Genomic DNA, 54,803 nt, shown 5'->3' with positions numbered 1-54,803 from the left:
GACAAACCCGCCGCGCTGACCGCCCTACGCGAACACGTCCAGGCCACCGCCACCTGCTACATCGGCGGCGGCGACGGCGAGGAAGACGTCTTCCTCCACCTGAGCGGCCCCGACACCGGCATCCGCGTGGGCCAGGGCCCCACCGTGGCCGCCCACACCGTCCCCGACACCCCCGCCGCCGCCGCGCTGCTCAGGGCCCTGGCCACCGAACGACGCACCTGGGTGCACGGCGAACACCCCACCCCCATCGAGCGGATGTCGCTGCTGTCCAACCACGCCTCGGTCGCCCTGGTAGGCCCCGACGCCCGCCTGGCGTGGCTGTGCCACCCCCAACCCGACTCCCCCGCGGTCTTCGCCGAGGTCCTGGGCGGACGCGGCGCGGGAGTGTTCGCGATCGCCCCCGCCCACGGCGGCCAACCCCTGGGCCAACGCTACGAACCCGGCACGATGACCGTGCGCACCCGCTTCTCCCGCCTGGAGGTCACCGACTACCTCGCCCCCGCCACCGCCCCCGCACGCACCGACCTGGTCCGCGTCATCGACGGCACCACCCCGGCCACCGTCGAGTTCGCGCCCCGCCCCGACTTCGGCCGCACCCCCGTGCGGCTGCGCCCCCACCCCCAGGGGCTGGCGGTGCGGGGCGCCCCGTTCCCGATGGTGCTGCACGCCCCCGGGGTGGACTGGGTCATCGACCACGACGAAGGGGGCGACACCGCCCGCGCCCGCGTCCACCCCACCAGCCAGGCCCCGGTGGTGCTGGAGTTGCGACTGGGAACGGCGCGGGTGGACGCTGGCGGCGAGCCCGACCAGCGCAGGCGAGAGGCGGTACGCGAGCACTGGGCGGGCTGGCTGGACACCCTGACCCTGCCGGTGACCGCCCACGACCTGGCCGCCCGCTCCGCGCTCACCCTGCGCGGGCTGTGCACCCCCTCGGGCGGGGTGATGGCGGCGGCCACCACCTCGCTGCCCGAGGAGATCGGCGGGGTGCGCAACTGGGACTACCGGTACTGCTGGCTGCGCGACGCGGCCCTGACGGTGCGCTCGCTGGTGTCGCTGGGGTCGACCGCGGAGGCGGACGCGTTCTTGGACTGGGTGCACCGGGTGGTGGCCACGCTGCCCTCTCCTGAGCTGTTGCGGCCGTTGTACACGCTGGCCGGCACGAACCTGGGCCCTGAACAGGTGATCGAGAACCTGGCGGGGTACGCCGGGTCGCGTCCGGTGCGGGTGGGCAACGCCGCTGACCGCCAGGTGCAGTTGGACGTGTTCGGGCCCGTGGTCGAGCTGATCGCGGACCTGGCCCACGGGCGCGGGGCGCTGGCCGACCGGGACTGGGAGCTGGTGGCGGCGATGGCCGAGGCGGTGGCCAGGCGCTGGCACGAGCCGACCACGGGATCTGGGAGGAGCGCGACGAGCCCCGCCAGCGGGTGTACTCCAAGGTGATGTGTTGGGTGACGTTGGATCGGGCGGTGCGGTTGGCCTCGCGGTTCGGTCGGCGGGTGGATCCGGTGTGGGAGCCGTTGGCCGCCGATATCGCCGCGGAGGTCGTGGCCAAGGGGTGGAACGAGGCGGTGGGGGCGTACACCACCGCCTACGACGGTGAGGATCTGGACGCGGCGTCGCTGCACATCGGTCTGTCCGGGCTGTTGGACCCGGCGGACGAGCGGTTCCAGTCCACGGTGACGGCGATCGAGGCCGGGCTGCGGCACGGTCCGACCGTTTACCGGTATCGGCGTGATGACGGTCTGCCGGGGGGTGAGGGCGGTTTCCATCTGTGCACGGCGTGGTTGGTCGAGGCCTACCTGTTGACCGGGCGTCGGGCCCAGGCGGAGGAGTTGTTCGCGCATCTGGTGGACCGTGCGGGGCCCACGGGGTTGATTCCCGAGGAGTTCGATCCGTGCGCGGAGCGGGCGTTGGGCAATCATCCGCAGGCGTACTCGCATCTGGGGTTGATCCGCTGCGCCCAGCTGTTGGACCGGTGTGCCTGAGCCGGTTCGGCCCGCGCTGTGGTTCGGCCCGCGCTGTGGTTCGCCCGCGCTGTGGTTCGCCCGCGCTGCGGTTCGCCCGCGCTGCGGGCCGGGCGCGGGCCGAACCAGCTAACCAGCGGGTAGGGTGCGCCCACGCAGCAACGCCCGGAAGGCGGCCCCATGACCACGACAGGCACCACCCTGACCCGGCGGGCGGTCAACCGCGCCACCCTGGCCCGGCAGTACCTCCTGCGCCGCGTCGACCTGCCGGTCGCCGAGGTCGTCACGCACCTGGTCGGCCTCCAGGCCCAGACCACGCACACCTGGTACACCGGTCTCCAGAGCCGGATCCTGGACCTGGACCCGCACGCGGTCGGACGAGCTCTCACCGACGGCGAGCTGGTGCGCGCCACCCTCATGCGATCGACGCTCCATCTGGTGACCGGGCATGACTTCGCCCGGCTGCGGGCGACCGTGCAACCGGCCATCAGCCGTGACCTCGCCCACAGCGGCCACGGCCGGGCCACGCGCGGCCTCGACCTCGACGCCGTGGCCGCGGCCGGCCGCGCGTGTTGGAGGAGCAACCGCTCACCCCCGCCGACCTCGGCGCACGGCTCGTCGAGCGGTGGCCCAACGTGCCGGGCGACGACCTGGCCTACGTCGTCCGCTGCCACCTGCCGGTCGTGCAGGTCCCGCCGCGTGGTGTGTGGGGGGCGTCCGGGCCGCCGGCGCTCGCCCCGGCCGACACGTGGACCGGGCTGGCGCTGGACACCCGGCCCGATCCCGAGGCGCTCGTCCTGCGCTACCTGGCCGCGTTCGGTCCGGCGACGGTGAAGGACGTGCAGGCCTGGTCCGGGCTGACGCGACTGCGCGAGGTCGTCGACCGCCTCCGCGACCAGTTGGTCGTGCTGCGCGGCGAGGACGGCGAGGAACTCCTCGACCTGCCCGGCGCCCCGCGTCCGGACCCCGACACCCCCGCCCCCGTGCGCTTCCTGTACGACTTCGACAACCTCCTGCGGGGCCACGCCGACCGGAGCCGGGTCATCTCCGCCGACGGGCTCAGGCGGATCTCCGCGCGCAACGGCATGCCGCCCGCCACGGTCCTCGTCGACGGTGAGGTGCGCGCCGCGTGGACGGTGGTCCGGGCACCCGGATCGGCGACCGTCGAGGTCGCGCCGTTCGAACCGCTGAACCCCGCGGTGACCGACGAGGTGGTCGAGGAGGGACTGCGGCTGCTGCGGTTCCTGGAGCCGGACCGCGACCAGCACGCGATTCGCGTCATCGACGCCGGGTGACCCATCCCGGGATGAAATGTCCACGCCTGTCCGGCCCACGGGAGACACGGGCGGATATGGAAGGATTCTCGGGTGACTGAAGAGTTCCGCGCCGCGTTCCAACGCGTCCTCGACACCGCCGCAAGCCAGGCGCCCGAGTTCCCCTCCGCCGTGCACGACGTGTTCCGGCTGTCCTCCCAGGTGTCCAGGGACGAACTCGCCACCGCCATGGAGGCGCTCGCACCGGTGCTCGCCGACTGCGAATCCGTCGCGGGCGTGGCCGCCGACCTGGCCGTCCTGGCCGGGGCACTGGTCGAGTCGGGTGCCCCGGCGGGCCAGGTCGGGCTTGAGGTACTGCGCCAACTGGGGAGCTACGGCCAGGCCGCCGTGGCGTTCATGCACGCGTGGGACAAGACCGGCGGTGGGGCGCTGCCCGCGCCGCACACCGTGACGGAGGCCGAGGAGAAGCGGGTCGAGGAGGTCCTCGGGGACAACGCGCCGCTGGCCACGGTCGGCTGGTGGACGTCGCAGCGGTACGGACTGGCCGCCAAGGCCATGCTGGGCGACTCCGACGTGCGCGCGGCCGTGCGCGGGGACGCCAGCGCCCTGGAGGGCCTGAGCCAGATCGTGCGGGCGCTGTCCACACAGCTCAGCGAGTTCGGCGAGGTCCGTGAGCTGCTGCGCATGGCCGAGGTGAGCCGGGTCCTGGTCCTCGACCGGGCGTCGTGGCGCGGGTTCCGTGTGCGCTTCGACGGACTGGGCGACAACTTCCAACTGCACACGCTGCTCGCGGACGCGCTGATCGGCAAGGAGGGACGCGGGCTTCCGGGGACGCGCCCCGACCCCCGGTGGAGCGCCGCGTCCCGGAACGCGCCCGGCGACCCGCTGGCGGACGTCGTGCGCGGCGAGTGGGACCTCGTCGGCGGCGACGGCACGTGGGTCGGGAACGAGGCCGTTCCCGGGGACATCCCGCTGGTCGAGGGTGAACGGGTGCTGGTCCTGGAGCCGCAGTCGCTCGCGCACTCGTGGCGGGCGGGACGCCGCCACCCGCACATCCCCGGGTCGTTGGAGATCCTGGAGGAGCTGCACCCCGACGAGGCCGCCGCGTGGTGGTCGCGCACCCACCCGGCGGGATCGGTGCGTCACCCGCTGGCGCCGCCGATCGAACACGACGACACGGGTTCGCAGCGCGCCCCCCGCCACTTCGGTGTGGCCGCGCACTTCGCGGAGGTCGATGCGGGCCCGCCGTCGGCGCCGTTCGACGTGCTGCCCCCCGAAGGGGACGACGAGCCCCGGACAGGCGGCGGGTTCGTAGACGCGGACGGGTTCGGCGCACCCGCGAGCCCCGGCGCCGTCTGGGCCACGGACGGTGCCGCCGAGGAACCGGCCGGTCAGCCCGATGCCATCTGGGCGACGGACGGTGCCGCGGAGCAGAGCGGGTCCCCCGAGCGGGGAGCCACACACGGGTCCAACGAGTCCAGCGAGCCCCACGCCAGGCCCGAAACGCGCGAGGCCGCCGGGTCCAGCGGCTTCGGCGGGACCGATGGATCCGTCCTTCCTTGGGACACCGACGAGCACCACGATCCCGACGGTTTCCGGACGCCTCGCGAGGCCACGGTGACGGGTGGAGTCGGGGACTCCGATGGGTTCCTGGCGCCCGGTGAAAACTGGACGGCGGACGGCGCCGCTGAGCGGATCCAGCCGCCCGAGCCGGAGCTCGCGCCCGAACCCCACCCGTGGGCGGCCGAACCGCCGCCCACGCCCCCGAACCGCCGTCCCCCGGAGACGGCCGACCGCCCGGCGCGCACCTGCTCCCGCCGATGCCCCCGAACGTCTCGGAGAGCCATCAGTGGGCCCCGTCGTGGCGCTGGCCCCTGCCCCCGGTGCCCAGAACCCACCACGACCCCGGGTAGCCCCTGGTGGACGCCGCGCACCCGCGGGCGTCCGGATATGACAACCGTCATGTCGCGCGCGCCGCGTCTCGCATCCCGACACGGTGACGCGTGCCACTACGACCCCCGGGTCCATCACGACATGCTGGGAACCATGGCGACGCAGAGGAACACCGACCCGACCGACGGCACGTCCGCGGCCGGCCAGCCCGACGACACCACCACGACCGACGAAGCCCCCGTCGACCCAAAGGCCGCGGCCAGGGCCAGACGCGAGGAGGAGGCCCGCGAGGCCCTCCGCGCGATCAAGCCCTGGAAGGGCAAGGCGACCCGGCAGGACAAGGCCCTGCTCGCCTGCGCCATCGGCATCCCGGTCTTCTTCCTCGCCCTGACCCCGGTCAAGCCGCTCCTCATCGCCGACCACCCGATCGGGCTGGCCTTCCTCACCGGCAGCAACGCCGCCATCGGCGCAGCCGCGGCCTACTCCTCGCTCGGGCGGATCCCCCTCTGGCTCGTCCTGGTCGCGGGCGTCTTCGGCAAGGTCAAGCTCGACTGGCTGTTCTGGTGGGTCGGCCGGCGCTGGGGGCGCGGCTTCATCAACCTCCTCGCGCAGGGCGAGCGGGCCCAGAAGTTCGCCGACAAGGCACACGACCTCAACCCGTGGATCATCCGCATCGCCCTCACGCTCTCCTACCTGCCGGGCATCCCCGCCGCCCTCATCCACGTCACCGCGGGCTGGACGGGCATGCGCCTGCGCACCTTCTTCCTCTTCGACGCCCTCGGCGCCCTCCTGCTCACCGGGACCGTGGCGGCGGTGGGCCACGCGACCGGGCAGGCCGGGGTCGACATCGTCCTCCTCGTCGACCGCTACGCCCTGTGGCTCACCTTCGCGATCATCTTCGCGATGGCCTTCTGGCCCGTGGTCAAGCAGCGGCGCGCGGAGAAGGCCAGGCGCGAGGCCGCGGCAGGCGCGACCGCCAAGGAGACCGCGTAGGCCGTCCGCGTCCGCTCACCCACGAGCCGGGGCCGCACGGCTAGGCTGGCGTTCGGCAATCCGACACCCCGGGCCTGCCGACTGCCTGGGTGCGTCACGAGCACACTCAAGGAGAGATCCCGTCATGGGACAGCGACACTTCGATCTGGTGGTCCTCGGCGCTGGTCCGGGCGGCTACGTCGCGGCGATCCGCGCGGCCCAGCTCGGGCTGAACACGGCCGTCATCGAGGAGAAGTACTGGGGCGGCGTCTGCCTGAACGTGGGCTGCATCCCCTCCAAGGCGCTCCTACGCAACGCCGAGCTGGCCCACCTGTTCCGCACCGAGGCCGACCAGTTCGGCATCAAGGTGGACGGCACGGTGGAGTTCGACTTCGGCAAGGCCCACAGCCGCAGCCGCGAGGTGGCCGAGGGCCGCGTCAAGGGCGTCCACTTCCTCATGAAGAAGAACGACATCACCGAGCTCAACGGACGAGGCACGTTCCTCGACGCCAACACCGTCGAGGTACGCGGGCAGGACGGCTCCACCGAGTCCGTCACGTTCGACCACGCGGTGATCGCCGCCGGATCCTCCACCAGGCTCATCCCCGGCACCGAGCTCTCCGAGCGGGTCGTCACCTACGAGGAGCAGATCCTCGACGACACCCTCCCCGAGAGCATCATCATCGCGGGCGCGGGCGCGATCGGCGTCGAGTTCGCCTACGTCCTCGCCAACTACGGCGTCGACGTCACCATCGTCGAGTTCCTCGACCGCATGGTCCCCCTTGAGGACGAGGAGGTCTCCAAGGAGCTGGCCCGCGCGTACAAGAAGCTCGGCGTGAAGGTCATGACCTCCACCCGCGTGGAGGCGGTCGACGACACCGGCAGGAACGTCCGCGTCACCGTCAGCACGACCGACGGCCAGCAGCGGACCCTGGAGGCCGACCGCCTGCTCCAGGCGATCGGCTTCGCGCCGAACGTCGGGGGCTACGGCCTGGAGAACACCGGCGTCCAGCTGACCGAGCGCGGAGCGATCGACATCGACTCCCGCGGCCGCACCAACGTCCCGCACATCTTCGCGATCGGCGACGTCACCGCCAAGCTGATGCTCGCGCACACCGCCGAGGCCATGGGCGTGGTCGCGGTGGAGACCATCGCGGACGCCGAGACGCAGGAGGTCGACTACCGCTTCGTCCCGCGGGCCACCTACTGCCAGCCGCAGATCGCCAGCTTCGGCTACAGCGAGACGGAGGCGCGCGAGGCCGGGTACGACGTCCAGGTCGCCAAGTTCCCGTTCATGGCCAACGGCAAGGCGCACGGCCTGGGCGAGACCCGCGGCTTCGTCAAGATCGTCTCCGACGGCAAGTACGGCGAGTTCCTCGGCGCCCACATGATCGGCCCGGACGTCACCGAACTGCTGCCCGAGCTGACCCTGGCCCAGCAGTGGGACCTGACGGTGCACGAGGTGTCCCGCAACATCCACGCGCACCCGACGCTCAGCGAGGCGGTCAAGGAGGCCGTGCACGGCCTGGCCGGGCACATGATCAACCTCTGACCGGACTGCGACGCGTGGGCGGCGGGAACGCGGACTCGGCCGCGTCGGCGGGGAGCCCGGGAGACTTGCTAAGTTTCCCTGTGACCCCCGCCGGAGCCTCTCCCGCCGCCCGGCGCTCCCCGAGCCGAAAGCCACCCATGCGCCTGATCCCCTCCACCCCCCTGTCGTGCCTGGGCACGGCCGTTGTCGCCGTCGTGGTCGGCGGAGCCGTCCTCGTCGGCTTCGGCGTGATCGACCTCGACCTGGACCTGAGCCTGCCCGGCGGCGACGTGGAGAACCCGCTGGACTGGATGGCCGACGCCGTCCCGAGCGCGGAACCGAGCGACGGGGCCGAGGAGAGCCCGGACGCCTCCGGCTACGCCCTGCCCGAGTCGTGCGCGGGCATGGCCGAGGTCGTGGGCGACCTGGCCCCGGGCCCGGTCCTGACCGAGGAGGTCGGCCCGGTCGAGGGGATCGACGGCGCCGAGCAGGTGGTGTGTTCGTACGGCGACGGCGCCGCCGCGTCCGACCGTCCCGTGCTCACCGTGGTGTTCACCCTGGGCGCCGACCCGAGCGCCAACCCGGACGTGGTCCAGCGCCCGGCGCGAGGAGCGGATGAACTGGGAGGTGGACGTCGACGTCGACGTCGACTCCTACCACACGGACGAGTCCGACAGCCTGGGCGCGGACCTGGAGTACGTGGGAACGGTCGACGGCTCCAGCCGCAACCTCTACCTGTCGCTCCCCGGTGACCTGCACGTGACCGCGATCTCCACGCACGGCGAGGTCCCGCGCGAGGACCTGGAGCGGGTCGTCATGGCGGCCGCGGAGCGGATCAGGGGCTGAACTCCACCGCCGACCGATCCGCCGCCCGGCGTCGCACGCACGAGGGGCGCGCCCGCACGCTTGGGCCGCGCCCCTCCCGCCTCAGCCGCGGGAAGCCGGTCAGAACTCGACCGGGACCTCCTCGAACTCACCGAACGGCCCGGCGCGCAGCGTCAGTCGCTCCACGTCCACCGCGGGGGCCGGGAACACCGCGACCAGATCGTAGGTGTTGCCGGGTTGGAGCAGGTGCACCTCCTCGGCGAAACTGCTGTGACGGCCCTCGCCGAAGTCCATCTGCGCCACGTACCGCACCAGGCCGATCTCCGGCTCCAGCAGCTGGAACCCGCCGAGCGTGCCCTTGTTGAACTGCTCCGGGCCGCCGGCCATGATCGACTCCGTGCCGCCCAGGTCCGGGATCCGCGGCTGGTCGCCGGTGTTGGTCAGCGAGAACGTCCCGATCACGTAGGCGCCGTCGCGGCGCAGCGGGTAGACGTCCATGCGGACGCCGTCCAGCTCGCCGCTGGCCACCACCGAACCCGGGTCGTCGGTGTAGGGGGCCGGCCAGGTGACGTTGCGCTGGGCGGCGCCGATGGCGTCGTCGTCGTAGTCCTCCTCGTCCGAGACCTCCGTCGAGGTGTCGTAGACGTAGGAGAACTCGACGCGGCGGTTGCGGGCGCGGGCCTGCTCGTCGTCGGGGCCGCCCTCGCGCGCGATCGGCTCGTCCATGCCGCGCCCCTCGACCTCCAGGGCGTACCCGGAGCCGATCTCCTCCGCGAGCAGGTCGCGGACGGTCTCGGCGCGGTCGACGGACAGGGCGTCGTTGTAGGAGGCGCCGCCGATGCCGTCGGTGTGGCCCACGACCGTGATGGTGGGGTCGTCGGGATCGACGTTGGCGGTGAGGGTGGCGGCCGCGCGCCGGACCACCTCCTCCGCCTCCTCGGTCAGGTCCGAGCTGTCGAACGCGAACATCACGTCCGAGTGCAGCGAGATGATCTCGCGGTCGCCGTCACGGGTGGTGGAGGCGACCTCGGAGTCGACGAAGCTCTGCACCCACCCCTCGTCGGCCACGGCCTCCTCGTCGGGGCGGCGGTTGGCGAAGGTGAGGTTCTCGCCGCTCGGCGGAGGGTCGTCCAGGGTGAGGTGGTCGGCGCCGTTCGGGTCCTCGGGGTCCGGCCGCTCCTCGTCCACGTCCTGGACCGGGATCCCGGTCATCGCGCCCAGCCCGCTGCCGAGGAAGGTCACCTGCTCGACCTCGTCGGGCAGGCGCGGGAAATAGCGCACGTACTCGTTGGTGACACCGTCGTGCACAGGGTACAAACCGTCCCCGTTCGGGCTCTGCGACCCGTACTTGAGACCGTCCTCGTCGAGGAACTGGCGGTACACCCGGCCGGTGAGGGGATCGATCAGGGTGTGCGCCATGCTCAGGTTCCGGTTGGGACCCGAGAACTCGTCCGAGTAGGTCACCTCGTAGTACATGACCGTGTGGTCGCCGGTGCGCTCCAGGCCCGTGATCGAGAAGGTCATCTCACTGTCCTGACCCGTGTCCTGGAAGATCCGGCCCTCGCGGACGTAGGGGAACTCCTCCCGGACCTCGGGCGGGCCCGACGCCCCGCCGAATGTCGCGGACCACCAGTCCGCCGTGGCCGTGCAGCCGCTGAGCAGCAGGGCTCCCGATACGGTCAGCGCGACCGCGGTCACGGTCGTCTTCCGCGCCATGTGGGGGAACTCCGATCGTTGAGGGGACGTACCGGCAACATCCTCCACCAGTCGGGCACCCGGACCGACCACCCGTCCCCCGTGGAACCAGGAAAACCTGCGGCGAGAAAATCCCTCCGCCGACCAATCCGGCTCCGCCCCGGGGTCCGAATCCCCCACGTGACCATCGAGACGCGGGGAGCCACCGCACCGCACGAGCGCCGACGCCAGACCGTCGTCGCGCCGGCGTCGGCCTGCTCACCGCCGGGGCGGCCCTCGGCGCGGGCGGGCTGGCCGCCGGTGTCCTGGGGACCGCGTCCCCGGTGGTCTCCGTCGGCGACGCGCTCGTCGACAACAGCCCCCCGGCGCTCATGCGCCTGGCGATCTCGATCCTCGGCACGGCCGACAAGCCCGTGCTGCTCACGGGGATCGTGGTCGTGCTCGCCGTGTCCGGCGCCGTCCTGGGGATCGCGGCGCTCCGGCGCCCGGTCCTCGGACACCTCGGACTGGCGATCCTGGCGGCGGCGGGTGCGGCCGCCGTCCTCCTGCGCCGCGCCGACGACCCGGGAGCCGTGGTCCCGGTCCTCGTCGGCGCGGTGTCGGGAGCCTTGGGGCTGGCGCTCCTGCTCAGGAGCGCCCACCGATACCTCCGTTCCGGGGAGGAGGGGAACACGACGGCGCGGGCGGCGGCGCGGAGGGAGGCGCTCCCCATCGCACGCGCCCCGGGAAGGCGCGGATTCGTCCTGACCGCCACCGGGGTTCTGGGGGCGTCCGCCGCCGCCGGCGCCGTCGGCCACTGGGTTCCCCGGCTACTGGGGGGTGGCCCCGCGGGTTCGGCCCCGACCCTGCCCGAACCCGCGGTGGCCCTTCCTCCGCTGCCCGCCGCGACCGAACTGGGCGTCCCCGGGCTCACCCCCTTCACCACCCCCAACTCCGACTTCTACCGGATCGACACCGCCCTCACCGTTCCCCGAACGGACCCGTCGAGGTGGACCCTGAGAATCCACGGGATGGTCGACCGCCCGTTCGAGATCACCATGGACGAACTCCTCACCCTGCCGTTGGAGGAGGCCGACATCACCCTCTCCTGCGTGTCCAACCAGGTCGGCGGCGACCTGGTCGGCAACACCCGTTGGCTGGGGGCGCCACTGGCGGCGCTCCTCAGGCGGGCGGGCGTCCACTCCGGCGCCGACCAGATCCTCAGCACGTCCTCCGACGGCTGGACCTGCGGGACCCCCACGGAGGTCGTCATGGACGGACGCGACGCACTCGTCGCCGTCGGCATGGGCGGCGAGCCCCTACCCGTCGAACACGGCTTTCCGGCCCGGATGATCGTCCCCGGACTGTACGGCTTCGTCAGTGCCACCAAGTGGATCACCGACATCCGGCTGACCCGCTTCGCCGACGAACGGGCCTACTGGGCCCGACGCGGATGGGGGGTCCGCGCGCCGATCAGGACGATGTCCCGTGTGGACGTGCCCTCGCCGCTCGGTCGGGTGGCGTCGGGCGACGTCGTCCTGGCCGGGGTGGCCTGGGCACAGCACCGGGGCGTCGCCGCCGTCGAGGTCCGGGTCGACGGCGGCGCGTGGTGGGAGGCCGAGCTCGCCCGTGTCCCGGGCATCGACACCTGGGTCCAGTGGGTCGCCGAGACATCGGTGGCGCCTGGGCGACACGACGTTCAGGTACGGGCAACCGACGCCTCCGGCGCCACCCAGCCTTCCGCCAGGGCCGAACCGATTCCCGACGGCGCCACCGGTTGGCACCGCATCGGGTTCGTCGCGGACTGAACCAGACCGCACCCCCTCGCCGCATCCGCGGCGATCGCATTCGCACGAGTCAAGGGAGATATCCATGATCCGCACGAACATCCTCGCCACCGCCGCGTCCGGGGCCGTCCTCGCCCTCGGGCTCACCGCCTGCGGGAGCATGGGAGGCGAGGAGGCCACCGACTCCGCGTCGCCCGAGGAGACGCGGGAGACCGCGGAGGGGACCGCCGGCGGCGGCATGTCCGCGACGGAGGCGTTCGGCCCCGGCTGCGCCGCGGTGCCCGAGGAAGGGGCTGGCAGCTTCGAGGGCATGGCCCAGGACCCGGTCGCGACCGCCGCCTCCAACAATCCGGTCCTGTCCACGTTGGTCACGGCGGTGGGTGAGGCCGACCTCGTCGACACGCTCAACTCGGCGGAAGACATCACGGTGTTCGCCCCCACCGACGACGCCTTCGCGGCGATCCCCGAGGAGGACCTGAACGCCCTCCTCGCCGACCGCGAGCAGCTCACGGAGGTGCTGACGTACCACGTCGTCGAGGGCAGGCAGACCCCCGCCGACCTGGAGAACGGGTCGTTCACCTCGCTCCAGGGCGGGCAGGTCACCGCCGAGGGCTCCGGGGAGGACTACACCGTCAACGGGGACGCCCGGGTGGTGTGCGGCGACGTGCGGACCGCCAATGCCACGGTGTACATCGTCGACACGGTGCTGATGCCGTCCTAGGGCGTGTGCCGCGGACGGCGCCCGTCACGCGGCGGGGCAGGTGTCCGCGGAACACTCCCTGAGGCCCGCCGCCGTCCGGGCGGTCCGCGCGCTGACGCCGGACCGTCCGGACCCCGTCCCCGACCGCCCGCGAGAGGAAGTGAGTAGATGGACGAGGATGCCGTGCGGCCCCTCGACATCGGAGTCGTCGCCCAGGGGCCGCCGAGCGCCAGACTCGGCGGCCTGCTGCGGCGCGTGGCGCGCGGAGACGACGAGGCCTTCGACGAGGTCTACGGGCTGGTGAGCCCCTCCGTCTACGGGCTGGCACGCCGGATCCTGCGCGATCCGGCCCAGTCCGAGGAGGTCGCCCAGGAGGTCCTGGTGGAGATCTGGCGCACGGCCTGCCGCTTCGACGAGAACCGGGGCAGCGCTTTGGCCTGGGTGATGACGCTGGCCCACCGCAGGGCGGTCGACCGCGTCCGCTCCGAACAGGCCGCCGCCGACCGGGAGGCCCGCGCCGCGGCGTCCGAGACCCACCGCCCCTTCGACGAGGTGGCGGAGGAGGTGGGTGACCGGCTGGAGCGCGAACGCGTCCGGCGGTGCCTGGACACGCTCACCGACCTCCAGCGTCAGTCCGTCCGCCTGGCCTACTACGGCGGGTACACCTACCGGGAGGTCGCCCGGCTCCTGGCCACGCCGCTGGGCACCGTCAAGACACGGATGCGCGACGGACTGATCCGACTACGAGACTGCCTGGGGGTGGAGTGGTGAGGAGATCGCTGAGCCAGGACCCGCACCGGCTGTCGGGGGCCTACGCGCTCAACGCCCTCGGGCCCGACGAACGCACGCGTTTCGAGGACCACCTCGCCACGTGCGCGTCCTGTGTGCAGGAGGTCCGGGGCTTCTCCGAGACCGCCGCCCTGATCGGCCGGGCGGCGGCCCGGACCCCGCCCGAGGGACTGCGCGAGCGCGTCATGGCGGAGGTCGCGCGGACGCGCCAGTTGGCCCCGCCTCCGGAGCGCCTGCCCGAACCCGGCCGACGCGGGTGGGGACGGGGCCCGTGGCTGGTGCTCGCCGCCTGCGTGGCCGTGGTGGTCGCGCTCGGAGCGGCGGTGGTCGACCAGTTCGGCCAGGTGCGGGATCTGCGGGAGCGGGAGCGGCTCATCACGTCGGTGCTCACCGCGCCCGACGCCGCGTACACGTCCGGCGAACCCGAGGAGGGCGTCAGCATGACGGTCGTCCACTCCGAGGAACGCGGGCGGATCGTGTTCGGCGCCCAGGGGTTGGCGGACCTGGACGGGCGCGACTACCAGCTCTGGATCACGCACGAGGACGGGGCCGTCACACCCGCCGGCCTCATCGCGGTCGACGACCGGGGCGCGTCCGTTCCCGTCGTCGCCGACGCCGCGGCGGAGGACGCCCAGGGCGTGGCCGTCACGATCGAGCCCGAGGGCGGTTCCGAACAGCCGACCACGGAACCCATCGCGGCGATGGCCTTCGAGGGCTGAACGCCGTCAACCCGCGGCCTGGCGGGTCGCTCTCCCGTCAGGCCACGGAGGCCTCCTCGGGGCGGGGCAGGGCGCGCATCGCCGGGGTGAGGCTGCACAGCGCGGCCACCCCGGACACGCACGCCATCGTCAGGAAGACCCAGCGGGGTCCGGCATGGTCGAAGACGATCCCGACACCGAGGATGCCCACCGGCTGGGACAGCATCGCCAGGAACATGACCGCTCCCAGGACGCGCCCCTGGAGGTCGTCACCCACCGAGGCCGCCACGTAGCCGTAGAACACGGCGTTGGCGCAGGGGACGGCGGCGAACACGCACCCGACGATCGCACCGAGCAGGACCGCGTTGGGCGCTGCGAGGAGTGTGAGCGCTCCCACGGGCGCCGACCACGCCGCCACCAGGAAGGTGGTGGAGGGGCGCACCCACCGGACGACCGCCCCGGACACCAGCGCCCCCAGCAGCCCTCCCGTCCCCGCCAGGGAGACGGTCATGCCGATCTGGAGGTGGCTGGCGCCCTGGCTCTCGGCGGTCGCGATGATGGCCAGGAACGCTCCCGTCTGCGTGAACACCAGGTTGACACCCATTCTAAAAACACACCCACAACACACAAGAAAACGCGCTGATCACACGATCAGCTTCGCTTCCTGCAGGACGGCGCGCTCCGACTCCGGCAGCCGGCCCGACGCCGCAGCGATCTCCTCAACCCCCCACGCGGTACTGATCCGTAGCCACGCCTGCTCGGAGTCAACGCGCCACGCTTCCATCTCCACCAGTTCCCCCACCATCCGGTTCCGGGACCACACCGGCAGGGTCGGCCACTCGTCCAACAACTCCCGCATGACGGGGAGGTACTCCTCTGGGCGTTTCTTCTGCTTCGCCTGTGCCTTCGCCTGGGCGAGCTCCTGGGCAAGCGCTGCTTCCTCCTGCTCAGTCTTGTCACGCGTGCGGCGGTAGACGTCATCCTTAATGTCGCCTAGGGCGTGCTTCACAGCGAGCCCGTCGAGAGTGTCACGCGCCCGCTTCAGTCTCGCCTGCAGGTCCTCGACAACCGCCTTCGCAGACACCGCAGGAGGCTGGGCCGTATGCGATTCCACCGCGCCGGCGAGCTCATCCAGCCGCGCACGCTCCCGAGTCAGCAGATCCCACACCGCGTAGAGCACCCGCCCCCCGGCGACGGAGGTTCCTGGGGTTCCCTCCGGGCGGGGGCACCCGGACACCTTGTCCGGCATGCACCGCCACTGCGGGATCAGGTGCGGCGACCCGTAGCGCGGCTGAGCCCCCAGATGCCGGTCACACCACCGGCACTTGATGATGCCGGTCCAGTCGTAGCGCGGGTTGGCCGCGCGCCGGCCCTTCTTCTTGCCGGTGCGACGGCGGTCCTTGAAGGCCTCCCACACTGCGTCGCGCTCGTCGTCATCGTCGAACACGTGCGGGTGCGCACCCGGGTACTCCTTCTTGTTGGGGCACTGGACGGTCTCGCTCGACGGGTGGCCGGTGCACCGCGGGTCGTGTGCGACCAGGACCCCGCACCCGAACCCGCTGTCGAGCACGGCGTACGTCGATTGGATCAACCAGCGTCCGATGTTGCCGAGGGTGGACGGTACCCGTTCGTGGTTGAGCCAGCGGGCGATACCGCCGATGGGTGCGCCCTCGGCCGCCTCGCGGTACATGCGTGCGAGTTGGGGACTGGTGTCGCCCAGGGCGTACCGCTCGCCGAGGGGGTCTGCGGGGTCGTGGACCCAGGTGCCGCCGATCTTGATCTTGCCGAGGCGGTCGTACGCGAACCGTGGGATGCCTGTGTGCGGGAGGCCGCGGGCGATGCGGTGGGCATGGACGTCGCGCCACCCCTCGCCGATGAGGTCGGACTCGAACGCGGCGAGTTCGAGAAGGACTCCGCGGGTCAGCTTTCCGACGGCGGTGGTGGCGTCGACCTGCTCAGTCGCGGACAGCAGTTCTCCGCCGTTGCGTTCGAGGAGTGCGAGGTTGAGTTGGTTGTCGGCCCTGTTCCTGCCGAATCGGGAGTACTTCCAGACTCCGACCTTGCGGGCGCCTTCAGGACTGGTGCCGTTGGCGATGGATTCGATGATGGCGCTGATCTGGCGTTTGGCGAGTGTCCGGCCGGAGAGGTCGAGGTCGGCGACCCACCGGACGATCCGACAGCCGGTTCGTTTTCCCAGTTCGTTGATGTGGTCGGCCTGCATCTCCGGGGAGATCATGTCCTCTCGCGCTGTGCTGACGCGGATGTAGCCGATCATCGGGATCGTGCCGAGGGGGTCGCCCCCGTGGGTGATCAGGAGTGCGTCAAGGTCGATGTCGTAGGCGACGGCCATAGGGGGTCCTTCCTGTTCGGTTGTGGGCGCAGGGGGCGCCCTCGGCCCCCGTGGTCGGGGCGCCCCCTACGTCGGTGGGTCAGTCCATGTCGGGTCGCGATCGCTGGCGGGGCAGCGGGGGGAGCGTCACGGGGCCGGAGCGGGACGGACCGAGGAGAGGCCCGGGACTCGCGTCGTGGTGGATGCGGGTGAGGAGGAGTCGGTCCTCCATCTGGCGGATGGTCTCCAGGGTCAGGAGCGCGTCTTCTTGGTACCACTTCGCTTTGCGGAAACCCTCGGCATCGTCGAAGGGGTCGGGGAGACGGCCCATGTCGAAGACGGCGCAGCGCAGCGGTCCGGGGCGGAGGCGACGCACGTACCGCGAGACCAGCTCGCCGAAGCTGACTTCGTCGCCGTGGTGGACGATGAGCCACATGGCGGGCACCTCTACAAGGCCGTGGTCGTAGTCAGGGTTGAGGGCTTCATAGACCTCGAATTCGTGTCCGGATTCGCCGCTCAGCGTGACCGCAACGGGCGGGGGTGTCAGTCGGTTTGGGGGAAGCCGATAGGGGGTGGGGTCATTCACCGTGTGCACGTGTGCCCTCCTCACAGCGCGACTATGGGCTGATCAGAGTACTCGTACACGCACTCGAAAACCAGGATTAACCATCCACTGCGACCGAAACTGGACACGCCACGGGTCGGTAGGAACCGTTTCTGAAGCGTTGACGTCACGCGTGTCCAAAACCGGCCACATTGTTTGTCAACCTCCTTCACTTTCTTGCGCCGCTGTCCGATTCTCGTCGCTTCCGCTCTTCGTTCTCCCACCGTTTCGCGCGAACCATCATGGTCACCTCTTCACGCATGCGCGTCGCGGTCCGCTCGCGGATCTCCTCCCGTTGCTCGGGTGTGAGGCTGTCGTCGGCCTCCAGGTCGCTGTAGATCTCCCTCACCACCTGGCCGATGGGAGTGTCGAGGATCTGCCGCTCTACGGGATATCGGCGGTCGACGTCCTCCAGGGGGGTGGGGTCACCGCCGTTGAGGACGTCCTGAGTGGAGCCGGGGAGCCAGTCGAGCGCCGTGTCGAGGCGCTCGATCGTGTCGTCGGCGAGGGGCGAGGTGCCGATGCGGGCTCGGCGGAGGGTCTCCGGAGGGATGGGTCCCGCCTGGGATATGGCGGTCCAGCTGCGCTGGAGCTTGCGTTTGCGCTCCTCAATGAGGCGACCGAGGCGTACCCGGTCGGATGTGTGTGTCTCGTTTGGGGAAGGCATGCCTAACACCCTAGCCAAAAGTACCCATGGGGTACCCAAGATCGGCCGACTTGTGTCAACCCCCGGCGAACTCTTGACTTCCCGATGAAGCTAAAACCCCTTGGTAGAAGGGGCTTTGGGCCTCCTCACCCTCCCTGGTGTCTTACCCGACCGCCATGCAGGTGTATCCCCATGGTGCACCCATGGTGTACTTTTACCCCATGGACACACCACGAGCACACCACGGTGAGTCCGACGAGGACCTGATCTTCGACCGCGACGCCTTTCGCAAGGCACGGCGACGCGCCGGGGTCACCCTCGCCGAGCTCGCCCAAGCCACAGGAACATCCGAGAGCGGCATGAAGAAGCTACAGGCCGGATACCGTCTGCGTCCTCGACAGAGCACGTACCGGAGCATCATCGCCCGCCTCGGCCTCTCCTACGGGGACCTGTGGGTGGAAACCACACCACGAGACACCCACGGTGACACCACGGGTGGAGCGTGATGGCGCTCAAGCCGTGGCCCGACGCCCGTGACGCCGCCGCTCGGGCGTGGCGAGCCGGACGCATCGCCCGCGACTCCATGTCGCCGCGGGAGGCCGCGCTCGCCGCGTACTCCCCCGGGGGCCTGCCGGTCGAGCAGATCGAGGCCCTAATCATCCAGCACCGGGCCGAGGCGCGCGCCGCCCGTGACGCCCAGCGGGCCGCCGCATGAACCAGACCACCCCAGAAATGACGAACCCCCGCGCTGATCTTGGCGGACACGCGGGGGCCGATGCCGAAAGGACAGAACCTCTCATGCACGACTCTACCTGCACGACTGGCCGCCGCGAGGGGCACACCAACCTCGTCGGCCTGACCGGCACCGAACGGGCCGTAGCCCGCGCCGCCGAACGCATCCGCGCCACCTGTCCAGGATTCCTGCCGTGGCACACCCGTGCGTCCCTGCTTCAGGCCCGGCTGACCGCCGCTCTCCCACACCGGCGGATGTACTGGACGCTGTCCTCCGACGAGGCAGGCGAGCTGAACGCCTACGCGAACAACGACGCCCCGGCCGACCGCGTCGCGACGGTGTGCGAGTGGGCCCGTCACCTCGGCGTCGCTGTCCAGCAGACGACGGCGCGCGACGAGGCGTTCGTGGTGGTGTCGGCGCACGCCACCCGTGAGGGTGTGCGGGTGGTGGTGTCGGCGCTCCTGTACCGGGCGGAAGGCGAGCCGGTACCCGCCATGGTCGCCCGTGCTCGCTCGCTGATCGACGCCGCCGGGGGCGCCCGATGATCGCCGACATCCTGGTCGACTACCTGCTCGCCGCGGTCGTCGTGGCCGGGCTGGCCGTCGCGACCCTGCTCGGGTACGCGCTCGGCAGCTGTGGGGCCGCCGCCGCTCTCCGCCACGCTGCCCGGTACCGGCACCAGGCGTGCCGTCTGGCCGACGAGGTCGACCACCTGGCCGAGCAGCTCGACCAGTCCGAGGCCGCCCTCGGCCGGGCAACCGGCGGCACCGAGGAGATCCTCACCGCTGTGCGCCGCGCCGCCCGGGAGGAGGGTCGCCGTGGCTGACCAAACCCTCCGTGACGCCCGGTCCCGTCTCGCCGCCGCCCTCCGTGCGCTGCACGAGCGTCGTGTCGAGGACCCGCTGGCCGGGCTCCCGGTCGTCGCCTCCGTGGTCCTGGTCGAGCTGCCCGACAGCGGCCACACGCGTCCGCCGTCGCTGGTGGACCGGTACCAGGGCCGTCCCGGCACCTACCACCACGCCATGGAGCGGCTGGCCGCTTCCGGGCTCCGGCACCTCCGGCGGACGGCGGTGACCCGTGGCTGACCCGCTCACCGTCCCGCCCGCCGCCTGGTTGGAGGTCGCCCTCCCCGAGCCGTGCCGGCACTGGGCCCACGACCGGTACTGCGGGGCCGCCCCGACCCGCCTGTACACGCGGGGGCGCCGCTGCTGGGCCCACGCCCCCACCGCCATCACCCCAGTCAGGAAGGAGGCCGACCGTGGCTGACCCGCGCCACTCGCGTGACACGAAGCACGGCCGCTACTACGAGACCCGCGCACGGGCGAGTACCTGATCAGCGTCACGAACGCGCTCAACACGCTGTCGAAACCCGCCCTCGCCCCGGCCGCCGCGAAGGTCACCGCCGAGTACATCGTCGACAACCTCCCCGCTGCCGTCCGCGCGTCGCGCCGGGCGGAGGACCGGGAGGCGTTCCTCAAGACCGCGAAGACCGAACACAAGACCGTGTGGGAGTCCCGCGCTGGGATCGGCACCCGCGTCCACGTGCAGGCCGAGGCGCACGCCCTCGGCAAGCCGATCGAGCACGACGAGGACGCCGCCCCGTTCATCGACCAGTACCGGCAGTTCCTGGCCGACGCCGGGATCGACATCGAGACCGACGTCGAGGCCGTCGAGGTAACCGTCATCGACCGCGAGACCCGGTATGCGGGCACTGCCGACCTGTGGGTGCACATCCGACAGCCGTTCCACGGGCAGCCCGCCGGGCTGTGGCTGGTCGACCTCAAGACCAGCCTCACAAAGCCGCCGTCATCCGTGTACCGCGACCACGTCCTCCAACTCGCCGGACTCCGGTACGCGCCCGTGGCACTCGCCCCCGACGACAGCGAGCACCCGGTGCCGGAGTTCGTCGGCGCCGCGATCCTCAACCTCCGCGCCGACCGGTACGGGTTTGTGCCGCTGCCCGCCGACGAGGCCGCACACGCGGCGTTCCGGTCGCTGGTCGACGCGAGCTACTACCTGCACGGGCTCGACCTCAAGCCGCACAAGCCGGTCAACCCCTGGAAGAAGACGACCCGAAGGAAGGCCGCCTGATGGGCTCCCGCATCATCACCCTCCAGCGCCAAGCCCGCGAGCTGGGCAGGCTCCGCACCGGCTACACCGACACCTCCGGCACCCGGCCGCGCCCAGTCCGCTCGACCACCTGGATCGCCACGTCGCACTCCGCGGAGTACTGCGAGGCCGCCGCCGGTATCTGGGGCGGCACCGTCGAGAAGTGGAAGCCCCTCGGCGCCGGGGCCGAGCAGTACCGCGTCATCACCGACGCACCCGCCATCGACGCGATCCTCCCGCCCGGTGACCCGCTGGCGCAGTACTACGAGGCGTGGTCACGAAGCGGGTGCGCCCGCCGGTGCGACGGCGAGACGGAGCTTCTGTCGGACTCCTCGTGCCTGTGCGTTCAGGACTGGGGACAGGACTGGCACAAGGTCGCGGGGCCGCGCGACGGCGCGTGCCAGATGACCACCCGCCTCGGAGTGATCCTCCCGGACATGCCGGACATGGGTGCGTGGCGAGTCGAGACCCACTCGTACTACAGCGCGAGTGAGATCGCCGCCGCAGTGGACCTGCTCAAGGGGCAGCTCGGCACGGCCGCGATGGTGCCGGTCCGGTTGCGCATCGAGCCGCGCACCCGCGTCAGCGGGGGGAAGACAAAGCAGTTCCCGGTGGTCACGCTGGGCCTGCGCGGGGCGACGGCCGGGCAGGTGATGTCCGGGCAGATCCCCACGGCGGAGGTCGCTGCCCCGGCTGGGCAGGCTCCGGCTGTGGGCGCCGCTGATACTCCGGCCGAGCTGCCTGCCGCCCCGGCCCGTGACTGGCTGGCCGACCTCCAGCAGCTCACCACCGCCGACGAGGTGCGCGCCCTGTACCGGGAGTGTGCCCAGGCCGGGCAGATGACCGCGGACCTGTCGCACGCCATGAAGGAGCACGCCGACCTCATGGCCCAGGCGGCGCGCGGGTCGTACCGGCCCGACGCTGACCGGCGACCGGAGGCCGAGATGCCCACCGACGAGACCCCCGCCCCGGCCCCGGTTCCGGTGGATGAGGGCGCCCAGGTCGACGGGCTGTGGATGCAGTGCATGTCCGCGACGCCGGACGACTGGTCGACCCAGGACCTCGTCGAGGCATACGCGGCCCGGCACGGCGGGGAGTTGCCGGACGACGCGACGGCCGCTCTGCTGACCGGGTTCCTCAAGGCGATCAAGGCCGGGCAGGTGGCCAAGCCCGGCGAGCAGGCCCCGGCCGAGTCCGGCGACGCCGTTCCGTTCTAGCCCCTCCCCTCCCGCCGGGGGCGCGCCCGCCCCGCGCCCCCGGCCCCACCCCCTTCTGAGAGGTACACGTGACCGACCTTCCGTACACCTACACCGACCGCGACGGCGACGAGATGCTCGTCGCGGAGGACCTCGTCACCATCATCATCGCTGGCGACACTGGCCCGGACGAGATGAGCGTCCTGACCCCCCGGGGTGACGCGGCCGTCGAGCTGCTCGCCGCCCTCGTAGAGGCCGCCGGGCTCGACGGGTACGGGGTGGTGTCTCCCGAGCGGATGCGGTGGCGCGTGCGCAGCGCCGCGCAGAACGCCGCCCGGTCCATGCGCGAGCGGGCCGTGGCAGCGCTCCGAGCTGGCAACTGGGACGAGGACCCGACCGAACCGGTCCGCAGCTTGCCGCTGCTGCCCGACGGCGACCAGGACGTCGAGGGCGCCAAGCCCTGCCGGTCCTTCACCGCCGACCCGGACCACCCCGACATCGCCGTGTACTGCGAGCACACCGGCGGCGAAGGCCACGATGGTCTCCACCACGCCCACACCGCAGGTCTCACATGGGGATGGGCCGACGCCCAGGACGCCGACAAGGACCTCGGCCCCACCCACGCCGACCTTCCCGAGGCTGTGACCCCGTGCGGGCTCAGCTCGTGGGACGTGCCCGCCAGCACCGACCTGGCCGAGGTGGACTGCGTCGCTGCCTGCGCACTCTCGCGCAGGCCGCCCACAGCGACGCCCTGCCCGCCGAGGACCTCGTCGAGCCCGGCGACGAAGTGCCGACCATCGCGGAGCTTCACGGGTGGGTGGAACGCCTGGACCGGGACCTATCCGACACCACGAAGGCGGTCACGCAGCGTCTGGCCGCCATCGAGGAACGCCTGTCCCCGGCCGACACGAAGGCCACGCCCGCCTCGACGCCCGCCTGGTACCAGGACAAGGACGGCGACATCTGGGGGCAACACCCAGACGGCCGGTTCGCCATGGTGCGGAGCCGCGACGGCAGGCCCGCGCCCTACTTCAAGCCGCGCACTCTGGACGCCCTCGACGACCGATACGGCCCCCTCACCCGCGTCGACGACGCCGCCCCCGCCGGGGGTGCCGAGTGAGCTGGCACAACGGCCTCATCTGTGCTGTCGACGCCGAGAGCACCGGCGTCGACATCGAGTCCGACCGGATCGTCACCTGGTCCCGCTGGATCATCGACCCGGCCAAGGGCCGCAAGACCCACGCCGGGTGGCTCCTCGACCCGGGCGTCGAGATCCCCGAGGCCGCGTCTGCCATCCACGGCATCTCGACCGCCGACGCGCGCGCACGCGGCCAGCAGGCCGCCAGCGCGGTTCGGGAGATCGCTGGGGACCTCGTGTCGTGGTCGCGCGACGGGGCCGTCACGGTCGCGTTCAACGCCCAGTACGACGTGTCCCTCCTCCACCGGGAGTGCCTCCGACACGGCCACACCACCGAGGCCGCCGCCCTGGAGTCCCTCCGGCCCGTGGTCGACCCCTTCGTGATCGACAAGGGCCTCGACCGGTACCGGCGCGGGTCGCGAAAGCTCGTCGACGTCGCCGCTCACTACGGGATCGAGCTGTCCGCCGAGGACGCCCACGGCAGCGCGGCTGACTCCCTCGCAGCTGCCCGGGTGGCCTACGTGATCGCCACCCGGCACGACCACATCGGGCGGATGGACCCCGCAGCGCTTCACGCGCTCCAGCAGGAGTGGAAGGCCGATCAGGCGAAGTCCCTGCAGCGCCACCTCCGCAAGACCGACCCGTCCGCCACGTGCGCGCCCGAGTGGCCGCTCGTGCCGGTGCCCGCACAGATCCAGGAGCAGATCCGATGAACCCGCTCTCCCACTTCCTGGCCGCCTGGTCCCGCCTGGTCGACGACCTCAGCCGCCACCCCAGCGGACGGGCCCGCTTCGCCATCGACCTCGCCGCAGCCCGCCACCGGCACACCCCCGACGCCCCGCCCGTCCCGGTGCGCGTGCACCTCCAGGTCGGCACCGGACCGGCCCGGCAGGTGGCCGCCGCCTACCTCGACGACCCGGACACCGACCGAACCGACGTGGCCGGGGCGCTCCGCGCCCTGGCGGACGAGATCGAGGCCCCCGACAAGGCACGCGACGACGACCAGGAGGGCTGACCGATGCACCACCCCGCACCCGCAGACCCGGTCGCCGCGTGGCTGGAAACCCGCTACGACCTCGCCGTCGCCTACCAGCGCCGCCGCACCCGGCTGGACCGCGCCCTCCAGCGCACCACCGCATGGCCGGAGCGGGTCCGGATCACCCGCGCCGTCGACGCCACCCAGCGCCGCCTGACCGACCTGGGAGCCCTGTCCTGATGCCCACCCCGACGCCGCCCCCGCGATGGGCGGGGCGGCCCCTACCCACCACCCGGCCGCCCTCGGCCTCGACCTGTCCCTCACCTCGACGGGCGTCGCTTCCTCCCTCGGCTGGGCCGAACGCATCCGACCCCGCACCCGGGGCCTCGACCGGTTGCGCACCATCGTCGGCCGCGTCCGCGGCTACGCCTCCGCCGACCACTACGCCCTCGCCGTCATCGAGGGACCCGCCTACGGCCACGGCCGCCAGGCCGGACACGACGAGCTGGCCGCGCTCCGGTGGATGGTCCGCGACGCCCTCGACCGCAACGGGTTGCCGGTCGCGATCGTTCCGCCGTCCACGCTCAAGCTCTGGGCCACCGGCAACGGCCGTGCGGGCAAAGGCGACGTGGCCGCCGCCATGGACGCCCGACACACCGGCCTGGGCCTCCTGGTCGGGCAGCGCTACGACGAGGCCGACGCCCTGGCCCTCGCCGACATGGGCGCCGCCTGGCTCGACAACTGGTGCCTGTCCCCCGCCCAGCAACGCGCCATGTCCGGCGTCACCTGGCCCGCCGGGGAGGTGACGGCCCGATGAGCCACCGCCCCGTCCACCCGATCATCGCCCAGCTCCGCGCCGCCCGCGAAACCGCCGGTCTGTCCCAGGAGGCCGTGGCCCGACGCCTCCGCTGCCACGCCAGCACCGTCGGGTCCTGGGAGACCGGACGCAACAGCCCGGCCCTCGACGGACTCGCCGCCTACGCGGCGGTGCTCGGCTACCAGCTGACCCTCACGCAGGAGGAGGCCCCCACCCCATGACCCGAACCATCACCTGTGCGTGCGGTTGCGGACGCGTCGGCCGCCACCACGGCCGCGGACTCCTCGCCTCCTGCTGGCGGCGCGAACACCGCCACGGCACGCTCAACGGCTGGCCGCGCACCGCCCGACCCGCCCGCGACCAGCTCATGCGGCTCGCCGACGAGAACATCCGGGGCCGGATCGACGACTACATCGAGCTGCGCGAAGACCACCACGTACCGCTCGCCGAGGCCGCAGCCCGGCTCAGGGTGTCCACCCGCACCGTCACCCGCTGGCACTCCCACCTCAGAGCCGTCGGCGAGACCTACCCGTGGCTGTTCAACCACCCCGCCACCCGAGACCGGAAGCAGGCCGCATGACGACTCCGAAGATCGACACCAAGCTCACCGCGCAGGTCGGCGACGTTCTCGACCCCCACATGGACACCCTCATGGCCAAGGCCCGCGCCGGCCAAACCCTCGAAGTGCCCATCGTCGGCACCCTCCGCCCGGTCGAGCGGGTCGAACCGATGGCCGGGGAGGACAAGGAGGCGTCGCTCAAGCTGCGGTTGTCGTCCGCCGAGATCCCCACCCCCGACCAGGCCGAGACCATCCGCGAGGTACAGCGGGCCCTGTGGCTCACCCGCACCGCCACCGGCACCCTCGACGAGGACGGCGACATCCGCCTCGCCAAGATCACCCTCCAGCACGCCGGGCGCGACGTCGCCAGCGCTGCCGCCGCACGTCTGCGCGCCGGGGTCGAGCAGTGGCACAAGCAGGCCCGCGCCGCCACCGTCAACCAGCTCTCCGCGAGCGAGATGTGGAACGAGATGGAGCGGATCGCCACCGGGCTCGCCACCCTCCTCGGCCACCCCCGCGACGAGGACGACGAGCAGCTCGCCCTTGACAGCGGTGATGCCCGGTGACCCCCGTCGAGGCTGCCCAGGTGCACACCACCGCCTGGACCCCGACCATGGCCGCCATCACCCGCGCCCTGGCCGACCTGCACGCGACCGAGGACACCCCGCTCACCCGCTGGGAGGTCTACCCGGCCGCCGACACCGCCGACGGCGAGGCGCACCTGTATGCCGACCTGATCGTCGCGCGCAGCGAGATCCCCGAGGCCCTGCGCGCCTGGGCGCGCATCCTCGGCACCGAGCTGAGCACCGTCCTCGACGGCAACCGTGCGGTCCTGACCATCACCGCGTGCCTGCCCGGCGGTGTCCGGGTCACCTTCCGCGAGGAGGCCTCGACCGAGGGGCTTCCCGATGACCTCCGGACCGCGCCGACCGCTGATCCCGCCCTGTTCTGACTCACCCTGCCCGGGGCCGCCCGCCCGGCCCCGGGCCCCACACAGCCGGGGGACCTCGATGACCCACACCACCGTCACCGCGACCGTGCACATCCGCCTCACCACCGAGCACGGGCACGCCCGACCACCCCACCCCACCCACGAACACGGCGGCATCACCCCCGTACCCGCCGGATGCTGCGTCCTCCTCGATGTCGGCGACGCCCACCACATCAGCGGCCCCGCGCCCGCCTCGTCGCCGGGGCACTGCGCTCCGCCCACCACATCGACGTCATCGGCACCCACGCCCCCACCCTCAAGGGCATCCGATCCGCCATCCACCGCGCCATCATCGAGGACCACCGTTGACCACTGACGTCCTGACCGACGTCGTCCTCCCCAGGCTCGACGGCGTCACCCAGCGCGGCAACTACTACATGGCTCGCTGCCCCGCCCACGACGACCACCGCGCCAGCATGTCCGTCGAGCGCGGCCGAGACCACCCCGTGGTCTTGCACTGCCACGCCGGGTGCGACCCCAAGGACATCGCCGACGCCCTCGGCGTGCCCTGGGACGCCCTGTGCGCGCCCCGCGACGAGGACCGCCACCACCGCACTGAATGGACGCCGCGCGGCGACGCCGTGGCCGTCTACGACTACTACGACGAACAGGGCACCCTGCTCTACCAGGTGCTGCGCACCATCACCAAGGAGTTCCCCACCCGCGTCCCCGATCCCACCCAGAAGAGCGGCTACCGGTGGCGGCTCGGCGACACCCGCCGTGTCCTGTACCGGCTCCCCCAGACCCTGGCCGCGGCCGCCGCCGGCCGCACCGTGTACGTCGTCGAGGGCGAGAAGGACGCCGACGCCCTCGCCGCGCGCGGGCACGCGGCCACCTGCAACCCCGGCGGCGCCGGGAAGTGGCGCGCCGAGTACGCCGGAGCGCTCCGCGGCGCCGACGTCGTGATCGTGGCTGACAACGACCAGCCCAACACCAGGGGGAACCGGCCCGGCTTGGATCACGCCCGCCAAGTCGCCGCGTCCTTGGAGGGTGCCGCCGCGACCGTGCGCGTCGTGCAGGCGCGCACCGGCAAGGACGCCGCCGACCACTTGTCCGCCGGACACGACGTCTCCGAATTCGTGCCCCTGGACCTGGCCACCGGGACTCCGGTGGAAACGTCTCAGGACGTCTCACCCGTCCCTGAGACTCCCCGAGACGAACCCACCGGCGACCCTGTCCAGGACCGTGCCGCGCAGATCCGCGCCGCCCTCCTGGACTCCGAGGGCATGGACGCCCTGCCCCCGCCCGCGCCCCTCATCGACGGCGTCCTGTACCTCGACTCGCTGTCGTGGCTACACGGCAAGCCCGGCCACGGCAAGAGCTTTGTCGCCTTGGACTGGGCCGCGCACATCGCCAGCGGCATCGCCTGGCAGGACAGGGACACCACCCGCGGGCCCGTCCTGTACCTGGTGGCCGAGGGCACGAGCGGCATGGCCGAACGCAAGCGCGCCTGGGAGGCCGAGCACGGACACCGCATGGACGTCATCTTCCTTCCGATGGCCGTGCAGTTCATGAGCCCCACCGACGCGACGCGTTCGCTCGGGTCGTCGCGGAGCTGCGCCCTGTCCTGGTCGTCATCGACACCCAGGCCCGGGTGACCGTGGGAGCCGACGAGAACAGTTCACAGGACATGGGTCGGTTCGTCGCGGCCGCCGATGCCATCCGGCGCGCGTCGGCCGCGTGCGTCCTGTTGGTCCACCACGAGGCGCGCGCCGGGGACACCATGCGCGGGTCCACCGCCATGGAGGGCGCGGCGACCTCCGTCATCCGGGCCGCCAAGGATGGGCACCTGATCCGGCTCGACAACCCGAAGCAGAAGGACGCGCCGCCGTTCTCACCGATCCTCCTTCGGCTTTCGCCATGCGGAAATAGCGCGGTCGTTAAGTCTCACACGGGGGGTGAGACCAACGACGAATTGAGCCCCGCTGAGTCTCAGGTCCTCGACACCATGTGGGACTCCTTTGAGACCACAGGTGCCAGCGCGAGCGCTCTGCTGGAGGCCTCCGGCGTCGCCCGGTCCAGCTTCTACCGGACCCTGAACAGGCTGGTCAAACGGGGTCTTGTCGTCAAGGCGGGCACTGAGAAACGCGCCCGGTACGTCCTGCCCACCACGGACGCGGAAAACAAAGTCTCACCTAGTCCCACTAAGTCCCACGGGCCCGACGTCTCAAGTCTCACGTCCCACCACCCCTTTAGGGGTGGGACGAGTGAGACGAACGGGACCAACCACGCCGGGACCCCGGACAGAGCCCGACCGGAGAACCCCCGAAACGGCCCTGTCGCGCCTGCCGCCGACCCCACTGGTCCGCCAGCGGGTCCGACCTGTGCCACGACTGCCGCACCGGCACCAAGGCCAGCGCATGACCACCCACGACAGAACGGGGGAGCCCATGGGCGGAATCTGCACCGTCCCCGACTGCGACGTCCTGGTCGCCGACGCCTGGGTCTGCTCGACGTGCGCGCACCGGCTCGCCGTCGCCCTGGCCGACGTGTCCGACCTGGTCGGAGAACTGGACATCGACATCACCCGGCAGGCCCGCCGCCCCCGCCAGCCCGCGTCCGGCTCCCGGCGCGGAGCCGCCGATCCCCTTCGACGTGTCCGCGTCGATCGTCCGCGACGCGCTGGTGTCCACCCTCCGCACCTGGTGCCTGGTCCTGGACGGCGACCTCCTCGGCACTCCGCCCGCCGACGACGGGGCCGGTCTCGCCGACCACCTCACCAACCGGGTCGAGAACATCCGCCACCACGTCGAGGGCGGCGCGGCCGTCGACGAGATCACCGCCGCCGTGTCGGCCGCTCGCGACCAAGTGCATGGACGCGACCGCGCCGCGTCCACGCTCGCCGGGCTGTGCCCCGACTGTCAGTCGCCCGTGTACGGCCCCCACGGCGTCGCACAAGCACGGTGCCGCGCCAACGGGTGCACTGGGATGGTGGACGTCGCGGCGTGGCGTGAGAACGCCCTCAGCCGCCTCACGGGCGCGACCCTGCCCGCTGTGGACGTCGCGCGCGTAGCCTCGGTACTGACGGGCGAGCGAGTCACCGGCGACCGCGTCCGCCAGTGGGCCGCCCGGGGCAAGCTGACCGCCGTCAACACCGGTCAGTGCGCGCGGCCCGTGTACCGGGTGGCCGACGTCTGCGCGTTGCTCGGCACGCCTGGCCACCGCACCGCGTCCTGACCCTGTAGACCTCCTCCGGCCCAGCGCCAGAGGCAACCCCCAACGACGGGAGACAACCGATGACTGAGACCGTGATCCGCGCCCGCTGCCTGCTGCTGTTCGGCGAGTGGGCGGAGGTGACCATCCCGGAACGGGACTACACCAACCCGGTGCGGGTGGACGCCGCAGCGCTGGCGGCCGAGGTCGGGCTCGACGACGTGGCCGACCTGCCCGGCCGAGAGCTGGAGGTGACCTTCGCGGGGACCCCCGCGGACCCGGTTCTGTCGGGGTGGCGTCTGGCGGAGTGAGCTGGGCGAACACCCACCACAGGTGTTGCTAAACAGAGTACTTATGTGGTTCAATAGAGATGTCGCCGGGGGTTGGCACCCCCGAACGACAGGTTGATTGAAAACACCACAGAGAGTGAGAACGTCGTGAACAACGACGACCGACGGGTTCGCCTGTCCAACATGATCCTCCGCCTGCTCCACGTGGCGGCCCTGGCCCGCGAGGTCCTCGCGGACGTCGCGGCCGTGACCCTCCCCGAGGTTCGCGACCCAGAATCCCTCCCGGTGATCTGGGACGCCGTCAGCCGCACCCTGCTCCTCTTGGACGAAGAGCCCCTTGTGAGCCTGGTGCCCGACCAGGCCAACGAGATCCTCCAGCAGGGGTTGGCCAAGGCGCTGGTGATCAACCAGTACCTCTCCACCATGGTCGAAGTCGTGGTGGACGGGGATGGCGACAAGTTGGAGGAGTGGCAGTTCCGGGCCGTTGAGCTGTTGCTCAAGACGCGGACATCAGCCTTCACCTCGCCCGCGAGGACCTGGGCGGACAGGCCATGGACGACTAGCTCACACACCAGCCGCCCCGGCAGCCAGCCGGGGCGGCTTCTCTGTGTTGGGCTACCACCCACCAGAAGTGTTGCTTAACAGAGCAGTGCTGTGGTTTAATAGAGACACCGGGGAGGGGTTGGCACCCCACCCGGACGCTGATTGAAAACACCACAGAGAGTGAGACGAGTCGTGGACTTCGACCGTGAATTCGCGGACCTTCACTTCCGCACCCTGCACGCCCTCACCGTCGCCCGGATGATCCTCGGCCAGATCTGGCCGGTAACCCTCCCCCAGGAGGTCACCCCAGAGACCATGCCGATCCTGCGCGACGCGTTCGCCCGCTGCTACACGCTGCTGGAGGACGAGCCGCTGGCCAGCATGGTGTCGGAGGAAGTGATTGACCTGATCCGCCAAGGGTTGGGCCTGTACCTGTTCGCTGACGAACAGATGCAGTTCCTGGCCCAGCTGACCACGGAAGAGGAGACGGAGAAGCTGGAGCCTGGAGGCTTCCGGCGCTCCGCGACATGATCGCCTCGGCGACCACCTTCCTGTACCTGGCACAGGAGCAGTTGAACGACTAGTCGCACGCCGCCCCGGCAACCAGCCGGGGCGGCACCTCACTCTCACCGCCACCCAAACAGCGAAACGGACGACGGGCCTGGCCCCGAAGGACCCAAAGTGGCAAACCCGCCGTCCGCTGATCGAAAACACCTCAGAGAGGCACCACCGATGGTAAACGAAACCGACCGCCCCGGCATCACCGTTCCCGAGATCGCCGAGAAGTACCGCCGCTCCCGCGGCGTCGTCGCCAACACCTGGGTACTCACCCCCGAATGGCGCGAGCGCGTGTGCGTGGTCGGGCACACCGGCTACCGGGGCCTCACGCCCGTCTACGACGCCGGCGACGTGCACGACCTGGTCCGCGAGTGGGTGTGGCTCCCTCCCGAGGAGTCCGGCATCCCCGCCGACCGGCGGCTCACGATGAAGGAGATCGCCGACTACACGGGCATCGACTACAGCGTGATCCGCTCCGACGCATCACGCGGAGCACTGAAAGGCCATGACGAGACGGACGCGGCCGGAACGCGGACCTGGACTCGTCAGCAGGTGGACGACCTCTACTACGGGCGGAAGATCCGACTGCGGAAGAAGCCGTAGCAATCCCTCTTGGCGTTGCATAGCAGAGTACTTATGTGGTTCAATAGAGATGTCGCCGGGGGTTGGCGCCCCCGAACGACAGGTTGATTGAAAACACCACAGAGAGGCAGATCGTGAACAACGATCACGCCATCGCGGAGATCTTCCGCTCTTGGATGGCAGCAATCGAGAGGCTCGCGGACATCCTCCGCGCACTCCCGCTCCCGATCGAACTCCCCCAGGTCACAGACCCCGAGACGTACACCACCATGGTGGACACGCTCAAGCGGACTCTGATCCTGATGGGACAGGACCCGATCCGGTCGGCCATCACCGACAAGGCACGGGCCCACCTCATGCAGAGTGTGAGCGAACTCGTCCTCATCGAGGAGCAGCTCATGTTCCTGCAGTCCGACCAGGAGAACGACGCCAACAAGGTGGAAGAGTGGCGAGTGATCGCCACCCAGGTACTCACCAGGAACGCGACAGCATCGCTCATCCTGGCTGAACACCAACTCCGCCAGTAACACCCACCGCCCCCGGCATCCAGCCGGGGGCGGCTCTCTGTTTCCACCCCTACGTTGCGTAGTAGGTCGACACCGTGTCACACTGATGCCGCAACAGAACACGTGTACCCACACGCAGCCCGGAGCCAACAGGCCCCGGGTTTTCTCATGCACTGACCCTGCACGCGCACACCGGGCCGCCTCACACCAGGGGGAGAACGCGGCCCCGACCCCTCGCACTCCCCGCGCTCCCCGCGCCGAGTGACACCAGGGGGCACACCGTGCCTGACCAACCACCACCCCAACCACCACCGCGCCTCGGAAGCCTGTGTACCGGCTACGGCGGCCTCGACCTGGCCGTCGAAACGATCCTCGGTGCCCGACGCGCATGGGTCGCAGACCCCGCGCCCGGACCATCGAAGATCCTCGCCCACAACTGGCCCGACACGCCCAACCTCGGTGACCTGCACACGATCCGCTGGGAAGCGGTACCGCCGGTGGACATCCTCACCGCCGGATTCCCCTGCCAGCCGGTCTCACTCGCAGGACCACGCCGAGGCGTCGCCGACGAACGGTGGTTGTTCGATGACATCCTCTCCGGAATCCAGCAGATGCAGCAGCGACCCCGACTGCTCGTGTTCGAGAACGTCCGAGGCCTCCTCCGCGCCAGCGACGGCGAAGCAATGCGACGCGTCGTTTAAGGCCTGGCCAGCGCACGGTTTCTGGCACGATGGCGGATTCTGCGCGCCTCCGACGTTGGCGCGCCCCACCAACGTGCCCGCGTCTTCATCGTTGCTCGCGACGCCCTGCGCGTTAGACGAGGGATGGGGACCCCCCGAGTCGGAACGCCGCGCACGTGGCCTGCAGGTCAAGCCCTGCCACCAGGTCCGCGAGATCATCGACCAAGCGGTCCGCGACGGCTTGATACCTCCGCTTGGGGACGGTTCGCGCCCGCCATCCGACGCTGGGAGCACGTGACCGGACGTCCGGCCCCGTTCCCCGCCGACATCGGACCCCGTGGGCCGCGCATCTCGGCGCGGTTCATGGAGTGGATGATGGGCCTTTCCGACGCCTGGGTGACCGGCGTACCGGGCCTGTCCCACGCCGCCCAACGGCACGCCCTGGGCAACGGTGTCGTGCCCCAGCAAGCCGCCGCTGCGGTCGCTGACCTACTGGACTGGCCGGACCCGTAGTCCGGCCCTCACACGTGCCCGCCCTCCACTAGGTCGGGGGGTCCGGTGTCGAGGGCGGGCACACCCTCACCGGTAGTAGTGCTTCGTGACCTTCCTGCGCGGGACGATCACGCGGAACAGCCACCACGGGATCCAGACGAACAGCCACAGGCCGCACGTGCACAGCGTCAGGAGCAGGTGAGTCGAGTTGGCCAGCCCGCCCAACCCACGCCGCCTCTCCACCGACTTCACCATCCGAGGAGACGGCTGTGCCGGAGGCTGGTAGGGCATCGGCGACGGGTACTGCTGCGGGGGCCGCTGTGGATACCGAGGGTCCTGATACACGGCACGCTCCAGAGCGCAGAGGAGGGGGTGTCCCTGCCACGGTAGGACCCACCCCAACGCGCCCTGAACACCTGGCCGCATCCGGCCACCCCGCCAACCCCGCCCGAGAGGTGCGCGTCATGCCCGGCTGGCAGAACTCCACCCGCCGCGCAACCCTCCCCCCAGACTGGGACCGGGCCATCCGCCCCCGCATCCTCAACCGCGACAACCACCGCTGTCATTGGCGCGTCGGCGATGGAATCTGCGGACGCCCGGCGACCGACGTCGACCACATCGACGGCCGCGACGACCACCGGGACGAGAACCTCCAGTCCCTGTGCCGAACGCACCACCGACGCAAGAGCAGCGGTGAAGGTGGGCGCGCGCGATGGGCGAAGCGTCCTTCACGCTACCGCCCGAAGCCGCCGCATCCTGGCTTGCTGTGACTGAAAGTGACCGACCCACGGGGGGATCCCTCCCCCCGTGGCGGTTCCTGACCGCCTTGTCATAGCCGCTGCCGGTATGTACGGGTTTCCACGTTCGGACAGACCAGCGGATACCCCGCTCTGTAATCGCCCCTGGCTGGGCGGTTCTCACATATATGCAGGTAGAGGACTATCTTTCGTTACACGCGCTCGTGTAGACTGCACGCATAGTGAAGACGGCGCGGCGGGTGTGCGAGCGGGACGGGTGCGACGAACTGGTCGCGGACGCCCGCGGCGGCCGCATCCCGAAGTACTGCTCTGGCCGGTGTCGGGTCGCCGCGCACCGCGCGCGCCACGCCATCCCCGCCGAGCTGCGCGAGCGCCGCCGGTGGGTGCGACGCGACGAGGACAAGGTCCCGCTGATGGTGAAGTCGGGCCGCCGCGCGTCGTCGACAGCTCCCGGCACGTGGGGCACCTACGCCGACGCGGTCGCTTCACGGCACGGCGTGGGGCTCGGGTACGTGCTCCGCCAGGGCGACGGGGTGGTGTGCATCGACCTCGATCACTGCCTGTGGGGTGACCGCGTGTCCGACTGGGCGCAGCGCATCCTCGACCGGTGTCCGTCGACGTTCGTCGAGCGGTCGGCGTCCGGGAGTGGGCTGCACATCTGGGGCCGCGGTGAGATGCCGCGCGGCCGCCGGATCCGCCGGGATGACGGCTCGGCGGTCGAGGTGTACGGGACGGGCCGGTACATCGCGCTCGGCGAGCGGTGGCGGTCGGCGCCGCTCCAACTCGCCGACCTGACCGAGGTGATCGACTCGCTGACGTGACCACGAGGAGGTGATCCTCGTGGGAGAACGCGGACCCGTCCCCAAGCGCAGCCACCAGCGCCGCCGCCGCAACAAGCCCGACAACGACGGTGGCGGAGAGGTCACCACGGCACCCGCGGCGAGCACCGAACCCCCGCCGGCCCCGTCGGCGGATGAGTCGTGGCACCCGATCGCCCGCCAGTGGTACGAGTCGCTCGCTGAGTCCGGGCAACGGCACTGGTACGAGGCGTCCGACTGGGCGACGGCGTACCTGATCGCCGAGTCGATCTCGCGTGACCTGTCCCCCCAGGTCGTCGGTGTCACCGACGACGGCGAGGTCGTGCGCGACACGATCCCGCTCAAGGGTGCGTCGCTGGCCGCCTACCTCAAGGCCATGTCTGCGCTGCTGGTCACCGAGGGAGACCGGCGCCGGGCACGCGCCGAGTTGACCCGCACCACCGCTGTCGACGAGGACGAGGAAGCGGCGGTGGTGGCGATCAATGGGTGGAAGGACAGGCTTTCGGGATAACCCCGCTGACCGCCTGGTGACGATGCCCGAGGGTCTGCCCGAGCTGACGCTCGGGTGGGAGGTCATCCGCTGGGCGGTCAAGTACCTCAAGCAGCCGAACGGCCCGCACGCGGGGCGCCGGTGGGAGTTCGTGGACTCGCAGGTGCGGTTCATCTTGTGGTGGTACGCCCTCGACGAGTCCGGCCGGTGGCTGTACACGCACGGCGTGCGCCGCCTGGCCAAGGGCTCCGGCAAGAGCCCCTTCGCCGCGCTCCTGGCGCTGGCCGAGCTGACCGCTCCGGTGCGGCTGGCCGACTTCGACCCGCAGGTGCCGGGCGGGTGCGTGGGCAAGCCGGTACAGATGCCGCTGGTGCAGATCGCCGCGACGGCTGAGAGCCAGACGGAAAACACGATGCGGATGGTGCGGGCGCTGGCGCCGAAGGGGTCGCGGATCGTCGCGGACTTCGGCCTGGACCCGGGCAAGACCCAGTACTACCGCCAGCCCGAGGGGCAGCTCGCGGTCATGACGTCGTCGTCGGCTGCGGCCGAGGGCGGTGAGGCGTCGTGCATCGTCGCGGACGAGACCGAGCACTGGCTACCGGGCAACGGCGGCCCCGAGTTCGCTGCCACGTTGGCCGACAACCTCGCCAAGTCCGGCAGCCGCATGCTGGAGACCTGCAACGCGTGGAAGCCCGAGAAGGGCTCGGTGGCGGAGGCCTCGTACAACGCGTGGCTGCTCCAGGAGGAGGGGCGCACCCGCGCGGAGGACCGGATCCTCTATGACGCGCGCGTCGCCCCGCCGGACACCGACATGGCCGACGAGGCCTCGCTCATGCGGGCGCTGGACTGGGTGTACGGCGACTGCTGGTGGGTGGACCGACGGTTCATCGCCAACCGCATCTGGCAGGGCACCAGCTCACCGGATGACTCCGAACGCAAGTACCTCAACCGGCCGACCGAGGCGAAGGACGCGTGGCTCAAGGCCGCGCAGTGGTCGGCGTGCGCCGACCCGAGTGTGGAGCTGGCCGACGGCGAACAGGTCGCCCTGGCCGCGGACTTGTCCAAGTCCCGCGACGCCACCGCGATCATCCTTTGCCGCGTCTCGGACGGGCACCTGTTCACGTGGGACGTATGGGAGCCGCCTCTCGACCCCGATGAGGCAGAGCATTGGGAGGTGCCCCGGCGCGAGCTCGATGCGCGCGTGGCCCAGGCGTTCGAGCGGTTCGACATCGTGGCGTTCTACGCCGAGCCGGGGCCGCTGCTGTCCTACGTCGACCTGTGGGGCGAACGGTACGGCGACCGGGTGTGCATGCGCGCCCACCCCAAGAACCCAGTCCGGTTCGACATGAGGTCGACCCAGGACGGCCGCGCGCACCCGGCGGTGCTGCGCCGGTTCACTGACGCGGCGATGTCGCTGCACGACGCCATCGTCAACGGCGACGTCACTCACGACGGCGACCCCCGGTTGCACCGGCACATGGTCAACGCCCGCAGGTGGCCGAACAACTACGGCACCGGCATCGGCAAGTCGTCCCGGCACTCCTCGGCGAAGGTGGACGCCGCCGTCACCGCGGTGATCGCGCGTCTGGCTCGCACCGAGTACCTCGCCCTGCCCGAGTCCCGCCGCCGTAAGGCGCCGACCTCCCGGAAGGTGGTGGTGTTCCGTGGCCGAGGTGGACGTGCTCGCGCGGCTCGTGCGCGACGTCGATGATCGCATCCGTGGGTGGAAGCGGCTGGAGGCGTACTACGACGGGTCCCGCCGCCTGGAGGCGCTCGGCCTGGCGCTCCCACCAGAGCTGGAGGACCTGGCCACGGTCATCAACTGGCCGGGCATGTACGTCGACGCGATCGAGGAGAGGCTCGACGTCGAGGGGTTCCGGCTCGGTGGCCAGGACCAGGCCGACGACGAGCTGTGGGGGTGGTGGCAGGCCAACAACCTCGACGAGGAGTCGGGGATGGGTCACCTGGACGCGCTCGTGCACGGCAAGGCGTACACCTGTGTCGGGTACCCGGACAGCGCCGACGACGCACCCGTGATCACGGTCGAGTCGAGCCGGTACATGGCCGCCACCCTGGACCCGCGCACCCGGCGGGTCTCCGAGGCGGTCAGGTTGTGGGACGACTCCGAGGTGGGCATCCCGCAGCGCGCAACCCTGTACCTGCCGCACGCCAACGTCTACTGGCGGCGCGACCGGTACGAGGGGTGGATCGAGGACGACCGCGACGACCACAACCTGGGCGAGACGCTCGTCGGGCTGCTGGTGAACCGGCAGCGGCTGGCCAAGCGCACCGGCACGACCGAGATGCGCGACGTCATGGACCTGACGGACGCCGCGTGCCGGTCCATCACGAACCTGCAGGGCGCCCAGGAGCTGCTCGCTGTCCCGCAGCGGTTCGTCACCGGCGCCACCGAAGGGGACTTCGTCGACGAGAACGGCGACCCGATCCCCGCGTGGGAGGCATACCTCGGGCGTCTGCAGGCGCTCATGAACGAGAACGCCAAGGTGTTCCAACTCGACGGCGCGGACCTGCGCAACTTCACCGAGGTCCTGCGCATGTACGCGCAGCTCGGGTCCGGGCTGACCGGCTTGCCCGCGCACTACTGGGGGTTCACCTCGGACAACCCGGCGAGCGCGGACGCGATCAGGTCGAGCGAGTCCCGGCTGGTGAAGAAGTCCGAGCGCAAGCAACGCGGATTCGGCGGAGGCTGGGAACAGACGCAGCGGTTGGGCATGCTGGTCGCCGGGCGGGACCCGCGCGACGCGGCCCGGCTAGAGACCGTGTGGCGGGATCCGGCGACGCCGACCTACGCGGCGCGCGCGGACGCGTGAGCAAGTTGCACAGCACGGGTCTGTTGCCGCTCGAAGCGGCGTGGGAGGACCTGGGGTTCTCGGTGGAACGGCGGCGCCGACTGCGTGAGCTGTCCTCGGATGACCCGGCGGAACGGTACCTGGCGATGTTGCAGGACTTGGACAGCCGTGACTCGGTTCCTGGGGGGAGCGGGTCGGAGTGACCCCCGAGCAGTACCAGCGCAACCGTGTGTCGTTGCTGCTGGCGTTGCGTGCGTCCCTGCTCCCGGTCGTTCGGAACCTGCGACCCCGGCCGACAGAGTCGGAGTGGGATGTCTGGGTTCAGAATGTGTACTGGCTGGTGCATCCAGCCCGGCGCGAGCAGTGGCAGCTCGCTCAACCGTTCTATCAGACGGAGCGCCAGCGCGTCACAGGTGATCTGGGTCCGGTGGATTTCCCCCGGCGTGCCTACCCGCCTGCGGCACTGAATGCGGGCATGCGGAAACGAATCCGGGGGCGGTTGGATGCGCTCGGTGAGAACGATCCTGTTCCGCAAGCGGTGATCGAGGATGCTTTGGGGGTCGCGCTCCGGCACGCCTCGGCTGGCGGGCGTGAGGGGATGGTGGACGCGGCCCGCCATGACCCGAAGGCACTCGGTTACGCGCGGATCACGGTCGGTACGGAGAACTGCGCGTTCTGTCTGATGTTGGTCAGCCGCGGTCCGGTCTACCGGTCGGAGTCCGCGGCGCTGCTGCGGGACGGCACGTCGGAGCCGTACCACGACCGGTGTGACTGTATCGCCGTGCCGGTGTTCGACCGGGATGACTGGCCAGGCCGGGATGAGTACCTGGAGATGCAGCGGCTGTGGGACGAGCACGCCAACGGGAACCTGAAGAACTGGCGGCGGTTCATCGAGAGCCGACGTGACCGGGAGAACTCGCAGGCTCAGGAGCGCGCGGCCGCTGTTGGCGAGAACGCACAACAGGCCCCGGACGAGGACATACAACAGGACCTGTTCGACCCGTCCCGAGATGTGCCGACCGCTGACCTGCCGACCGAGGACCGCCCGCTCCTGGCTATCAACCCCGCCCCGAACCCAGCGGAGGAGGCACACCGACTCCAACTCCAAGCCAACGCTGATCGGATCCGGCGCGAACAGGAAGCCGCCCGGCAAGCCCGAATCCAGCAGCTCATAGGGTCGGGACTACCCCGACTTGGGAACCTCATCCCGGACGACTACGACGACGCCCTCAACCGTGAGTCCGATATCGAGCAGGCCCTCACGCAGATCATCGAGGGTCGGGACTACAACGGGTTCACGGTCACCGTGGACAGCACCGACATCAGCGAGGACGAGATCCAGTTCGGTGGGAGCGTCTACAGCTCGGACGGATCGTATGTTGGTTCAGTCGAGCGCACGTTCAGGCGGGAGCACGACGGCACCCTGTACGCCATCCACGACTACCTGAACCTCGACCGGTCCGCGCGCGGCCAGGGGTTCGCCGAGGCATGGAACGGATTTCTCCAGACTTGTTATGAGCATTCGGGGTTTGAGAGAATTGAGGTTCACGCGAACATCGACGTGGGTGGGTACACGTGGGCCCGGCAGGGGTTCACGTGGGCGAATGAGAGCGACGCGGTCAGGCTGGCGAACCTGCTTGAGCGGCAGCTCACCCGATCGGAGACTGAGCTGTCGTCGATGGCTCTGGATGACCCGGACCGTCTGGGTTTGCAAGCGGAGATTGACGCAGCCGAGGAGATCCTCCAGCGCATCAACGACGAGCCGTTTGGGAGCGACGACTACCCGACCGCGTATGAGATGTCCCAGTGCGGCCGTCGGCCTCACCACACCGGCCGGGATGCGTCCTGGATCGGTAAGCGCGCATGCTGGGCTCGGACTGGCAAGGGGTGAAGTGGCTATGACGAGAGAACGGCCGTGGCGTCGGGGCCGCCCCGTGCGCCCTTCACAGGCGCAGGTGGAGCGGCTCCGCGCGCTGTCGGGCGTGCATGCCGACTGGGTGAACCGGAACCTCGACGCGTCGGTGGAGTTCCAACCGGACGCCCCGGAGCGGCCCGAGGTGTCGGACTACAACCTCCACTACCTCGACGTGAACCCTCCGGCCGACGCCGAGCAGGAGTTCCACGAGCAGGCGCGCACCCTCTTCGGTTTGGACCCGGAGACCGGCCGCCGCGTCTGACCTGCCTCACCTGACCAGCCCCGTACCGGACCGGTGCGGGGCTTTCGCGTGCCCGCTGCCGTGCGGGCCCGATGACCACCCGCCACCCGGGCGGGACGCGCCACGGCCGCGCTCAAGGCCGGACACGCCAACGGCGGAAGGAAGACCACCATGAACGCCCTGCCCACCCACCCGACCACCGGGCTGCGCGCGCTCGGCTGGACCCGCCGCGGACCGATCTGGCCCGTGCTCGGCGGAGACGGCACCGGCGGTGCACCGCCTGCAGGCGAAGGCCAGGGCAGCGGGGACGGCGGCCAGAACAGCGGTGCAGGCCGCACGTTCGGCCAGGCCGACGTCGACCGGATCGTGGCCGATCGCCTGGCCCGCGAACGGGAGAAGTACAGCGACTACGCGGACCTGCGCAAGAAGGCCGCCGAGCTGGACAAGATCCAGGACGCCCAGCGCACCGAGGCCGAGAAGCTCCAGCAGCAGCTGGCGGAGGCCGCCACGCGGGCCGAGAAGGCCGAGCGGTCCCTGTGGGTCGCCGAAGCCGCACGCAAGCACCAGGTGCCTGACGACGCCATCGAGTTCCTGACCGGGACGACCGCCGAGGAGATCGAGGCCAAGGCCGTCAAGCTCGCCAAGCTCGGGGGCAACTCCGGTGGCGGAGAAGGCCGCGACACCAACGACGACGGCCAGGGCCAGGGCGCCCCGACCGGCGGAACCAACGGCGGGAACCAGCGGCGTCCCGACCCCTCCCAGGGACAGGGCAGCCGCGGCGAGGGCGGCGGCTCCGTCGCCACGGGCCGGGACCTGTACGCGCAGCGGAAGCACAAGAAGACCACGACTTAGGAGTCACCCATGGACCTCACTGTGAGGACCGAGGGGTTCGCGCAGGACGATCAGTCCTGGCTGGGCAGCGCCCACGGGACCAACATGGCCCGCTCGATCACCCTCGACACCTCCATGTTCACCGCCGGAACCCACTACCCGGACGGCTACTTCCCGTCCGGCCTGGCGCTCGGCCGCATCACCGCGTCGGGTCTGTACGGACCCTACGACGACGGCGCGATCGACGGCCGCGAGACCCTCTCCGGGTTCCTCTTCACCGCGACCCGCGCCCCGCACGACGGCACCGCGACGTGGTCGGTGCGCTGTTCGAGCACGGCCGCGTGATCGCCGACAACCTGCCCATCGCCGTGGACGCCGCCGGTCAGGCCGACGTCTCCGGCCGGATCATCTTCATGTAAGGGGGCTGAACGATGCTTCTGAGCAGTGACTACGCCACCCCCGCCGAACTGACCGGGTACGTGCGTGCCGCCCAGGCCGACTTGGACGCCAACCGGTTCACTCTGTCCCGCTGGCTGCCCAGCCGGATGGTGGATGACCTGGAGTACCGGTTCACGCGCGGCGGTGAGGGCCTCATCGAGGCCGCCACGTTCCGCGCCTACGACGCCGAGTCGCCGATCGGTGCCCGGCCCGGCGTGACCCGCGTGTCCGGTGAACTCCCGCCGATCTCCCGCAAGGTGCGCTTGGGCGAGTACGACCGGCTGCGCCAGCGACGCCTGACCGGTGAGATCCGGTCGGCGATCCTGACCGACGCCGAACGCATGGCTCGGTCGGTGGCGGCCCGCCTGGAGCTGGCCCGCGGCCAGGCCCTCGTCGAGGGTCAGGTCGTCATCGACGAGAACGGTGTGATGGCCACCGTCGACTACGGCCGGTCGGCCGGCCACACCGTCACCGCGGCCACCCCGTGGTCGGACACCGTGAACGCAACCCCGCTCGCGGACATGCTGGCCTGGCGCGACACCTACGTGGCCAGTAACGGCGAACGACCCGGCGTGGCAGTCATCTCCACCGTGGTGCTGGGCTACCTGCTGCGCAACGCGGAGATCCGGGAACTGGCCGCCACGCTGGTCGGCACTCCGTCGATCGTGTCCGAGACCGCGCTCGGGCAGGTGTTGTCCGCTCACGGGCTGCCGCCGTTCGAGGTGTACGACGCGCAGATCCGTGTGGGCGGGGCGGCACAGCGCATCATCCCCGTGGACCGGTTCCTGTACCTGCCCGAGCCGGGCGACCCGACCGACCCGGACAGCAGTGACCTGGGAGGGTCTCTGTGGGGCACCACGGCCGAGGCCCTGGAGCAGGGGTACGGGCTGGCCGGTGAGGAGCCCGGTGTGGTCGCTGGGGCCTACTCGACCGAGGACCCGGTCGCGGTATGGACGAAGGCGAGCGCGGTTGCGCTGCCGGTCCTGGCCAACCCGGATCTGTCGTTCACTGCGGACGTGGCGTAGGGAGGGGCGGTCGATGCGAACACTACGCAGCTACGTGCACGTCGCCGGAAGCGTCTACGCGCCCGGCGATGTGCCTCCGCCCGAGGTGGCCAAGCTGATCACCAACCCGAAGGCGTGGGAGGGCAGCCAGCCCCCGGCGGCTGCCGTTGAGCCCACCCCGGACATGGAGGACGACCAGGACGACGGAACCGGCGACGACGAGGCGCCGGAGCGTCCGGCGAAGAGCGCCACGGTCGAGGCCTGGCGCGAGTACATCCTCGCGGTCGCCGACATCGACGAGGCCGACGTCGCGGACATGACCAAGGCCCAGCTGCAGGACCTGGCCGACGAGATCGACGCCGACACCGGCGACGAGTAGCCCGGAGGGGGTGGCCCGGTGGCGATCGCGACCGTCACGGACGTGCAGGACCGGTTCAACCGGCCACTCACCCCGGAAGAGGAGACCCTCGCCGAAACCCTGCTGGACGACGCCGAGATCAAGATCCGCCGCCGTATCCCGAACCTGGCGGCTCGGGCCGCGGCCGATGCCGAGTTCGCCGAGACCGTCGTCATGGTCGAGGCCAACGCGGTCCTGCGCGTGTTGCGCAACCCCGAGGGGTACCGGCAGGAGACCGACGGCGACTACAGCTACTCGGTGTCGGCCGCGGTCGCGTCGGGGCGGCTGATGATCCTCGACGAGGAGTGGGCCGACCTCGGCCTGAACCGGGGTGCGTTCACCATCCGGCCGAAGATCGGCACCCCGCGCCGGGGCCCGATGCGGTGCCGCCGGGGGTGGTGGCCGTGAGCCTGCTCGACTGGGGACCCGAGGAGGTGGACGTCTACCCGCAGGTGGACGGCACCGACCCGGACGGAAACCCGGTCCGGGGCCCGTCGGACACCCCGACGAAGGTGTACGCGCGGGTCCAGCCGGTCACGTCCACGGACGTGATCGCGGCCGGGCAGCAGACCACCACCCGGTACCGGATGATCACCCGCGACGCGCCCGTGGGGGCGTGGGCGCGGGTGGTCTGGGACGGCCGGGACTGGGATGTGGAGGGCGAACCGTTGTGGCGCAACGGGTCGTCGCGCACCAGGCACGTGACGGCGATCCTGCGCGCACGGGGGGAGGCGTGAATGGCGACTCTGTACCGCTCCCTGGAGCGCACTGTGGCCCGCCTGCCCGGCATGGGCGACGCCGTCCACGAGCACGCCGAGCAGATCGGCGACACCGCCCGCGGGCTATTGGCCGCGCACCGCAGCACCGGCACAGCGCGGGTGACCGTGACCCGCGGCCGCGTCGACTCGTTCGTCAACCTCGAGGACCCCAACGCGCTGTCCCTGGAGTTCGGGCGGGCGGCTGGGGTGTCCGACTCCGGGCGTGCCTACGGCGCGATGGAGGGCCTGTACATCCTGCACCGGGCCGCCGGGTGGCGCTGATGGACCACCACTCCGACACCTGCCACCTGGACCCCGCGCACTACGCCTGCGCGATCGCCCGCGCGGCCCACGCCGAGGGGGCTCTCGACGAGGCCCGCCGGGTCGCGGCCGAGGCGCTCGCCCAGGTCCACCACCAGGTTGACGCTGAACAGACCCTGCGCCGGGTGTCCGCTCTGCGCGCCGAGTTCCAACGGGACCTGGAGCGCAAGGGCGGTGACTGGCACCCGCGGGCCCGCGCGATCGCCGAGCAGGTCATCACCCAGCTCGGGACCGCCCTCGGCGTTGGGGAGGCGTGATGGTGCGCATGCTGCCCCGGGTCAACCGGCTGCTCTTGGACCTGCTCCGGCCAGCGCTGGCACCGGTGCCGGTCTACTCCGAACAGCCGGACCTGTCGCGGGACCTGCCGGTGGTGATGGCGCGGAAGGTGCCCGGCGACGGAGCGCCGGATCCGCGGTTCCTCGATCGCTGCCTGGTCGACGTTCAGTGCTGGCACAGCAGCGACGCTGACACCGACGATCTCGCCGAGACTGCCCGGGTCGCCCTGGTGACCGCGTGGCGCACCCAGCAGATCATCGGCGGTCTGGCCTCGATCGCGGGCTACACCGAGATCTCCTCACCGGCTCGCATCCCGGACGAGACCACCCCCAAGGGCGTGGTCCGCTACCAGGCCACGTACCAGCTGGCGATCCGCCCCGCGTAGGGGGTCGCGTTCCGTGACACCCCTGCTGTTCTCTCGCCCCGCCTGGGGGCTCAGCGCCCGCACGGGCGCAGGTCCGCGCACCACTTCACCCTGTACACCCGTGCCCCTAGGAGGCATTCATGGCGCTCGACGACGACGCCCTACTCGTCCCCGCAGTGGGGACGTACTACTACCACCCCACGGTCGGCACCGAGGTGCCCGCCGATCCGGACAACCCCGAGACCGACGGATACGTCGACCTCGGCCACACTGCCCTGGAGGCCCCGTTCGGCATCAACACCGAGGGAGGCGAACAGGCCGTTCTCGGCACCTGGCGCAACCGTCAGGCGAGGTCGGTCAACAGTCCGCGCGTCGAGTCCTTCAACTTCGTCGTACAGCAGTGGACGGAGTACAACTACCGGCTCTACTTCGGGGCCAACGCCATCACCGACCCCAACGGCTACACCTACGCCCACAAGGACCCCGTCGAGACTGAGGGAACCCTGTGGGTGCGCATCGAGGACGGCGCTGAGCGGGTCGCCTTCCACGGCCCCAGGGTCAGCATCTTCCGCAACGAGGCTCTCGCGCTGGAGGCCGAGGCGCTCGGTGGTCTGTCCGTGCGCGCAACCGTGCTCGGACGCGCTGGCGACCAGCGCATGTACGGCCTCACGCCGAAGCAGTCCGCATCCCTAGCCGCGGTCGGCCTGGACGTCACTCCGGCCACCTCGTCGCTGGCCGTGTCCGGCACCGAGCAGCTGGCCGCAGAGGCCACCTACGACGACGCGTCCACCGCCGACGTCACCCTGTCCGCGATGTGGGGCACCTCCGACGAGCAGATCGCCACCGTGTCCTCCTCCGGGCTAGTCACCGCCGTGGCAACCGGATCGGCCACGGTCACCGCGGTCTACCAGGGCCACACCGACACCTGCGACGTCACGGTCACCTGACCGGCGTCCCCCAAGACCAGGCGGCGTCCGGAATGGTGCGGACCCCGGGCGCCGCCTGCCCACCATCCCGGGTCCGCACCACGTAGGAGGTCCGCACCCATGTCCACCATCGACGTATCCGACCTGCAGGACTCAGCGCCTGAACCGACCGTGGTCAAGCTCAAGGGCCGCACCATCACGCTCCGGCCGCTGCTGGAGGTCGGTGCCGAGCACGACGAGACCCTGGTCGAACTGATCGAGCAGCTCGGGAACCTCACCCCCGCCAGGAAGAGCGACGGTGAGGAGGGTGGTGGCCGCAACATGGAGGAGATCCGAGCCATGATGCCGCTGGCCAACAAGATCCTGTTCATGGCCGCGCCCACCAATGCCGACGGCGACCGGCTGCTCAAGCTGCCGCTCAGCGCCCGATTCAGGATCCTCATGAGCTACGTGGAGGACCAGCAGTTGGGGGAAGCCTTTCCCTCCGGAAGCTGATCGCCGGCCACGGCGCGGCCCTGTTCGCGGACTTCCTGCGCTACTACCGCCTCGACCTGGCGGGCGTGGTGCAAGGCCGGTCCCCGTACCGGCCGCGCCTGCTCCTGGCCTTGATCGAGCAGCTCCCGGAGGACTCCGCGTTTGTCACCTCGGTCCGCGGCCGTGACTGGCGCGGCTGGACCCGGCAAGCCGCCATCTTGGCTGACCTGTACGACGCGGTCATGTCGCACGCGGCCATCGCCGCCGCCGACTACTCCCAGGCCCGGAAGGTCAAGCCGATCGGCAAGCCCTACCCGCGCCCCACCACGCGACAGCGCGCCCAGCGAGTCGCCGACGTGCGCCGCGCCCTGGGCGGCGTGGCCCGCCCGGACCTGGTCGCCCCACCCCCGCACGCCATCCCCAGCGGGTAGACCGCGACGACTGGTCCGGGAGGTGTGATGCCTCCCAACCGTGACGTCGGCCGAGTGTCGGTGCGGGTCATGCCGAACCTGTCCCGGTTCCGCACCGAACTCAGGGGTGCGCTGGAGGAGCTGGAGCGGCGTCTCGTCATCACCTTGCCCACCCAGATCGACCTGGAGCAGGCCCGCCGCATGGCGGGCGACGCACGCCGGGTCATCCAGGGCGAGTTGAACGACGTCCGCACCATCGTCAACGTCACCGCGGACGGCGCGGACATCCGCACCGCCAATCGGCAACTCGACGCGGCCGCCCGTGACCGCACTGCCCAGATCGAGGCCGACGTCGACCAGGCGTCGCTGTCGCGTGCCCGCCAGTCCCTAGACCGGCTGGGCAGCGCCCTCGGCGGGCTGGGCCGGGCCGGTGGTCGCGCGATCGGGTTGGCCGGTGCCGCTGGCGCCCTGTCGACCCTCGCAGCCGGGGCGGCCGCGTCGGTCGTGCCCGTGCTGCAGCTCGGCGCGGCGCTGGCACCGGTCACCGGTGTGCTGGCCACTGTACCGGCCTTCGCGGCTGGTGCCGGTGCGGCCATGGGCACGTTGGCCATCGCGTTCTCGGGTGTCGGTGACGCCTTGGGCGCGGCGCTGTCCGGTGACGTCGAGGTTCTGAACGAGGCCCTGGAGGGCCTGGCACCCTCGGCTGCTTCGGTGGTGCGCGAGGTCTCAGCGATGCGCCCCCAGCTGCAGGGGTTGCGCGAGTCGCTGCAGGGCGCGTTCTTCGCCCCCTTGGTCGGCGGCGTCACCGAATTGGGTGAGCGGCTCCTGCCCACCCTGTCAGAAGGTCTGACCGGGGTTGGCGCGGAGCTCGGCGCGATCGCCGCTGAGCTCGTCGACTTCGCCGGGCAGTCCGAGACCGTGGCCGCGCTCAGCGGCCTGTTCGACTCTGTGGGCACCGCGATCCGCGACGCCGGCGGTGCCCTGCCCGACTTCCTGGCGGGCCTGCGGGAGATCGGTGTGGCTGGCCTGCCCTACCTGGAGTCCGCCGGGCCCGCGCTGGCCATCCTCGGTGACCGGTTCCGGGAGTGGGCGACCGCCGCGGCTGAGTCGGGGCAGGTCACGGCGTGGATCGAGGGCGCCCTCGACACCCTGTCGCAGCTGGGCGACCTCGCCGGGAACGTCGGCGGGATCATCTCCAGCATCTTCCAGGGCGCTGGGGATGGTGGGCTACTCGACTTCCTCGTCGAGGCGACCGGCCGGTTCAACGACTTCCTCAACTCCGCTGAGGGGTCCGCTGCCCTGGAGGGCATCTTCGCCGGGCTCGGCGACATCGGCGAGGCTCTCGGCCCGGTCATCGAAGCCATCCTGTCCGGTCTGGGCGAACTGGCCCCCGTCGTCGGCCGCATCGCCACCGCGTTCGGGCCGGTGCTGACGTCCGCGATCGAGGGCCTGGTGCCCGCCCTGGTGGCGCTGGAGCCCGGCCTCACCGCCATCATCGACGGCCTCGGGCAGGGCATCGACGCCTTGGTCGAGTCCGGGGCGTTGGAGATGCTCGCGACCGCCCTGTCGGACATCCTCGTGGCGCTGTCGCCGCTGCTGCCGGTGCTGGGGCAGCTGGCCGCGGTCCTGGTGGGTGCGCTCGCCGAGGCGCTGATCGCGCTCTCGCCGGGGTTGGCCGAGCTCGCGACGACGCTGGCCGAGACTCTGTCACCGATCCTGCCGGAGCTCGCGGCCAGCTTCAGCGAGTTGGTGGTGGCGCTGGCGCCCCTCATCCCGCCGTTGGTCGAGGCGCTTCTGCCAGTGCTGGAGCTCCTCCCGCCCATCGTCGAGAACCTGGCCAGTCAGATGAGCACCTGGGCGTCGACGATCGAGGACCTGACCCCGATCATCATCGGCCTCCTGGGGTGGCTGGAGACGCTGATCGGGTGGATCGTCGACCTCGCGGCCTGGTGGATCAACCTCGGCACGACCTTCTCCGAGTGGTCCGGGCGGATGTCCCAGCGACTCCGCGACGCCCTGCGCGAGATGATCGACCGGCTGACCAACCTGCGCGACAGCGGGTCCGAACTGCTGGCCGACCTGCGCGACCGGGCGGTCTCGGCGTTCACGGATCTGCGTGACCGGTCCCTGTCCTTGGCGAGGAACCTGCGCGACGGCATCGTCGACTTCGTCACCGGTGCCCACGACCGCGCGGTGGCGATCGCCCAGGCGCTGGCCAGCGGCATCACTGGGCAGATCAAGCGGGCGGTGGACGAGGTCCGGCGTCTGCCCCAGCGCATCCGGAACTTCTTCGCGGGGGCTGGCAGCTGGCTGACCAGCGCCGGGCGCAACGTCATCAACGGGTTGATCGACGGTATCCGCCGCGCGGTCGGCCGCCTGTGGGACGAGATGGGCGACATCGCCCAGGGCGTGCGCGACTACTGGCCGTTTTCCCCGGCGCGGCGTGGCCCGCTGCGTACCCACCCGATGGACCGGGCCGGGCGGAACATCGCGGACATGCTCGCTGAGGGCATCGCCTCGGGTGAACGGGTCGTGGCCCGCGCGACCGAGGGGCTCGCCGGGGCTGTCGCCCGCCCGTCGGCCGCCGCGGTGGCCCGGTTGAGCCGCCGCCCGGACGACGAACGGCGTGTCCAACCGGTGGTGCAGGTGACGAACCACTACCCACAAGCGGAACCGACCTCGGTGTCGACGAACCGGACGTGCAGTACGCGGCCGCGCTGGGGGTGGTGTGAGGTGTCCGAGTACCCGCACTACTCCGTGGACGGGGTACCGCTCAACGACGGGATCGGGAGGTGGTTCCTCGACGGTGACGCCTTCCAGGTGCCGCCCCTGCCCGGGGCGCGTGGTGTCCAGGTGACCGTGCCCGGTGTGCACGGGACGCTCCCGATCGCCGGGCTCGACCTTGAGTCGGTCGTCCTGGGCGGGCAACTGGTCGTCACCGACGCCACGGCGGGCGGCACAGCGGGAGGTGCGCGCCAGCTCCAGGACAACTTAGCCGCGGTGTACATGCTGCTGGGCAACCGGGGGCGGGTCCTGGACCTGCGGTACCACCTGGACGAGGCCACCGTCCGCCAGGCCGACGCGCTCATGGTCGCCGCAGCCGTCCCGGAGCTGGTGTCCACCACGACCGCCCGCCTTCCCCTGGCCCTGGAGGTGCCCGGGGCGCTGTGGCGTGACGTGCACACCACCACGTGGGGGCCCACCCCCGTGCCCGCTCTCACCGTGGCCACCGAGGTCGACACGCTTACCGGATCGACCGGGCCCGTGACGGACGCCCTGATCCGCGTCACAGGGACCGTGGACCAGCCGTCCGTGACCGACGTGGGCACCGGCGGCACCCTCACCTACGGCGGATCCCTGACCGGCTCCGAGCGGATGCTCGTCGACTGCGCGAGGATGCGCGCGGCCGTGGTGACCACCGACACGTGGGACCTGGAGACGGGCACCGACGTACCGGGGACGTGTCGGCCACCGGGCCGCGGTCCGCATCGCGGTGGCTGCACCTGGCCCTCAGATCATCGGCGCCGACCCCGCGACCCGGCGGTCCGCGTCACCGCCACCGCCGCGTCCAACTCTGGCGCGACCCTCGAAATCCGTGGACGGAGGGCCTACCTGTGATCGACGTGCGCCTGGTCGCCTACGCCCCCAACGGCAACCGGTTGGGGCCGCTGCCGCACCCGCTGTCGCTCAACCTCGGGCAGCCGCTCGACGACCTGCCCAGCCTGACCGTGTCGTACTCCACGCACTCCACCGGAGCCGAGCTGCTCGCCGCCCCGGTCGAGGTCGCCGCCGAACTCTACGCCCCAGACACCGGAGTGTGGACCGAGCACCCTGACTCGCGGTTCCTGCGCCTGGCCCGGTCCGGTGATGCCACCGACCCGACCGGCGCCCGCTCCTACACCATGCCCGGGTACGGGTGGCAGGGCCGCAAGATCCGCCTCTACCCGCCCGCCGACCCCGACGACCTGGTCGACGGCAAGCGCGGCTTCCTCAGCGCGACCGCGGGGACGATCCTGGCGACGTTCCTGCAGGAGTGGCACGCCCGCAGCGGGGCGACGGAGTTCGCCTACGACTTCACCACCGCCACCGACAGCGCCGGGGCGACGTGGGACAAGGTCCTCACGATCTACTACGCCCCGGGTATCGACCTGCTGACCGTGCTGGGCAACCTCGCCGACCAGGGTGTGTGCGACTGGCGATTCAACGGCCGCACCCTGCAGGTGTTCAACGCCGACACCACCCTGGGCCGGAACCTGGCCACCGGCCCGGACTCGGTCGACCTGCTCGTAGGCCGCGACATCACCGACGCCCCCGACACCGCGTCGCTGGAAGACCTGGTCACCGACGTCTACCTCCAGGGCGAGGGCGGATTTGCGCTGCAGGCGCACAACGCCGCCGCCGTCTCCCCATGGGGGCGGTGGGAGGACTACATCACCCAGGGCGGCGTCCGCGACTCCGGCACCGCCACCATCCTCGCCAGCGCCGCACTGGCCAGCGGCTCCGCCGAACGCGTGCAGATCACCCGTGGTCTGACCTTCGGCCGCGCCGAGCATCTGCCCTGGCGCGACTACCGGCCAGGCGACCACGTCCGCGCGGCCGCCGACGACGGCACCCCACAGTCCCTACGCGTCCGTCAGGTCACCCTGTCGCGGGACGGCGACGGACAGGTCAGCGGCAACGTTGTCCTCAACGACCGGTTCGTCGAGGGCGAGATCCGGAGGGCCCGCCGCACCCAGAGCATCGTCAACGGGGCGACCGCCTCCGGCGGATCCGGCGCGCAGCCCGCACCCGAGGGGCCCGACACGCGGCGGCCCGCCGCACCGGCCGGGCTGATCGTGGACACAGTCGACTACCTGGACAGCGACGGCGCGGCCCGCGGGCAGATCACCGCCACGTGGGGGTTGGTCGACACGGCCACGGACGGCACCGCCATGGAGATCGGCGCCTACGAGCTCTACCACCGCCCCAACGTGGTCGACGCGCCCTGGTACAAGGCGACCGAGACCGTCGACCCGGACAACACCGCCTGGTACAGCGGGTACAACGTCGGGGAGGAGTGGGCGTTCAAGGTCCGCGCCATCGGCCAACACAACAGCTTGCCGGGCCCGTTCTCCGACCAGTACGCGGTCACGATCGCGGCCGACACCGACCCGCCGCCGGTGCCCTCGGCGCCGGTGCTGTCCACCCGGCTCGGCGTCATCCACGTGAACTGGGACGGCCTCGGATCAGCTGGCGAACCGATGCCCGCCGACTACCAGCACACCATCGTGCAGATGCGCGACGCCGACCCGTGGGTGCACACCTTCGACTACACGGGCCCACCGCAGTACCCCTTCACGGTCTCCGAGGGCACCTGGAACGGCACCGCCGAAGGGATGCCTTTCGCCGGGTACGGCAACTTCCTGCTCTACGACTTCGGAACGGTCGACCAGGTCGTCGAGCTGGACGTGTACCGGCCCCCCGGCGGCGCCGAACTGAACCTGTTCATCGCACCCCGCGTCGACGGCGTGATCCCGTCCTCGGGGTACTTCTCGCCCTACATCGCGATCGGCTCGGACCTGCCCGCGGGACAGTCCACCACCTACCGGGTGGAGGTGATCGGGCAGCGGGCCCGAGTCATCGAGGGCGGGCAGGTCATCTATGACCAGTCCTTCGCGTTCGGGAACGCCTACGGCACGCAGATGGCCCTGGACGGCGACAGCGGCACACTGCTGTCCGCCTGGAGGATCCCCGCGGATGTGGACTGGCACGAGATCGACGTGATGGAGGGCGGCCCGGCAACCGTCGTCATCCCCGGTCAGCCCTACGGGGCCGAGCGGTGGGTGCGGCTGATCGCCGTCGACCGGTCCGGCAACACCTCGGCCGCGTCCGCGGTTGCCTCCGCTGCCACGGAGCCGCTGGTGGACACCGACGTGCACCCGGAGGTGATCGCCGCCGGGCACATCCGTGCCAACGCCGTGACCGCCGACAAGATCGAGGCCGGGGCGATCGAGGCCGGGCACATCGCCGCCAACGCCATCGAGGCCGACAAGATCGCCGCCGGAGCGATCGACGGCAAGACCATCACCGGTGCCACCGTCCGCTCCGCGCGTCCGGCCAGCGGTGGATCGGCGACACCAGCGGCATCCGGCTCATCAACGTATTCGGTCAGACCGTAGCGGACCTGTCCAGCAGCACCGGGACCGTCACCGCGGCGGGAACCTTCCGGTCCGGGCTGGGCACGTCCCGAGCGGTGCTGTCGGAGGGCGTCTACTCCGGCCGCCCCGGCACCCAGTACCGGACGTCGCTGTCTGACCAGCTGCACCCGTGCGTGTTCGGAGAGGGGGTCTCCGGCGGCGGTTCCTACGGGCTAGGCGCGCTCGTGGCGCTGTCCGGAGAGCAGACCATCAACAGCTCGGGTCGGGCTACGCTCGCGCTCCGCCGAGGCGGTGACTTCGAGCTGCAGCGGGAATTCGCCGGTGAAGCACGCGGGATCGTGGGGTCGGGCGTCACTCTGTCCCTGTTCGGCCGATTCCCTTCTGGGAACTCCGCCGGCGACCTCGTCAGGGTCGGACGGATCCTCGGGGTCTCCTCCGGCGGCTCCCTCACCTGGGGTACCCCGGGGGCCAGCACGCTGTACCCCGTGCTCAGCGCGTTCGCCGCCGGGTCCCGGTCGCTGGCATGCACGGGGGTGTCGTCCTCGTCCTTCAACTGGACCGCGTCCGCCGACGTCAGCCAGCTGTGGTTCGTCGCGTTCCGAGGGGGGTCGTCGTGATGGCCGACATCGTGATCACCAGCATCGAGCGGTCCGAGCTGGAGCCGGGGTATCCGGTGTACCGGATCACCTACCCGCACCCCGACACCGGTGAGGACCACCTGCACATCGTGCCCCTGGAGGCGCTCGCGACCCGCGGTGAGCTGTTCGGGCTCGCCGACCGCGAGGAGGTACTCGACCTGATCATCCGCGAGGCGCACGCCCCGGGCGACGAGGTTACCGCCGTCTACACCCAAGCGATCACCGCGCGGGGTGAGGCGGCCCTGCAGGTCGCTCGGCAGGCCGCTCCGGTCAGGGCGTCACTGCCCGAGTCGGTGGCGCTCAACCACGCCGTCCAGGCCCTGGACGCGCCACCCTCCTCGGCCGACGAGCTGCGCCAGGCGAGTGCTCGACATCGGGTGCGGCGTGACCGGGGCGCATGGTCGCGCGTCACCCAGGCACTCGCCGAGGACGCCGAGCGGATCGACTGGTGGGCAGCGGCGTACACGGCTGACGCGCTCGCGCCGGTCCGGCAGGTTCTGGCCCAGGGCGACGAATCGGATACTCCTCATCGATCCCGGCTGGTGCGGTAATGGCCGAGCCCGACAGGGAAACCAGGGACCTGCTCATCGAGATCAAGACCATGCTCGGCGTCGTCGTCTCCCGCGGCGAGGACCACGAGATCCGGCTGCGCGAGGTCGAGCAGGCCGCCGTCACCAAGGAGGACCTGGCCGAGGAGCGCGCCGCCTCGGACGCCCGCCAGAAGCGTGCCCTGAGCTGGGCGACCACCATCATCGGCATCTTGGCCTGGTGGTGCCCACCGCGCTCGGGCTCCTCATCGACCTGTTCCTGCGCTGAACCCATCCACCACCCCGCCCCGGCCTAACACCGACTGTCAGCTGGGGCAGTGCCACTCAGGCGGCGACCAGTGTGAACTCACAGAACTCCCGGAAGTTGGGCATCACCGTGGTGTAACCGGCGAGCCACCTCTTGCCGGAGCAAGGGACGGTCAGCCAGACCTCGTTATCACGCCCCAGGGCCAATCCGTGCTCGCCCTTGGCGACCGTCCAGGCAGTGGCGGGGTCCCACTTGTTGAGGCAGACACCGGTCGCGTCATCTGCCAGTACTTGTAGTCGTCCCAGTGGTACTCGGTGGCCTCGATGACGTACCGACCGCCCTCGTACTCGTGGAAGATGACCGTCTCCCAGGGGTCGTTGGTCTGGTTGGAGATCCGGAGCCAGTCCCAGTTCTTGTCGACCTCGGTTCCCACACCACGGGTGCGGTGGAGCAGGTGGTAGCGCTTGCCGGGGACGATGCCGTGCTGAGCCATGGAAGCCCTCCATTCAGACGAACAGTGACAATGACGTTACTGGTTGCAGTTGTTCTGGGTTGGGCGTTCACAAGATCTCAGTGATTCCTTTGCCGGCCGCCTCGTTCGGCCGCCACATCCATCCAGCCCCGCCCCGGCCCACTGCCGGGGCTTCCTTATGCCCACCAGGAGGCGCCCGATGATCGACTACCCGCGGACCTACTTCGGCTGGTCCGCGTCCTCCCCCGCCGACTACGCCGACCCGGAGGCCGGGCTCGTCGTCCACTACAACGGGGCCCCGACCGGGCTCGACGACCACGGCGACTGCGTCTCCTACTGGAAGAACACCCGCGACGACCACGTCAACAACCGCGGATGGGCCGACATCGGGTACAGCTTCGGCGTCTCGACCGAGGGCCACGTCTTCGAGGGCCGGGGGCTGCACCGCTACCAGGCCGCCCAGGGCACCAGCTCGGGCAACGCGAACTACTACAGCGTGTCCTGATGATCGGCGACGGCGA

The 54,803-nt window shown here is 71.0% G+C and carries 65 protein-coding genes and 5 pseudogenes; 62 read left to right on the top strand and 8 right to left on the bottom strand.

Features of this window, described 5'->3' with window-relative positions; translation table 11 throughout:
* The first annotated feature begins 255 nt into the window (after window positions 1-255).
* The 5 genes and pseudogenes from BJF83_RS31090 to BJF83_RS12985 all read left to right on the top strand — a co-directional run bounded on the left by BJF83_RS31090 (window position 256) and on the right by BJF83_RS12985 (window position 8,480).
* Window positions 256-1,985, top strand: a pseudogene (locus tag BJF83_RS31090) (glycoside hydrolase family 15 protein).
* A 243-nt stretch (window positions 1,986-2,228) separates the two neighbouring features.
* Window positions 2,229-3,259, top strand: a pseudogene (locus BJF83_RS13005) (winged helix DNA-binding domain-containing protein).
* A gap of 72 nt (window positions 3,260-3,331) precedes the next feature.
* Entirely contained in the window at window positions 3,332-6,124 is a 2,793-nt protein-coding gene (locus BJF83_RS31085; RefSeq protein WP_394329330.1) for a VTT domain-containing protein, read from the top strand.
* Between the two features lie 124 nt (window positions 6,125-6,248).
* On the top strand, window positions 6,249-7,655 hold the full coding sequence (gene lpdA / locus BJF83_RS12990) for a dihydrolipoyl dehydrogenase (RefSeq protein ID WP_075926503.1): 1,407 nt from the start codon (window positions 6,249-6,251) through the stop codon (window positions 7,653-7,655).
* A 137-nt stretch (window positions 7,656-7,792) separates the two neighbouring features.
* Window positions 7,793-8,480: pseudogene (locus tag BJF83_RS12985) on the top strand (hypothetical protein).
* Between the two features lie 99 nt (window positions 8,481-8,579).
* Here BJF83_RS12985 and BJF83_RS12980 read toward each other — a convergent pair.
* Window positions 8,580-10,175: an OmpA family protein gene (locus BJF83_RS12980; RefSeq protein ID WP_075926502.1), complete on the bottom strand. Its 1,596-nt coding sequence runs from the start codon at window positions 10,173-10,175 to the stop codon at window positions 8,580-8,582.
* A gap of 302 nt (window positions 10,176-10,477) precedes the next feature.
* Between BJF83_RS12980 and BJF83_RS12975 the strand changes: the two genes are divergently transcribed.
* The 4 genes from BJF83_RS12975 to BJF83_RS12960 all read left to right on the top strand — a co-directional run bounded on the left by BJF83_RS12975 (window position 10,478) and on the right by BJF83_RS12960 (window position 14,128).
* On the top strand, window positions 10,478-11,941 hold the full coding sequence (locus BJF83_RS12975) for a molybdopterin-dependent oxidoreductase (protein ID WP_316042267.1): 1,464 nt from the start codon (window positions 10,478-10,480) through the stop codon (window positions 11,939-11,941).
* Window positions 11,942-12,005: 64 nt separating this feature from the next.
* On the top strand, window positions 12,006-12,641 hold the full coding sequence (locus BJF83_RS12970) for a fasciclin domain-containing protein (protein WP_075926500.1): 636 nt from the start codon (window positions 12,006-12,008) through the stop codon (window positions 12,639-12,641).
* A gap of 147 nt (window positions 12,642-12,788) precedes the next feature.
* Window positions 12,789-13,391 carry an ECF RNA polymerase sigma factor SigK gene (gene sigK, locus BJF83_RS12965; protein ID WP_075926499.1) on the top strand — a complete coding sequence of 201 codons (603 nt, stop codon included), beginning with the start codon at window positions 12,789-12,791 and terminating at the stop codon, window positions 13,389-13,391.
* Window positions 13,388-14,128, top strand: a complete 741-nt coding sequence (locus tag BJF83_RS12960) for an anti-sigma factor domain-containing protein (protein ID WP_262391509.1) — start codon at window positions 13,388-13,390, stop codon at window positions 14,126-14,128. The genes sigK and BJF83_RS12960 overlap by 4 nt, the downstream gene beginning before the upstream one ends.
* A 37-nt stretch (window positions 14,129-14,165) precedes the next feature.
* Here the strand turns inward: BJF83_RS12960 and BJF83_RS12955 are convergent.
* The 4 genes and pseudogenes from BJF83_RS12955 to BJF83_RS12940 all read right to left on the bottom strand — a co-directional run.
* Window positions 14,166-14,711, bottom strand: a pseudogene (locus BJF83_RS12955) (MFS transporter); the annotation flags it as partial.
* A gap of 39 nt (window positions 14,712-14,750) precedes the next feature.
* Complete coding sequence (locus BJF83_RS12950) at window positions 14,751-16,457, bottom strand: recombinase family protein (RefSeq protein ID WP_075926498.1); 1,707 nt, start codon at window positions 16,455-16,457, stop codon at window positions 14,751-14,753.
* A gap of 79 nt (window positions 16,458-16,536) precedes the next feature.
* Window positions 16,537-17,031 (bottom strand): hypothetical protein, encoded by a 495-nt coding sequence (locus BJF83_RS12945; protein WP_143831876.1) that lies wholly within the window; start codon window positions 17,029-17,031, stop codon window positions 16,537-16,539.
* A gap of 178 nt (window positions 17,032-17,209) precedes the next feature.
* Window positions 17,210-17,707 (bottom strand): hypothetical protein, encoded by a 498-nt coding sequence (locus BJF83_RS12940; protein ID WP_075926496.1) that lies wholly within the window; start codon window positions 17,705-17,707, stop codon window positions 17,210-17,212.
* 182 nt (window positions 17,708-17,889) lie between these two features.
* Between BJF83_RS12940 and BJF83_RS12935 the strand changes: the two genes are divergently transcribed.
* The 8 genes from BJF83_RS12935 (at window position 17,890) to BJF83_RS12900 (ending at window position 21,745) form a co-directional block, all read left to right on the top strand.
* Window positions 17,890-18,192: a helix-turn-helix transcriptional regulator gene (locus BJF83_RS12935; protein ID WP_158070365.1), complete on the top strand. Its 303-nt coding sequence runs from the start codon at window positions 17,890-17,892 to the stop codon at window positions 18,190-18,192.
* On the top strand, window positions 18,192-18,401 hold the full coding sequence (locus BJF83_RS12930; protein WP_075926494.1) for a hypothetical protein: 210 nt from the start codon (window positions 18,192-18,194) through the stop codon (window positions 18,399-18,401). The genes BJF83_RS12935 and BJF83_RS12930 overlap by 1 nt, the downstream gene beginning before the upstream one ends.
* A gap of 83 nt (window positions 18,402-18,484) precedes the next feature.
* A complete protein-coding gene (locus BJF83_RS12925; protein WP_075926493.1) occupies window positions 18,485-18,964 on the top strand; it encodes a hypothetical protein in 480 nt (159 codons plus the stop codon).
* On the top strand, window positions 18,961-19,245 hold the full coding sequence (locus tag BJF83_RS12920) for a hypothetical protein (protein WP_075926492.1): 285 nt from the start codon (window positions 18,961-18,963) through the stop codon (window positions 19,243-19,245). The genes BJF83_RS12925 and BJF83_RS12920 overlap by 4 nt, the downstream gene beginning before the upstream one ends.
* Entirely contained in the window at window positions 19,238-19,504 is a 267-nt protein-coding gene (locus BJF83_RS12915; RefSeq protein ID WP_075926491.1) for a hypothetical protein, read from the top strand. Before BJF83_RS12920 ends, BJF83_RS12915 begins: the two co-directional genes overlap by 8 nt.
* On the top strand, window positions 19,497-19,685 hold the full coding sequence (locus tag BJF83_RS12910) for a hypothetical protein (protein WP_075926490.1): 189 nt from the start codon (window positions 19,497-19,499) through the stop codon (window positions 19,683-19,685). The genes BJF83_RS12915 and BJF83_RS12910 overlap by 8 nt, the downstream gene beginning before the upstream one ends.
* Before the next feature lie 237 nt (window positions 19,686-19,922).
* Entirely contained in the window at window positions 19,923-20,510 is a 588-nt protein-coding gene (locus tag BJF83_RS26770) for a hypothetical protein (RefSeq protein ID WP_075926489.1), read from the top strand.
* The gene (locus BJF83_RS12900) at window positions 20,510-21,745 is read left to right on the top strand and encodes a hypothetical protein (RefSeq protein WP_075926488.1); all 1,236 of its coding nucleotides are present in this window, start codon (window positions 20,510-20,512) and stop codon (window positions 21,743-21,745) included. Before BJF83_RS26770 ends, BJF83_RS12900 begins: the two co-directional genes overlap by 1 nt.
* On the opposite strand, the gene BJF83_RS12895 is transcribed toward BJF83_RS12900, so the two are convergent.
* Window positions 21,742-22,275, bottom strand: coding sequence for a hypothetical protein (locus BJF83_RS12895; RefSeq protein ID WP_158070364.1), 534 nt, complete (start codon window positions 22,273-22,275; stop codon window positions 21,742-21,744). The genes BJF83_RS12900 and BJF83_RS12895 overlap by 4 nt on opposite strands.
* A gap of 98 nt (window positions 22,276-22,373) precedes the next feature.
* Here BJF83_RS12895 and BJF83_RS12890 point away from each other — a divergent pair, with 98 nt between their 5' ends.
* From BJF83_RS12890 to BJF83_RS29050, 19 genes and pseudogenes are all read left to right on the top strand, one after another.
* Complete coding sequence (locus BJF83_RS12890) at window positions 22,374-22,844, top strand: hypothetical protein (protein ID WP_143831873.1); 471 nt, start codon at window positions 22,374-22,376, stop codon at window positions 22,842-22,844.
* Complete coding sequence (locus BJF83_RS12885) at window positions 22,841-23,575, top strand: exonuclease domain-containing protein (RefSeq protein ID WP_075926485.1); 735 nt, start codon at window positions 22,841-22,843, stop codon at window positions 23,573-23,575. The genes BJF83_RS12890 and BJF83_RS12885 overlap by 4 nt, the downstream gene beginning before the upstream one ends.
* A complete protein-coding gene (locus tag BJF83_RS12880; protein ID WP_075926484.1) occupies window positions 23,572-23,877 on the top strand; it encodes a hypothetical protein in 306 nt (101 codons plus the stop codon). The genes BJF83_RS12885 and BJF83_RS12880 overlap by 4 nt, the downstream gene beginning before the upstream one ends.
* Before the next feature lie 3 nt (window positions 23,878-23,880).
* Entirely contained in the window at window positions 23,881-24,078 is a 198-nt protein-coding gene (locus tag BJF83_RS12875) for a hypothetical protein (protein ID WP_075926483.1), read from the top strand.
* A gap of 25 nt (window positions 24,079-24,103) precedes the next feature.
* On the top strand, window positions 24,104-24,655 hold the full coding sequence (locus BJF83_RS12870) for a hypothetical protein (RefSeq protein WP_075926482.1): 552 nt from the start codon (window positions 24,104-24,106) through the stop codon (window positions 24,653-24,655).
* Window positions 24,652-24,876, top strand: a complete 225-nt coding sequence (locus BJF83_RS12865) for a helix-turn-helix transcriptional regulator (protein WP_075926481.1) — start codon at window positions 24,652-24,654, stop codon at window positions 24,874-24,876. The genes BJF83_RS12870 and BJF83_RS12865 overlap by 4 nt, the downstream gene beginning before the upstream one ends.
* On the top strand, window positions 24,873-25,235 hold the full coding sequence (locus BJF83_RS12860; protein ID WP_075926480.1) for a hypothetical protein: 363 nt from the start codon (window positions 24,873-24,875) through the stop codon (window positions 25,233-25,235). The genes BJF83_RS12865 and BJF83_RS12860 overlap by 4 nt, the downstream gene beginning before the upstream one ends.
* Window positions 25,232-25,780, top strand: coding sequence for a hypothetical protein (locus BJF83_RS12855; RefSeq protein ID WP_075926479.1), 549 nt, complete (start codon window positions 25,232-25,234; stop codon window positions 25,778-25,780). Before BJF83_RS12860 ends, BJF83_RS12855 begins: the two co-directional genes overlap by 4 nt.
* Window positions 25,777-26,166, top strand: coding sequence for a hypothetical protein (locus BJF83_RS12850; RefSeq protein WP_075926478.1), 390 nt, complete (start codon window positions 25,777-25,779; stop codon window positions 26,164-26,166). Before BJF83_RS12855 ends, BJF83_RS12850 begins: the two co-directional genes overlap by 4 nt.
* Window positions 26,167-26,224: 58 nt before the next feature.
* Entirely contained in the window at window positions 26,225-26,521 is a 297-nt protein-coding gene (locus BJF83_RS26765) for a hypothetical protein (protein ID WP_143831872.1), read from the top strand.
* Between the two features lie 61 nt (window positions 26,522-26,582).
* Window positions 26,583-27,862: pseudogene (locus BJF83_RS29065) on the top strand (AAA family ATPase); the annotation flags it as partial.
* A gap of 938 nt (window positions 27,863-28,800) precedes the next feature.
* Window positions 28,801-29,382, top strand: coding sequence for a hypothetical protein (locus BJF83_RS29060; RefSeq protein WP_075926476.1), 582 nt, complete (start codon window positions 28,801-28,803; stop codon window positions 29,380-29,382).
* 59 nt (window positions 29,383-29,441) lie between these two features.
* Window positions 29,442-29,669: a hypothetical protein gene (locus BJF83_RS12830; RefSeq protein ID WP_075926475.1), complete on the top strand. Its 228-nt coding sequence runs from the start codon at window positions 29,442-29,444 to the stop codon at window positions 29,667-29,669.
* Between the two features lie 126 nt (window positions 29,670-29,795).
* On the top strand, window positions 29,796-30,290 hold the full coding sequence (locus tag BJF83_RS12825) for a hypothetical protein (protein ID WP_143831871.1): 495 nt from the start codon (window positions 29,796-29,798) through the stop codon (window positions 30,288-30,290).
* A 93-nt stretch (window positions 30,291-30,383) separates the two neighbouring features.
* Complete coding sequence (locus BJF83_RS12820) at window positions 30,384-30,722, top strand: hypothetical protein (RefSeq protein ID WP_075926473.1); 339 nt, start codon at window positions 30,384-30,386, stop codon at window positions 30,720-30,722.
* 201 nt (window positions 30,723-30,923) lie between these two features.
* Complete coding sequence (locus BJF83_RS12815; protein WP_075926472.1) at window positions 30,924-31,352, top strand: hypothetical protein; 429 nt, start codon at window positions 30,924-30,926, stop codon at window positions 31,350-31,352.
* A gap of 155 nt (window positions 31,353-31,507) precedes the next feature.
* Window positions 31,508-31,858 (top strand): hypothetical protein, encoded by a 351-nt coding sequence (locus tag BJF83_RS12810; RefSeq protein ID WP_158070362.1) that lies wholly within the window; start codon window positions 31,508-31,510, stop codon window positions 31,856-31,858.
* A 260-nt stretch (window positions 31,859-32,118) separates the two neighbouring features.
* Complete coding sequence (locus BJF83_RS29055; protein ID WP_262391508.1) at window positions 32,119-32,538, top strand: DNA cytosine methyltransferase; 420 nt, start codon at window positions 32,119-32,121, stop codon at window positions 32,536-32,538.
* 273 nt (window positions 32,539-32,811) lie between these two features.
* Window positions 32,812-33,030: a hypothetical protein gene (locus BJF83_RS29050; RefSeq protein WP_262391507.1), complete on the top strand. Its 219-nt coding sequence runs from the start codon at window positions 32,812-32,814 to the stop codon at window positions 33,028-33,030.
* 66 nt (window positions 33,031-33,096) lie between these two features.
* On the opposite strand, the gene BJF83_RS27460 is transcribed toward BJF83_RS29050, so the two are convergent.
* Window positions 33,097-33,252: a hypothetical protein gene (locus BJF83_RS27460; protein ID WP_158070361.1), complete on the bottom strand. Its 156-nt coding sequence runs from the start codon at window positions 33,250-33,252 to the stop codon at window positions 33,097-33,099.
* 221 nt (window positions 33,253-33,473) lie between these two features.
* Here BJF83_RS27460 and BJF83_RS12800 point away from each other — a divergent pair, with 221 nt between their 5' ends.
* The 25 genes from BJF83_RS12800 (at window position 33,474) to BJF83_RS12680 (ending at window position 53,859) form a co-directional block, all read left to right on the top strand.
* A complete protein-coding gene (locus tag BJF83_RS12800) occupies window positions 33,474-33,779 on the top strand; it encodes an HNH endonuclease (RefSeq protein WP_075926470.1) in 306 nt (101 codons plus the stop codon).
* Window positions 33,780-34,006: 227 nt separating this feature from the next.
* Window positions 34,007-34,588: a bifunctional DNA primase/polymerase gene (locus BJF83_RS12795; protein ID WP_083678517.1), complete on the top strand. Its 582-nt coding sequence runs from the start codon at window positions 34,007-34,009 to the stop codon at window positions 34,586-34,588.
* 10 nt (window positions 34,589-34,598) lie between these two features.
* Window positions 34,599-35,096, top strand: a complete 498-nt coding sequence (locus tag BJF83_RS12790) for a hypothetical protein (protein ID WP_262391506.1) — start codon at window positions 34,599-34,601, stop codon at window positions 35,094-35,096.
* A 16-nt stretch (window positions 35,097-35,112) separates the two neighbouring features.
* A complete protein-coding gene (locus BJF83_RS12785) occupies window positions 35,113-36,786 on the top strand; it encodes a terminase (protein ID WP_187347139.1) in 1,674 nt (557 codons plus the stop codon).
* Window positions 36,740-37,906 (top strand): phage portal protein, encoded by a 1,167-nt coding sequence (locus BJF83_RS12780; RefSeq protein WP_075926467.1) that lies wholly within the window; start codon window positions 36,740-36,742, stop codon window positions 37,904-37,906. Before BJF83_RS12785 ends, BJF83_RS12780 begins: the two co-directional genes overlap by 47 nt.
* On the top strand, window positions 37,903-38,088 hold the full coding sequence (locus BJF83_RS26760) for a hypothetical protein (RefSeq protein ID WP_143831870.1): 186 nt from the start codon (window positions 37,903-37,905) through the stop codon (window positions 38,086-38,088). The genes BJF83_RS12780 and BJF83_RS26760 overlap by 4 nt, the downstream gene beginning before the upstream one ends.
* Window positions 38,085-39,776 carry a hypothetical protein gene (locus BJF83_RS12770; RefSeq protein WP_143831869.1) on the top strand — a complete coding sequence of 564 codons (1,692 nt, stop codon included), beginning with the start codon at window positions 38,085-38,087 and terminating at the stop codon, window positions 39,774-39,776. Before BJF83_RS26760 ends, BJF83_RS12770 begins: the two co-directional genes overlap by 4 nt.
* 43 nt (window positions 39,777-39,819) lie before the next feature.
* On the top strand, window positions 39,820-40,062 hold the full coding sequence (locus BJF83_RS12765; protein ID WP_262391505.1) for a hypothetical protein: 243 nt from the start codon (window positions 39,820-39,822) through the stop codon (window positions 40,060-40,062).
* A 150-nt stretch (window positions 40,063-40,212) separates the two neighbouring features.
* Window positions 40,213-40,893 carry a DUF4355 domain-containing protein gene (locus BJF83_RS12760; RefSeq protein ID WP_075926463.1) on the top strand — a complete coding sequence of 227 codons (681 nt, stop codon included), beginning with the start codon at window positions 40,213-40,215 and terminating at the stop codon, window positions 40,891-40,893.
* A gap of 9 nt (window positions 40,894-40,902) precedes the next feature.
* Complete coding sequence (locus BJF83_RS12755) at window positions 40,903-41,217, top strand: head decoration protein (RefSeq protein WP_262391504.1); 315 nt, start codon at window positions 40,903-40,905, stop codon at window positions 41,215-41,217.
* An 86-nt stretch (window positions 41,218-41,303) separates the two neighbouring features.
* Window positions 41,304-42,335 (top strand): major capsid protein, encoded by a 1,032-nt coding sequence (locus BJF83_RS12750; RefSeq protein ID WP_075926462.1) that lies wholly within the window; start codon window positions 41,304-41,306, stop codon window positions 42,333-42,335.
* 13 nt (window positions 42,336-42,348) lie between these two features.
* Window positions 42,349-42,693 carry a hypothetical protein gene (locus tag BJF83_RS12745; protein ID WP_143831868.1) on the top strand — a complete coding sequence of 115 codons (345 nt, stop codon included), beginning with the start codon at window positions 42,349-42,351 and terminating at the stop codon, window positions 42,691-42,693.
* Between the two features lie 18 nt (window positions 42,694-42,711).
* The gene (locus tag BJF83_RS12740) at window positions 42,712-43,119 is read left to right on the top strand and encodes a Gp19/Gp15/Gp42 family protein (protein ID WP_075926460.1); all 408 of its coding nucleotides are present in this window, start codon (window positions 42,712-42,714) and stop codon (window positions 43,117-43,119) included.
* Entirely contained in the window at window positions 43,116-43,448 is a 333-nt protein-coding gene (locus tag BJF83_RS12735; protein WP_075926505.1) for a head-tail adaptor protein, read from the top strand. The genes BJF83_RS12740 and BJF83_RS12735 overlap by 4 nt, the downstream gene beginning before the upstream one ends.
* Window positions 43,449-43,751, top strand: coding sequence for a DUF5403 family protein (locus BJF83_RS12730; protein ID WP_075926459.1), 303 nt, complete (start codon window positions 43,449-43,451; stop codon window positions 43,749-43,751).
* Window positions 43,751-44,047: a hypothetical protein gene (locus BJF83_RS12725; protein ID WP_143831867.1), complete on the top strand. Its 297-nt coding sequence runs from the start codon at window positions 43,751-43,753 to the stop codon at window positions 44,045-44,047. The genes BJF83_RS12730 and BJF83_RS12725 overlap by 1 nt, the downstream gene beginning before the upstream one ends.
* Window positions 44,047-44,451: a hypothetical protein gene (locus BJF83_RS12720; RefSeq protein ID WP_075926457.1), complete on the top strand. Its 405-nt coding sequence runs from the start codon at window positions 44,047-44,049 to the stop codon at window positions 44,449-44,451. Before BJF83_RS12725 ends, BJF83_RS12720 begins: the two co-directional genes overlap by 1 nt.
* A 119-nt stretch (window positions 44,452-44,570) precedes the next feature.
* On the top strand, window positions 44,571-45,377 hold the full coding sequence (locus tag BJF83_RS12715) for an Ig-like domain-containing protein (protein ID WP_075926456.1): 807 nt from the start codon (window positions 44,571-44,573) through the stop codon (window positions 45,375-45,377).
* Between the two features lie 99 nt (window positions 45,378-45,476).
* Window positions 45,477-45,851, top strand: coding sequence for a phage tail assembly protein (locus tag BJF83_RS12710; protein ID WP_075926455.1), 375 nt, complete (start codon window positions 45,477-45,479; stop codon window positions 45,849-45,851).
* A 65-nt stretch (window positions 45,852-45,916) separates the two neighbouring features.
* Window positions 45,917-46,261 carry a hypothetical protein gene (locus tag BJF83_RS12705; protein ID WP_075926454.1) on the top strand — a complete coding sequence of 115 codons (345 nt, stop codon included), beginning with the start codon at window positions 45,917-45,919 and terminating at the stop codon, window positions 46,259-46,261.
* Between the two features lie 27 nt (window positions 46,262-46,288).
* The gene (locus BJF83_RS12700; protein WP_075926453.1) at window positions 46,289-49,858 is read left to right on the top strand and encodes a hypothetical protein; all 3,570 of its coding nucleotides are present in this window, start codon (window positions 46,289-46,291) and stop codon (window positions 49,856-49,858) included.
* On the top strand, window positions 49,855-52,398 hold the full coding sequence (locus BJF83_RS12695; RefSeq protein ID WP_075926452.1) for a hypothetical protein: 2,544 nt from the start codon (window positions 49,855-49,857) through the stop codon (window positions 52,396-52,398). The genes BJF83_RS12700 and BJF83_RS12695 overlap by 4 nt, the downstream gene beginning before the upstream one ends.
* 74 nt (window positions 52,399-52,472) lie before the next feature.
* Window positions 52,473-52,994 carry a hypothetical protein gene (locus BJF83_RS12690; RefSeq protein ID WP_075926451.1) on the top strand — a complete coding sequence of 174 codons (522 nt, stop codon included), beginning with the start codon at window positions 52,473-52,475 and terminating at the stop codon, window positions 52,992-52,994.
* Window positions 52,994-53,566, top strand: a complete 573-nt coding sequence (locus tag BJF83_RS12685) for a hypothetical protein (protein WP_075926450.1) — start codon at window positions 52,994-52,996, stop codon at window positions 53,564-53,566. Before BJF83_RS12690 ends, BJF83_RS12685 begins: the two co-directional genes overlap by 1 nt.
* On the top strand, window positions 53,566-53,859 hold the full coding sequence (locus BJF83_RS12680; protein WP_075926449.1) for a hypothetical protein: 294 nt from the start codon (window positions 53,566-53,568) through the stop codon (window positions 53,857-53,859). The genes BJF83_RS12685 and BJF83_RS12680 overlap by 1 nt, the downstream gene beginning before the upstream one ends.
* A 123-nt stretch (window positions 53,860-53,982) precedes the next feature.
* On the opposite strand, the gene BJF83_RS12675 is transcribed toward BJF83_RS12680, so the two are convergent.
* Window positions 53,983-54,303: a hypothetical protein gene (locus tag BJF83_RS12675; RefSeq protein ID WP_075926448.1), complete on the bottom strand. Its 321-nt coding sequence runs from the start codon at window positions 54,301-54,303 to the stop codon at window positions 53,983-53,985.
* A 178-nt stretch (window positions 54,304-54,481) separates the two neighbouring features.
* Here BJF83_RS12675 and BJF83_RS12670 point away from each other — a divergent pair, with 178 nt between their 5' ends.
* Window positions 54,482-54,787, top strand: coding sequence for a hypothetical protein (locus BJF83_RS12670; RefSeq protein ID WP_187347138.1), 306 nt, complete (start codon window positions 54,482-54,484; stop codon window positions 54,785-54,787).
* Window positions 54,788-54,803: the final 16 nt, after the last annotated feature.

Origin of the sequence: Nocardiopsis sp. CNR-923 (assembly GCF_001942255.1) — a bacterium.
Classification (GTDB): Bacteria; Actinomycetota; Actinomycetes; order Streptosporangiales; family Streptosporangiaceae; genus Nocardiopsis.
Note: the sequence above shows the minus strand (reverse complement) of the source record. Positions and strands in the feature narration are given on the sequence as shown.

What these genes read in the sequence shown, in the direction of transcription:
- lpdA (WP_075926503.1), top strand. Translation starts at nt 6,249, where the DNA reads ATGGGACAGCGACACTTCGATCTGGTGGTCCTCGGCGCTGGTCCGGGC.
- BJF83_RS12980 (WP_075926502.1), bottom strand. Translation starts at nt 10,175, where the DNA reads ATGGCGCGGAAGACGACCGTGACCGCGGTCGCGCTGACCGTATCGGGA.
- BJF83_RS12970 (WP_075926500.1), top strand. Translation starts at nt 12,006, where the DNA reads ATGATCCGCACGAACATCCTCGCCACCGCCGCGTCCGGGGCCGTCCTC.
- sigK (WP_075926499.1), top strand. Translation starts at nt 12,789, where the DNA reads ATGGACGAGGATGCCGTGCGGCCCCTCGACATCGGAGTCGTCGCCCAG.
- BJF83_RS12950 (WP_075926498.1), bottom strand. Translation starts at nt 16,457, where the DNA reads ATGGCCGTCGCCTACGACATCGACCTTGACGCACTCCTGATCACCCAC.
- BJF83_RS12940 (WP_075926496.1), bottom strand. Translation starts at nt 17,707, where the DNA reads ATGCCTTCCCCAAACGAGACACACACATCCGACCGGGTACGCCTCGGT.
- BJF83_RS12935 (WP_158070365.1), top strand. Translation starts at nt 17,890, where the DNA reads ATGGTGTACTTTTACCCCATGGACACACCACGAGCACACCACGGTGAG.
- BJF83_RS12930 (WP_075926494.1), top strand. Translation starts at nt 18,192, where the DNA reads ATGGCGCTCAAGCCGTGGCCCGACGCCCGTGACGCCGCCGCTCGGGCG.
- BJF83_RS12925 (WP_075926493.1), top strand. Translation starts at nt 18,485, where the DNA reads ATGCACGACTCTACCTGCACGACTGGCCGCCGCGAGGGGCACACCAAC.
- BJF83_RS12920 (WP_075926492.1), top strand. Translation starts at nt 18,961, where the DNA reads ATGATCGCCGACATCCTGGTCGACTACCTGCTCGCCGCGGTCGTCGTG.
- BJF83_RS12900 (WP_075926488.1), top strand. Translation starts at nt 20,510, where the DNA reads ATGGGCTCCCGCATCATCACCCTCCAGCGCCAAGCCCGCGAGCTGGGC.
- BJF83_RS12880 (WP_075926484.1), top strand. Translation starts at nt 23,572, where the DNA reads ATGAACCCGCTCTCCCACTTCCTGGCCGCCTGGTCCCGCCTGGTCGAC.
- BJF83_RS12875 (WP_075926483.1), top strand. Translation starts at nt 23,881, where the DNA reads ATGCACCACCCCGCACCCGCAGACCCGGTCGCCGCGTGGCTGGAAACC.
- BJF83_RS12870 (WP_075926482.1), top strand. Translation starts at nt 24,104, where the DNA reads ATGGGCGGGGCGGCCCCTACCCACCACCCGGCCGCCCTCGGCCTCGAC.
- BJF83_RS12865 (WP_075926481.1), top strand. Translation starts at nt 24,652, where the DNA reads ATGAGCCACCGCCCCGTCCACCCGATCATCGCCCAGCTCCGCGCCGCC.
- BJF83_RS12860 (WP_075926480.1), top strand. Translation starts at nt 24,873, where the DNA reads ATGACCCGAACCATCACCTGTGCGTGCGGTTGCGGACGCGTCGGCCGC.
- BJF83_RS12855 (WP_075926479.1), top strand. Translation starts at nt 25,232, where the DNA reads ATGACGACTCCGAAGATCGACACCAAGCTCACCGCGCAGGTCGGCGAC.
- BJF83_RS26765 (WP_143831872.1), top strand. Translation starts at nt 26,225, where the DNA reads ATGACCCACACCACCGTCACCGCGACCGTGCACATCCGCCTCACCACC.
- BJF83_RS12830 (WP_075926475.1), top strand. Translation starts at nt 29,442, where the DNA reads ATGACTGAGACCGTGATCCGCGCCCGCTGCCTGCTGCTGTTCGGCGAG.
- BJF83_RS12815 (WP_075926472.1), top strand. Translation starts at nt 30,924, where the DNA reads ATGGTAAACGAAACCGACCGCCCCGGCATCACCGTTCCCGAGATCGCC.
- BJF83_RS12810 (WP_158070362.1), top strand. Translation starts at nt 31,508, where the DNA reads ATGGCAGCAATCGAGAGGCTCGCGGACATCCTCCGCGCACTCCCGCTC.
- BJF83_RS12800 (WP_075926470.1), top strand. Translation starts at nt 33,474, where the DNA reads ATGCCCGGCTGGCAGAACTCCACCCGCCGCGCAACCCTCCCCCCAGAC.
- BJF83_RS12760 (WP_075926463.1), top strand. Translation starts at nt 40,213, where the DNA reads ATGAACGCCCTGCCCACCCACCCGACCACCGGGCTGCGCGCGCTCGGC.
- BJF83_RS12755 (WP_262391504.1), top strand. Translation starts at nt 40,903, where the DNA reads ATGGACCTCACTGTGAGGACCGAGGGGTTCGCGCAGGACGATCAGTCC.
- BJF83_RS12750 (WP_075926462.1), top strand. Translation starts at nt 41,304, where the DNA reads ATGCTTCTGAGCAGTGACTACGCCACCCCCGCCGAACTGACCGGGTAC.
- BJF83_RS12745 (WP_143831868.1), top strand. Translation starts at nt 42,349, where the DNA reads ATGCGAACACTACGCAGCTACGTGCACGTCGCCGGAAGCGTCTACGCG.
- BJF83_RS12730 (WP_075926459.1), top strand. Translation starts at nt 43,449, where the DNA reads ATGGCGACTCTGTACCGCTCCCTGGAGCGCACTGTGGCCCGCCTGCCC.
- BJF83_RS12725 (WP_143831867.1), top strand. Translation starts at nt 43,751, where the DNA reads ATGGACCACCACTCCGACACCTGCCACCTGGACCCCGCGCACTACGCC.
- BJF83_RS12720 (WP_075926457.1), top strand. Translation starts at nt 44,047, where the DNA reads ATGGTGCGCATGCTGCCCCGGGTCAACCGGCTGCTCTTGGACCTGCTC.
- BJF83_RS12715 (WP_075926456.1), top strand. Translation starts at nt 44,571, where the DNA reads ATGGCGCTCGACGACGACGCCCTACTCGTCCCCGCAGTGGGGACGTAC.
- BJF83_RS12710 (WP_075926455.1), top strand. Translation starts at nt 45,477, where the DNA reads ATGTCCACCATCGACGTATCCGACCTGCAGGACTCAGCGCCTGAACCG.
- BJF83_RS12700 (WP_075926453.1), top strand. Translation starts at nt 46,289, where the DNA reads ATGCCTCCCAACCGTGACGTCGGCCGAGTGTCGGTGCGGGTCATGCCG.
- BJF83_RS12685 (WP_075926450.1), top strand. Translation starts at nt 52,994, where the DNA reads ATGGCCGACATCGTGATCACCAGCATCGAGCGGTCCGAGCTGGAGCCG.
- BJF83_RS12680 (WP_075926449.1), top strand. Translation starts at nt 53,566, where the DNA reads ATGGCCGAGCCCGACAGGGAAACCAGGGACCTGCTCATCGAGATCAAG.
- BJF83_RS12675 (WP_075926448.1), bottom strand. Translation starts at nt 54,303, where the DNA reads ATGGCTCAGCACGGCATCGTCCCCGGCAAGCGCTACCACCTGCTCCAC.
- BJF83_RS12670 (WP_187347138.1), top strand. Translation starts at nt 54,482, where the DNA reads ATGATCGACTACCCGCGGACCTACTTCGGCTGGTCCGCGTCCTCCCCC.